At 59.8% G+C, this 57,520-nt stretch carries 49 protein-coding genes, 1 pseudogene and 1 riboswitch (2 of these 51 cut by a window edge); of the genes and pseudogenes, 27 read left to right on the top strand and 23 right to left on the bottom strand.

Going from position 1 to position 57,520, the window contains the following annotated elements:
- A protein-coding gene (locus tag A7D21_RS03755) for an anti-sigma factor (RefSeq protein WP_053257398.1) crosses the window boundary here: on the top strand, positions 1–126 show its 3' portion. The gene continues 108 nt to the left of window position 1, outside the view; only the last 126 of its 234 coding nucleotides appear in the window; the start codon falls outside the window, past its left edge; it ends in the stop codon at positions 124–126.
- 118 nt (positions 127–244) lie between these two features.
- Here A7D21_RS03755 and A7D21_RS03750 read toward each other — a convergent pair whose 3' ends face one another.
- Complete coding sequence (locus tag A7D21_RS03750; RefSeq protein ID WP_053257397.1) at positions 245–1,567, bottom strand: putative porin; 1,323 nt, start codon at positions 1,565–1,567, stop codon at positions 245–247.
- A 284-nt stretch (positions 1,568–1,851) separates the two neighbouring features.
- Here A7D21_RS03750 and A7D21_RS03745 point away from each other — a divergent pair, with 284 nt between their 5' ends.
- A complete protein-coding gene (locus A7D21_RS03745) occupies positions 1,852–2,976 on the top strand; it encodes a GNAT family N-acetyltransferase (RefSeq protein ID WP_069551095.1) in 1,125 nt (374 codons plus the stop codon).
- Between the two features lie 37 nt (positions 2,977–3,013).
- Here the strand turns inward: A7D21_RS03745 and A7D21_RS03740 are convergent, their stop codons facing one another.
- From A7D21_RS03740 to A7D21_RS03725, 4 genes and pseudogenes are all read right to left on the bottom strand, one after another.
- On the bottom strand, positions 3,014–4,846 hold the full coding sequence (locus tag A7D21_RS03740; RefSeq protein WP_069551094.1) for an ABC transporter ATP-binding protein: 1,833 nt from the start codon (positions 4,844–4,846) through the stop codon (positions 3,014–3,016).
- Positions 4,847–4,928: 82 nt separating this feature from the next.
- On the bottom strand, positions 4,929–5,492 hold the full coding sequence (locus A7D21_RS03735; RefSeq protein WP_069551093.1) for a peptidylprolyl isomerase: 564 nt from the start codon (positions 5,490–5,492) through the stop codon (positions 4,929–4,931).
- Between the two features lie 3 nt (positions 5,493–5,495).
- Positions 5,496–6,294 (bottom strand): annotated as a pseudogene (locus A7D21_RS03730) (alpha/beta fold hydrolase).
- Positions 6,295–6,308: 14 nt separating this feature from the next.
- Entirely contained in the window at positions 6,309–7,232 is a 924-nt protein-coding gene (locus tag A7D21_RS03725; protein ID WP_069551092.1) for a LysR family transcriptional regulator, read from the bottom strand.
- A 49-nt stretch (positions 7,233–7,281) separates the two neighbouring features.
- On the opposite strand from A7D21_RS03725, the gene A7D21_RS03720 reads away from it, so the two are divergent.
- The 3 genes from A7D21_RS03720 to A7D21_RS03710 all read left to right on the top strand — a co-directional run bounded on the left by A7D21_RS03720 (position 7,282) and on the right by A7D21_RS03710 (position 9,429).
- The gene (locus tag A7D21_RS03720; RefSeq protein ID WP_053257391.1) at positions 7,282–7,596 is read left to right on the top strand and encodes a hypothetical protein; all 315 of its coding nucleotides are present in this window, start codon (positions 7,282–7,284) and stop codon (positions 7,594–7,596) included.
- A gap of 151 nt (positions 7,597–7,747) precedes the next feature.
- Entirely contained in the window at positions 7,748–8,350 is a 603-nt protein-coding gene (locus tag A7D21_RS03715; RefSeq protein WP_053257390.1) for an FMN-dependent NADH-azoreductase, read from the top strand.
- A 212-nt stretch (positions 8,351–8,562) separates the two neighbouring features.
- The gene (locus A7D21_RS03710; protein WP_069551091.1) at positions 8,563–9,429 is read left to right on the top strand and encodes a carboxylate/amino acid/amine transporter; all 867 of its coding nucleotides are present in this window, start codon (positions 8,563–8,565) and stop codon (positions 9,427–9,429) included.
- A gap of 47 nt (positions 9,430–9,476) precedes the next feature.
- Here A7D21_RS03710 and A7D21_RS03705 read toward each other — a convergent pair whose 3' ends face one another.
- Positions 9,477–10,775, bottom strand: coding sequence for a mechanosensitive ion channel family protein (locus tag A7D21_RS03705; protein WP_053257388.1), 1,299 nt, complete (start codon positions 10,773–10,775; stop codon positions 9,477–9,479).
- 193 nt (positions 10,776–10,968) lie between these two features.
- Between A7D21_RS03705 and A7D21_RS03700 the strand changes: the two genes are divergently transcribed.
- Positions 10,969–12,315 (top strand): DEAD/DEAH box helicase, encoded by a 1,347-nt coding sequence (locus A7D21_RS03700; protein WP_069551090.1) that lies wholly within the window; start codon positions 10,969–10,971, stop codon positions 12,313–12,315.
- Between the two features lie 48 nt (positions 12,316–12,363).
- On the opposite strand, the gene A7D21_RS03695 is transcribed toward A7D21_RS03700, so the two are convergent.
- A complete protein-coding gene (locus A7D21_RS03695) occupies positions 12,364–12,639 on the bottom strand; it encodes a hypothetical protein (protein WP_069551089.1) in 276 nt (91 codons plus the stop codon).
- A gap of 155 nt (positions 12,640–12,794) precedes the next feature.
- Between A7D21_RS03695 and A7D21_RS03690 the strand changes: the two genes are divergently transcribed.
- Positions 12,795–13,184: a transcriptional regulator gene (locus A7D21_RS03690; protein ID WP_069551088.1), complete on the top strand. Its 390-nt coding sequence runs from the start codon at positions 12,795–12,797 to the stop codon at positions 13,182–13,184.
- 66 nt (positions 13,185–13,250) lie between these two features.
- Here A7D21_RS03690 and A7D21_RS03685 read toward each other — a convergent pair whose 3' ends face one another.
- From A7D21_RS03685 to A7D21_RS03675, 3 genes are all read right to left on the bottom strand, one after another.
- Complete coding sequence (locus A7D21_RS03685) at positions 13,251–14,120, bottom strand: DUF6279 family lipoprotein (RefSeq protein ID WP_069551113.1); 870 nt, start codon at positions 14,118–14,120, stop codon at positions 13,251–13,253.
- Positions 14,121–14,186: 66 nt separating this feature from the next.
- The gene (locus A7D21_RS03680) at positions 14,187–14,909 is read right to left on the bottom strand and encodes a TorF family putative porin (protein WP_053257384.1); all 723 of its coding nucleotides are present in this window, start codon (positions 14,907–14,909) and stop codon (positions 14,187–14,189) included.
- Positions 14,910–15,117: 208 nt separating this feature from the next.
- Entirely contained in the window at positions 15,118–15,297 is a 180-nt protein-coding gene (locus A7D21_RS03675) for a hypothetical protein (RefSeq protein WP_003193095.1), read from the bottom strand.
- Between the two features lie 322 nt (positions 15,298–15,619).
- Here A7D21_RS03675 and A7D21_RS03670 point away from each other — a divergent pair, with 322 nt between their 5' ends.
- The 3 genes from A7D21_RS03670 (at position 15,620) to A7D21_RS03660 (ending at position 18,548) form a co-directional block, all read left to right on the top strand.
- Positions 15,620–16,456, top strand: a complete 837-nt coding sequence (locus A7D21_RS03670; protein WP_069551087.1) for a S1 RNA-binding domain-containing protein — start codon at positions 15,620–15,622, stop codon at positions 16,454–16,456.
- Positions 16,457–16,508: 52 nt separating this feature from the next.
- Positions 16,509–16,907 (top strand): DUF2177 family protein, encoded by a 399-nt coding sequence (locus tag A7D21_RS03665; protein ID WP_053257382.1) that lies wholly within the window; start codon positions 16,509–16,511, stop codon positions 16,905–16,907.
- Positions 16,908–17,105: 198 nt separating this feature from the next.
- Positions 17,106–18,548 carry an NCS1 family nucleobase:cation symporter-1 gene (locus tag A7D21_RS03660; protein WP_069551086.1) on the top strand — a complete coding sequence of 481 codons (1,443 nt, stop codon included), beginning with the start codon at positions 17,106–17,108 and terminating at the stop codon, positions 18,546–18,548.
- Here the strand turns inward: A7D21_RS03660 and A7D21_RS03655 are convergent.
- On the bottom strand, positions 18,460–19,680 hold the full coding sequence (locus tag A7D21_RS03655) for an MFS transporter (RefSeq protein ID WP_069551085.1): 1,221 nt from the start codon (positions 19,678–19,680) through the stop codon (positions 18,460–18,462). The genes A7D21_RS03660 and A7D21_RS03655 overlap by 89 nt on opposite strands.
- Positions 19,681–19,783: 103 nt before the next feature.
- Here A7D21_RS03655 and A7D21_RS03650 point away from each other — a divergent pair, with 103 nt between their 5' ends.
- The 3 genes from A7D21_RS03650 (at position 19,784) to A7D21_RS03645 (ending at position 23,551) form a co-directional block, all read left to right on the top strand.
- Positions 19,784–20,677, top strand: a complete 894-nt coding sequence (locus A7D21_RS03650) for a LysR family transcriptional regulator (RefSeq protein ID WP_069551084.1) — start codon at positions 19,784–19,786, stop codon at positions 20,675–20,677.
- A gap of 142 nt (positions 20,678–20,819) precedes the next feature.
- Positions 20,820–20,942, top strand: a complete 123-nt coding sequence (locus A7D21_RS36120) for a PA1414 family protein (RefSeq protein WP_003193089.1) — start codon at positions 20,820–20,822, stop codon at positions 20,940–20,942.
- Between the two features lie 527 nt (positions 20,943–21,469).
- Complete coding sequence (locus tag A7D21_RS03645; RefSeq protein ID WP_069551083.1) at positions 21,470–23,551, top strand: FAD-dependent oxidoreductase; 2,082 nt, start codon at positions 21,470–21,472, stop codon at positions 23,549–23,551.
- 100 nt (positions 23,552–23,651) lie between these two features.
- Here the strand turns inward: A7D21_RS03645 and A7D21_RS03640 are convergent, their stop codons facing one another.
- The 4 genes from A7D21_RS03640 to speB are packed head-to-tail and all read right to left on the bottom strand — an operon-like array spanning position 23,652 to position 27,975.
- Positions 23,652–25,034: a sodium:solute symporter gene (locus A7D21_RS03640; RefSeq protein WP_053257377.1), complete on the bottom strand. Its 1,383-nt coding sequence runs from the start codon at positions 25,032–25,034 to the stop codon at positions 23,652–23,654.
- Positions 25,035–25,069: 35 nt separating this feature from the next.
- Positions 25,070–26,581, bottom strand: a complete 1,512-nt coding sequence (locus tag A7D21_RS03635; protein WP_069551082.1) for a cytosine permease — start codon at positions 26,579–26,581, stop codon at positions 25,070–25,072.
- Between the two features lie 21 nt (positions 26,582–26,602).
- Entirely contained in the window at positions 26,603–27,025 is a 423-nt protein-coding gene (locus A7D21_RS03630; RefSeq protein ID WP_069551081.1) for a nuclear transport factor 2 family protein, read from the bottom strand.
- On the bottom strand, positions 27,025–27,975 hold the full coding sequence (gene speB / locus A7D21_RS03625) for an agmatinase (protein ID WP_053257374.1): 951 nt from the start codon (positions 27,973–27,975) through the stop codon (positions 27,025–27,027). Before speB ends, A7D21_RS03630 begins: the two co-directional genes overlap by 1 nt.
- Before the next feature lie 149 nt (positions 27,976–28,124).
- Between speB and A7D21_RS03620 the strand changes: the two genes are divergently transcribed.
- From A7D21_RS03620 to A7D21_RS03585, 8 genes are all read left to right on the top strand, one after another.
- On the top strand, positions 28,125–29,018 hold the full coding sequence (locus A7D21_RS03620; RefSeq protein WP_017134867.1) for a LysR family transcriptional regulator: 894 nt from the start codon (positions 28,125–28,127) through the stop codon (positions 29,016–29,018).
- 5 nt (positions 29,019–29,023) lie between these two features.
- On the top strand, positions 29,024–29,614 hold the full coding sequence (locus tag A7D21_RS03615) for a tRNA-uridine aminocarboxypropyltransferase (RefSeq protein ID WP_053257373.1): 591 nt from the start codon (positions 29,024–29,026) through the stop codon (positions 29,612–29,614).
- 72 nt (positions 29,615–29,686) lie between these two features.
- Entirely contained in the window at positions 29,687–35,605 is a 5,919-nt protein-coding gene (locus A7D21_RS03610) for an NEL-type E3 ubiquitin ligase domain-containing protein (RefSeq protein WP_069551080.1), read from the top strand.
- Between the two features lie 107 nt (positions 35,606–35,712).
- Positions 35,713–36,615, top strand: coding sequence for a cysteine synthase CysM (gene cysM, locus A7D21_RS03605; protein WP_053257371.1), 903 nt, complete (start codon positions 35,713–35,715; stop codon positions 36,613–36,615).
- On the top strand, positions 36,615–37,967 hold the full coding sequence (gene rlmD / locus A7D21_RS03600) for a 23S rRNA (uracil(1939)-C(5))-methyltransferase RlmD (RefSeq protein ID WP_069551079.1): 1,353 nt from the start codon (positions 36,615–36,617) through the stop codon (positions 37,965–37,967). Before cysM ends, rlmD begins: the two co-directional genes overlap by 1 nt.
- A 151-nt stretch (positions 37,968–38,118) precedes the next feature.
- Positions 38,119–40,362, top strand: a complete 2,244-nt coding sequence (gene relA, locus A7D21_RS03595) for a GTP diphosphokinase (protein WP_053257369.1) — start codon at positions 38,119–38,121, stop codon at positions 40,360–40,362.
- Between the two features lie 153 nt (positions 40,363–40,515).
- A complete protein-coding gene (gene mazG / locus A7D21_RS03590) occupies positions 40,516–41,349 on the top strand; it encodes a nucleoside triphosphate pyrophosphohydrolase (protein ID WP_053257368.1) in 834 nt (277 codons plus the stop codon).
- Positions 41,350–41,374: 25 nt separating this feature from the next.
- Positions 41,375–41,920, top strand: coding sequence for a DUF2058 domain-containing protein (locus tag A7D21_RS03585; protein ID WP_053257367.1), 546 nt, complete (start codon positions 41,375–41,377; stop codon positions 41,918–41,920).
- A gap of 101 nt (positions 41,921–42,021) precedes the next feature.
- Here the strand turns inward: A7D21_RS03585 and A7D21_RS03580 are convergent, their stop codons facing one another.
- From A7D21_RS03580 to purM, 7 genes are all read right to left on the bottom strand, one after another.
- Positions 42,022–44,142 (bottom strand): TonB-dependent receptor, encoded by a 2,121-nt coding sequence (locus tag A7D21_RS03580; RefSeq protein ID WP_053257366.1) that lies wholly within the window; start codon positions 44,140–44,142, stop codon positions 42,022–42,024.
- Between the two features lie 11 nt (positions 44,143–44,153).
- Positions 44,154–45,365 (bottom strand): MFS transporter, encoded by a 1,212-nt coding sequence (locus A7D21_RS03575; protein ID WP_053257365.1) that lies wholly within the window; start codon positions 45,363–45,365, stop codon positions 44,154–44,156.
- Positions 45,355–47,280 carry an IucA/IucC family siderophore biosynthesis protein gene (locus A7D21_RS03570; protein ID WP_069551078.1) on the bottom strand — a complete coding sequence of 642 codons (1,926 nt, stop codon included), beginning with the start codon at positions 47,278–47,280 and terminating at the stop codon, positions 45,355–45,357. Before A7D21_RS03570 ends, A7D21_RS03575 begins: the two co-directional genes overlap by 11 nt.
- A 372-nt stretch (positions 47,281–47,652) precedes the next feature.
- Positions 47,653–47,841: a hypothetical protein gene (locus tag A7D21_RS03565; protein WP_053257363.1), complete on the bottom strand. Its 189-nt coding sequence runs from the start codon at positions 47,839–47,841 to the stop codon at positions 47,653–47,655.
- A gap of 377 nt (positions 47,842–48,218) precedes the next feature.
- Entirely contained in the window at positions 48,219–48,932 is a 714-nt protein-coding gene (locus A7D21_RS03560) for a DUF3108 domain-containing protein (protein WP_053257362.1), read from the bottom strand.
- Positions 48,933–48,940: 8 nt separating this feature from the next.
- The gene (purN, locus tag A7D21_RS03555) at positions 48,941–49,591 is read right to left on the bottom strand and encodes a phosphoribosylglycinamide formyltransferase (RefSeq protein WP_053257361.1); all 651 of its coding nucleotides are present in this window, start codon (positions 49,589–49,591) and stop codon (positions 48,941–48,943) included.
- A complete protein-coding gene (gene purM, locus A7D21_RS03550; protein WP_053257360.1) occupies positions 49,591–50,649 on the bottom strand; it encodes a phosphoribosylformylglycinamidine cyclo-ligase in 1,059 nt (352 codons plus the stop codon). The genes purN and purM overlap by 1 nt, the downstream gene beginning before the upstream one ends.
- 343 nt (positions 50,650–50,992) lie before the next feature.
- On the opposite strand from purM, the gene A7D21_RS03545 reads away from it, so the two are divergent.
- The 5 genes from A7D21_RS03545 (at position 50,993) to A7D21_RS03525 (ending at position 55,602) form a co-directional block, all read left to right on the top strand.
- Positions 50,993–52,033, top strand: coding sequence for a DUF2066 domain-containing protein (locus tag A7D21_RS03545; protein WP_053257359.1), 1,041 nt, complete (start codon positions 50,993–50,995; stop codon positions 52,031–52,033).
- 56 nt (positions 52,034–52,089) lie between these two features.
- Positions 52,090–53,163: an AI-2E family transporter gene (locus A7D21_RS03540; protein ID WP_053257358.1), complete on the top strand. Its 1,074-nt coding sequence runs from the start codon at positions 52,090–52,092 to the stop codon at positions 53,161–53,163.
- 204 nt (positions 53,164–53,367) lie between these two features.
- Positions 53,368–54,072, top strand: a complete 705-nt coding sequence (gene hda, locus A7D21_RS03535) for a DnaA regulatory inactivator Hda (protein ID WP_017134884.1) — start codon at positions 53,368–53,370, stop codon at positions 54,070–54,072.
- Positions 54,073–54,285: 213 nt separating this feature from the next.
- The gene (locus A7D21_RS03530; RefSeq protein ID WP_069551077.1) at positions 54,286–54,915 is read left to right on the top strand and encodes a C40 family peptidase; all 630 of its coding nucleotides are present in this window, start codon (positions 54,286–54,288) and stop codon (positions 54,913–54,915) included.
- 144 nt (positions 54,916–55,059) lie between these two features.
- Positions 55,060–55,602: a C40 family peptidase gene (locus A7D21_RS03525; protein WP_053257356.1), complete on the top strand. Its 543-nt coding sequence runs from the start codon at positions 55,060–55,062 to the stop codon at positions 55,600–55,602.
- A 73-nt stretch (positions 55,603–55,675) separates the two neighbouring features.
- Here the strand turns inward: A7D21_RS03525 and A7D21_RS03520 are convergent, their stop codons facing one another.
- Positions 55,676–56,989 carry a sorbosone dehydrogenase family protein gene (locus A7D21_RS03520; protein WP_069551076.1) on the bottom strand — a complete coding sequence of 438 codons (1,314 nt, stop codon included), beginning with the start codon at positions 56,987–56,989 and terminating at the stop codon, positions 55,676–55,678.
- 99 nt (positions 56,990–57,088) lie between these two features.
- Positions 57,089–57,341: riboswitch (cobalamin riboswitch) on the top strand.
- A gap of 78 nt (positions 57,342–57,419) precedes the next feature.
- Here A7D21_RS03520 and cobO point away from each other — a divergent pair.
- Positions 57,420–57,520: the 5' portion of a cob(I)yrinic acid a,c-diamide adenosyltransferase gene (cobO, locus tag A7D21_RS03515; RefSeq protein ID WP_053257354.1), read on the top strand. Its footprint extends 511 nt past the window's final position; only the first 101 of its 612 coding nucleotides appear in the window; its start codon is at positions 57,420–57,422; its stop codon lies beyond the right edge, outside the window.

Genomic DNA, 57,520 nt, shown 5'->3' with positions numbered 1-57,520 from the left:
TGCCGGCGATTTATCCGTCAGATGCGCCTGATGCAGGCGACGCTGAAAATCATGCCGGAAGCGCCGGTGAAGGATGCTGATGCATTGGCTGAACGGCTCGCCGCCGAACGGCTGAAGGATCAGTAACGGCGGGGCAGAGGCAGACTCGCGTGGGTGAGTCGAACGGATGAGGGGGATCGCCCCACCCACGCAAAGCTGTTGAAACCACCTCGGGCCGTCCTGGCCCAAGGCTTGTTACACATATTTAGAACTTGGCTTCAGCATCCAACTGCAGGGTGTTGGTGTTGGCATCACGCTGGGTGCGGCTGGCGTAGTCAGCCTTGGTCAGGAAGTACGTGGCGCCAAGGGCAAAGTTCTTGTCGATGTCGTAGCTGACCTTCATCTTGTGACCGCGCGAGCCGGTGGTGCCGTTGGCAAAGTCCGAATCGGTGAAGGCGCCCACCACGGCGTTACGCTGGATATCGCGGTAGTTGTAGTCCAGGTTGAAGCCGAACACCTTGGACTTGGCACCGATCAACCACGCGGTGTCCTGATCGGTCACGGCATCGTTGTTTTTCACGTACTGGCCGTAGAACGCCAGGGGCACTGCCAGGCCGCCGATGTCAGCCTGGGCGAAACCTTCATACAGGCGGAACTCGTTGTCGGCCGAGTTACCGTTGACTGCCAGTGCGCACGGCGTGGTGGTCGTGGTGCAGCGGCTGTCCTTGTCGTTCTGGTAGGCGTAGACACTGCCGCCCAGGGTCATTTTCAGGTTGTCGGTGACCGAGAAACGCGTCCCCAACTGGCCGGATGTCAGGCGCAGGTCGTGACGAAATTGCACGCCGTCGCCGTCGACGTTGTCCTTGAGGTTGTAGTTACCCAGGCTGCCGAACAGCTCTGCGCTGCTGCCCAGTGGGTATTTGTAGGTGAGGGCCAGGCCTTCCGGGTTGATGTCGCTATCCCAGATCACATCGCCCATGTTCACCCACGGCTGCAGCATCTTGCCGCCGATCACGTGCAGGTTCTTGATCTGGTCCGGGTGGTAGTCGATGTAGCCCAGGTCCAGCCAGATCGACTTCTTGTCGAAATAGTTGTCCTGGTCCTGGTTGGTCGACCGCGCGTCGTCGCTGCTACCGGTGGCAATGCGAATGCCGGTGTCCACTTGCGAGTTGACTTCGGTGTACGCGCCGAGGCGGGCACGGATGCGCTGACGGTCCTTGTCACGGCCACCGTTGTTGGATTCGCCCTGAATCTTCACGGTTTCCTGACGGAAGCGCACGTCACCCTTGAGTTGGGTACGGGCGGCCCAGGCGAGCTTCTGGTCGAACACGCTCAGGTCGTTGGTTTTTTTCGCGGTGGCCGCGATCTGTTCGTTGGTCTCTTGTTGAGCTTGCTGTGCGATCTGCTTTTCTTTCTGGTCTTTGGCCAATTCCGCTTGCAGTTCGCTGTACTGCGCCGCAGTGATCTGGCCGTTGGCCTTGAGCATGTCGAGCAATTTAGCGTCGACTGCAGCGCTGACCGGAACGCTGAGGGCGAGCAACAGGCCGCCACACAGGACCGCCGCAGTTTTAGTGGAAGCAAGACGCATATCAATCTCCGAAAGTGAGGAGGGATGGCAAACCATCCAGGACACAACCGACCGATGACGGACGGAAAATAGCCGCCTGCTAGAACCAGGCGCTCTAAAAAACAGGCGTCAGTATCGCGATCACTTATGACGGGGGAGTGGCGAAGTGATGTCATACAGATGACAAATTATTTAATAACGGAACCAATTGTTTCTGGGTTTGTCGGGCTTGGTTTGAGGTGTGCCCGGCGCTGTGATAGGCGATACTCGCGAGGCTTTCACGCCAACCAACAGTGAGGATGCCGATGCCGTTGCAACGCCTGGACAAGCTGTCCGAAATCGCCCCCCATGTTTGGGATGCCCTGGTGCCGCAGGCTCAGCCCTTTGTGCGGCATGCGTTCCTGAGTGCCCTGGAAGACAGCGCCAGCCTTGGCCCGCAATCGGGCTGGCAACCTGAGCATTTGCTGCACTGGGAGGGCGATCACCTGGTGGCGGCACTGCCCAGTTATCGCAAGTGGCATTCCTACGGCGAATACGTGTTCGATCACGGGTGGGCAGATGCCTGTGAGCGCGCGGGCATTGATTACTACCCCAAGCTGCTGACGGCGGTGCCGTTCAGCCCGGTCAGCGGGCCACGCTTACTGGCGAGGAACGTCGAGGACGGTTTTGAGCTGCTGAACAGCCTGCCGGGCTACCTGGAAATCGAAGGGCTTTCCAGCGCCCACATCAATTTCACCGACCCGCTGGCCGACGATGCGTTGTCTCGACAACCGGGCTGGTTGCACCGTCTGGGCTGCCAGTTTCATTGGCAAAACCGCGGCTATCGCGACTTCCAGGACTTCCTCGACGCGTTGAGTTCGCGCAAGCGCAAACAGATGCGTAAAGAGCGCGAGCAAGTCGCGGGGCAGGGTATCGACTTCGAATGGCTGCAAGGCCATGAGTTGAGCGAGGCGCAGTGGGATTTTGTCTACGCCTGTTACGCCAACACCTACGCGGTGCGCCGCCAATCGCCCTACTTGACCCGTGCATTTTTCAGCCTGCTGGCCGAGCGTATGCCCGAGGCGATTCGCGTGGTGCTGGCCAAACAAGGTGCACGCCCGGTGGCCATGGCCTTCAGCTTGATCGGCGGCGACAGCTTCTACGGGCGCTATTGGGGCTGCCTGGCGGAGTTTGACCGCCTGCATTTCGAAACCTGCTTCTACCAGGGTATGGATTACGCCATCGCCGAAGGCCTGCAACGTTTCGACGCGGGCGCTCAGGGCGAGCACAAATTGATTCGCGGGTTTGAGCCGGTGATTACCCGCTCATGGCATTACCTGCGCCATCCGGGGTTGAAGAGTGCTGTCGAGGATTTTCTGGAGCGCGAGCGCGTGGGGATTCTGGCGTACGCCGAAGAGGCGAGGGCAGCCCTGCCTTATCGGCAGGGCTGAACTCGTTCAGAGGGGGGCTTGCCCGGGCCCCTGCGCATTAATCGATACCGACAAACCCGCCAGTCTGGTGCTGCCACAACCTGGCATACAGCCCACCCTGGACGAGCAACTCGGCATGGCTGCCCGTCTCGGCGATCTGGCCTTTCTCCAGCACGACCAGCCTGTCCATCCGTGCAATGGTCGACAGCCGGTGCGCAATTGCAATCACCGTCTTGCCCTGCATCAGGGTTTCCAGGCTTTCCTGGATCGCCGCTTCCACTTCCGAGTCCAGCGCCGAAGTGGCTTCATCCATGATCAGAATCGGCGCGTCCTTGAGCAACACCCGTGCGATGGCGATGCGCTGGCGTTGCCCGCCGGAGAGCTTCACGCCGCGCTCGCCCACGTGGGCATCCAGGCCGGTACGCCCTTCGGCGTCTGACAGCAGCGGGATGAACTCATCGGCGCGGGCCTTGCGGATGGCGGCGGTGAGTTCCTCGTCGGTGGCATCCGGCTTGCCGTACAGCAAGTTGTCACGGATCGAGCGGTGCAGCAGCGAGGTGTCCTGGGTGATCATGCCGATCTGAGCGCGCAGGCTTTCCTGGGCGACCTCAGCGATGTTCTGGCCATCGATCAGGATGCGCCCGCCTTGCAGGTCGTACAGGCGCAGCAGCAGGTTGACCAAGGTCGACTTGCCTGCACCGGACGGGCCGATCAAGCCGATTTTTTCCCCGGCCTTGATGTTCAGGTTCAGGCCACCAATGATCCCGCTCTGCTTGCCGTAGTGGAAATCCACCTGTTCGAAACGCACTTCGCCATGGGGCACGTTCAGGCGTGGGGCGTTCTCGCGGTCGGTCACCGCCAGCGGCGCCGCGATGGTTTTAAGACCGTCCTGCACCATGCCGATGTTTTCGAAAATACCGTTGACCACCCACATGATCCAGCCAGACATGTTGACGATCCGAATCACCAGGCCGGTGGCCAGGGCAATCGCGCCGACGGAGATCAGTGACTGCGTCCACAGCCACAATGCCAGGCCGGTGGTGGTGACAATCAACAGGCCGTTCAAGATGGCGATCGTCACGTCCATGCTGGTGAGCACGCGGGCGGCCAGTTGGGTTTTTTCGGTTTGCTCGATGATCGCTTCCTTGGCGTATTCCTGCTCATTCTGCGTATGGGCGAACAGCTTCAAGGTTGTGATGTTGGTGTAGCCATCGACAATGCGGCCCATCAACTTGGAGCGCGCCTCGGAGGAAATCACCGAGCGTTCCTTCACGCGGGGCACGAAGTAGCGCAGTGCAACGCTGTAACAAATAATCCAGGTGATCAGCGGGATCATCAGCCGCCAGTCGGCCTCGGCAAACAATACGAGCGAACTGATCGCATAGATCGACACGTGCCAGATGGCTTCCGCCGTCGCCACCGCCGAGTCACGCAAGGAGTTGCCGGTTTGCATGATGCGCTGGGCGATGCGCCCGGCGAAATCGTTCTGGAAGAAATTCAGGCTCTGCTTGAGCACGTAGCTGTGGTTTTGCCAACGGATCAGGCTGGTCATGCCCGGGTTGATGGTCTGGTGCACCAGCAAGTCATGCAGGCCGTTGAAGATCGGGCGCAGCAGCAGGGCGACCACGGCCATCCAGATCAACTCGGTGCTGTGGATCTGGAAGAAGTTGGCGGGCGGCGTGCCCTGGGCCAAGTCAATGATGCGGCTCAGGTAGCTGAACAACGCCACTTCGATCAGCGCGCCGATCAGGCCCACCACCAGCAAGGCAGCAAAGCTTGGCCACACCTGGCGCAGATAGTAGAGGTAGAAGGGCAGGACTTTGTCGGGAGGGGCGGCGCTCGGGGCGTCGCGGAAGATATCAATCAGTTGTTCAAAGCGACGATAGAGCATTAGGTTGACGCCCGCCTGGCGGGCTCTCCTGTTCAAATATGCGCGGTGCCTTGTGAGCACCGCACGGAGCTGCCTGCAGACCTCAGTCGATGCGTTTGGCCGACTTGATCAAAACAGGATCGATAGGCACGTTTTGCATGCCCTGCTTGGTGGTGGTCTGCGAGTTGACGATGACGTCTACCACGTCCATGCCTTTGACGACTTTGGCGAACACGGCATAACCGGCGTCACGGCCCGGGTCGAGGAACGCATTGTCGGCCACGTTGATGAAGAACTGGCTGGTGGCCGAGTTCGGGTCATTGGTGCGCGCCATCGACAGGGTGCCACGCACGTTATGCAGGCCGTTGCTGGCTTCGTTCTTGATGGGTTCGTCGGTCGGCTTCTGCGACATCTGCGCGGTGAAACCGCCGCCCTGAACCATGAAGCCCGGGATTACCCGGTGGAAAATCGTGTTGGTGTAGAAGCCCTTGTCGACATAGGCCAGGAAGTTCTTGGTGCTGATCGGCGCCTTGACCGGGTCCAGTTCGATTTCAATGTTGCCATTGGTGGTGGTGATCAGAACGTGTGGCGCCTTGGCCGGCTCGGCGGCCATCAGGTTGGCGGCGAACAAGACAGAACCGGCAAAGAAGGCGATTTTTTTCAACATGGGTCAGTGATCCTGGGTAGTGGTTTCGACGGTCTTTAGAAAATCGAGCAAGGTAGCGTTAAAGACATCGGGTTGATCCAAGGGCATGGCGGGAATCCTCGATCACCACCAGCCGCGCATCGGGCAGCAGTTTTACATAGATTTCTTTCTGCGCCACGGGGGTGTAGTCATGGTCGGCGCTGATGACCAGGGTTGGACAGGTAATTCTGGAAAGTTGTTCCTGCACGCCCCAGCCCACAATCGCGTCGAAGCTGGCGAGATAAGCACGTTTGTCGTTCTTTGCCCAGCGCTCGGCCATCTTGCGACGCAGGTCATGTTGCTCCGGCTTGGGGAATAATCGGTCACCCAGCGCCTTGCCGATGGTCGACAGGCTAAGCAGTCGCGCCAGGCTCCAGCGCTTGGCCCATTGCCAATAGTCATCGGCACTGCGCACTTTGACTTCGGGTGCGCTGTTGACGATGCACAGGCTCTTGACCTGGGCGGGTTCATCCACGGCGAACTGGAAGGCAATCATGCCGCCCATGGACAAGCCCACCACATGGGCCGGTGGCAGGTTCAGGTGTTCGGTCAAGGCGCTCAGGTCGGCAGTGAAGCCTTTGATGCTGTAGCGCTCGCGCGGTTTGTCGGAACGACCATGGCCGCGTACATCCACTACGATCAGGCGGTAATGCCTGGCCAGCACTGGAATTTGCAGCTCCCAATCCAGGCTGCTGGAACCCAGGCCGTGGATCAGAATCAGCGGGTTGCCGTGGCCATATTCCTCGTAATGCAGGCTGCATCCTTCATGGTCGAACCAGGCCATGCACGAACTCCGTTTCAGGCTTGCTGGGGGGCGGCGAAAGGCGCGTCCAGAGGGGCGGTGTCAAAGGTGCGCAGCAACTCCACAAGAATCTGCGTGGCCGGGCCCAGGGGTTTGTCCTTGTTCGCATACAGGTAGAACGTCGGGTTGCGGCTGCCGCCCTTTTCCAAGGGTAGCTGCTTGAGCAGGCCTTCGTTGAGTTCGCGCTCAATCATGTGCCGGGGCAGCCACGCAAAGCCCAGGCCGCTGCTGACAAAGGCGGCGGCGGTGGCCAGGCTGCCGACGGTCCAGCGTTGTTCGGCGCCGAGCCAGCCGACGTCTCGCGGCTGCTGGCGGCCGGAGTCGCGGATCACCACCTGCATCTGGCTCTCCAGGTCCTGGAAACTCAACTCGCGGTTCAAGCGATGCAGGGAATGCTCGGGGTGAGCCACGGCGATAAACTCGACATCGCTCAGTTCTGTGCCCAGGTAGCCCGGGATGACGAAGCTGCTGACGGCCAGGTCGGCCACGCCCTCCATCAATAGCTCTTCAACGCCTGACAGCACCTCTTCACGCAAGCGCACGCGACACCCACGGCTTTGCGGCATAAAGGCGGTCAGCGCGCGTACCAGGCGCGCATTGGGGTAAGCGGCATCCACCACCAGCCGCACTTCGGCTTCCCAGCCTTGTTCCATATGGTGGGCGAGGTCTTCCAGTTGGCTGGCGTTTTTCACCAGTTGCCGGGAGCGGCGCAACAGCACTTCACCGGCTTCAGTGAGCACCGCCTTGCGCCCGTCGATGCGTAGCAGCGGCACGCCGAGCTGGTCTTGCATGCGCGCCACGGTGTAACTCACCGAGGACTGCGAACGGTGCAGCGCTTCAGCCGCCTGGGCGAAGCCACCATGGTCAACCACGGCCTGCAGCGTGCGCCATTGATCAAGGGTAACGCGGGGCGCTTTCAAGATGAGCTCCTCTTGTCCTAAGCTGGCAGTCCTTATTGGAGACTGCCGAATGAGAAAATTCTGTTGTGTGCTGCTGGCGCTGCTGCCATTGACGGCGTTTGCCTATACCACCGATGTTTCCAAAGATATTCAGGGGGTGAAGATTGATTACAGCGCGTCCGATATCGACAGCACTATCAGCTCGATTCGGTTGACCAACTACGGGGCCAACGACGCGGTGTGCAAAATGGTCTTCACCAACGGCCCGGAGGCGCCCCGTGCGCGTAAAGTTACGGTCGAGGCGGGCAAAAGCACCAACACCACGGTCAATTTCAGCCGGAGCATTATCAAAATGCGCATCAAGCTGACGTGCGCTCCAAAATAACGCAGCAGCGGAGCATGCCCACAGCAATACTCCGCTTATAAACAAATTTCTAGATGGGTTGTAGCAGTTTTTTGCGCTTTTTTATCGAATCGGCCCTGGCTAATCTTTTCTCCATCGCCTTACAGCATTTGCAGATGGAGCCTACCGAGCCATGTCCAACGTTCTGATCATCGAAAGCAGCGCCCGCCAGCAGGATTCGATCTCTCGCCAACTGACCCAGCAGTTCATCAGCCAATGGCAGGCGGCTTACCCAGCGGATCAGATCACCGTGCGTGACGTGGCGCTGAACCCCGTGCCGCACCTGGACACGCATCTGCTCGGCGGCTGGATGAAACCTGCCGAACAGCGCAGCGCGATCGAACAGGCTTCCCTGGACCGCTCCAACCAATTGACCGACGAATTGCTCGCCGCCGACGTGCTGGTGATGGCTGCGCCGATGTACAACTTCGCTATCCCCAGCACCCTCAAAGCCTGGCTGGACCACGTGTTGCGTGCCGGTGTGACCTTCAAGTACACCGCCACCGGCCCCCAGGGATTGCTGCACGGCAAGCGCGCGATTGTGCTGACCGCTCGCGGCGGCATTCATACCGGCGCCAGCTCCGATCACCAGGAACCGTACCTGCGCCAGGTCATGGCCTTTATCGGGATTCATGACGTCACGTTCATTCATGCCGAAGGGGTGAACTTGAGCGGTGACTTCCAGGAAAAAGGCCTTAACCACGCCAAGGCGTTGCTGGCGCAACTTGTGGCATGAACCGAGTCAACGGTTAATCGTCACATAATCGCCGGGTGTTTATATCGCTTCACGCAAACCCTTCAAGTACGCGTATCGAACCTCCCTTTGCACTTGTTGCTCCTGAGTGCTCCTACCCGACTGCCGCTATAGCGAGGTCGGGTTTTTTTTGCCCCGAGTTCCGTCAAACACCGAAAACCCTTAAAGTCGCGCCCATTCGAAACGAGGCGCGCATGGGCTATCTACTGGTTGTCACCCTGATTCAGGCATTTTCCTTCAGCTTGATCGGCGAATACCTCGCCGGTCATGTCGACAGCTACTTCGCGGTGCTGGTGCGCGTGGTGCTCGCCGGGCTGGTGTTTATCCCGCTGACCCGCTGGCGCTCGGTAGAACCCAGGTTCATGCGCGGCATGCTGGTGATTGGCGCGCTGCAGTTCGGCGTGACCTATGTGTGCCTGTACCTGAGCTTTCGCGTGCTCACCGTGCCGGAGGTGTTGCTGTTCACCATCCTCACGCCGTTGCACGTGACCCTGATCGAAGATGCGCTGAATCGACGCTTCAATCCTTGGGCGCTGATCGCGGCACTGGTGGCGGTGGGCGGCGCGGCTGTGATCCGTTTCGACCAGATCACCCCGCACTTCCTTGGTGGCTTCCTGCTCCTGCAACTGGCCAACTTCACCTACGCGGCCGGGCAAGTGATGTACAAGCATCTGGTGGCGCGTTATCCGAGTGATTTGCCGCACTACCGGCGGTTTGGCTACTTCTACCTGGGCGCGTTGATCGTGGTGTTGCCGGCATTCCTGCTGTTCGGCAAAGCCGACTTCCTGCCGCAAGCACCACTGCAATGGGGCGTGCTGGTGTTCCTCGGATTGGTCAGCACCGCGCTGGGTATGTACTGGTGGAACAAGGGCGCTTGCCTGGTCAATGGTGGCACCCTGGCGGTGATGAACAACCTGCATGTGCCGGTGGGGCTGTTGCTGAACCTGTTGATCTGGAACCAGCACGAGCCGCTGGGGCGCTTGGCGTTGGGCGGCTTGGTGATTCTGGGGGCGGTGTGGATCAGTCGGTTGGGCGCACGCCAGGAGGCGATCCTGCGCTGAATGCCTGCGGGGGCGGGCAAACCCGCTCCCACAGGCGAAGGGTGGCCTTATACCGCGCTGCGTTCGAGCGCAGGCACATGACTGGCGCCCAACACCGCGGGCAATACGCCTGCGCGTAAATCATTGCCGCTTGGCTGTTGATACACGCTCAAGCCGAACTCCGGCAACACCGCCAGCAGATAATCAAAAATATCCCCCTGGATACGCTCGTAATCGGCCCACGCCGTGGTGCGGGTGAAGCAGTAGATTTCCAGCGGCACGCCCTGGGCGGTGGTTTGCATCTGGCGCACCATGCAGGTCATGTTCGGCTGGATGTCCGGGTGGCTTTTCAGATACGCCAGGGCATACGCGCGGAAAGTGCCGAGGTTGGTCATGCGGCGGCGGTTAGCCGACAGTTGCGCGCTGTTGCCTTGGGCTTCGTTCCAAGCCTTGAGTTCGGCCTGCTTGCGGCTGATGTAGTCAGTGAGCAGGTGCACCTGGGTCATCCGCACTTCTTCATCGTCGCGCAGGAAACGCACGCCGCTGGCGTCGATGTGCAGGCTGCGCTTGATACGGCGCCCGCCGGACGCCTGCATACCGCGCCAGTTCTTGAACGACTCGGACATCAGGCGCCAGGTCGGGATGGAAACGATGGTCTTGTCGAAGTTCTGCACCTTGACCGTGTGCAGGGTGATATCCACCACGTCACCGTCGGCGCCGACCTGAGGCATTTCGATCCAGTCGCCGACCCGTAACATGTCGTTGCTGGTCAGTTGCACGCTGGCGACGAATGACAGCAGGGTGTCCTTGTACACCAACAAAATCACCGCCGACATCGCACCCAAACCGGACAGCAGCAACAAGGGCGAGCGGTCGATCAGGGTGGCGACGATGATGATCGCGGCGAACACGAACAGCACCATTTTCGTCAGTTGCACGTAGCCCTTGATCGAGCGGGTGCGGGCATGTTCGGTGCGTGCGTAGATATCCAGCAAGGCGTTGAGCAGGGCGCTCACCGCCAGCGTCATGAACAGGATGGTGAACGCCAGCGCCACATTGCCGATAAACAACGTGGCGGTTTTGCTCAGGCCCGGTACCAGGTACAGGCCGAACTGAATCACCAGAGATGGCGTCATCTGCGCCAGGCGATGAAAGACTTTGTTGTGCCGCAGGTCGTTGAGCCAATGCAGCGCCGGTTGCCGGCCGAGCAATTTGACGGCGTGGAGAATGAGGTAACGCGCTACCCGTCCGAGCAGCAGGGCCACCACCAGTAGAACCAGCAAACCCAGGCCGGAATGCAGCAACGGGTGTTGGTCGAGGGTGCCCCAAAGGTCTTGGAGGTTGAGCCAGAACTGTTTGATATCCATGTGCGAAACCGATTCTTCTGTAAGACAACACGGGCCGATTAGAGCATTTAAGTGCGACAAAGTTGGTTTTACGGACAAATGTCTTAACAAAAAAGCAGCTGATTCACGCCGTTCGCGTAAAGAAACTCGGTTTGGACGCCCGAAACCGTTACCCTATGCAGCTGATATTTTGTATTTCTTCGAGGTAGCACCCGTGTTTTCCCAATTCGCCCTGCACGAACGCCTGCTCAAAGCCGTGGCCGAGCTTAAATTTGTCGAGCCTACGCCTGTGCAAGCAGCGGCCATCCCGCTCGCGCTCGAAGGGCGTGACCTGCGGGTGACGGCTCAAACCGGGAGTGGCAAGACCGCCGCTTTCGTTCTGCCGATTCTGCACCGCCTGATTGGCCCGGCCAAAGTCCGCGTCAGTATCAAGACCCTGATCCTGCTGCCGACTCGCGAGCTGGCCCAGCAGACCTTGAAGGAAGTGGAGCGTTTCTCGCAGTTCACCTTCATCAAGTCCGGCCTGATCACCGGCGGCGAAGACTTCAAGGTCCAGGCCGCGATGCTGCGCAAAGTGCCGGACATTTTGATCGGCACCCCAGGCCGTATGATCGAGCAACTCAACGCCGGCAACCTTGACCTCAAGGAAGTCGAAGTGCTGGTGCTTGACGAAGCCGACCGCATGCTCGACATGGGTTTTGCCGACGATGTGCAACGCCTGGTGTCCGAGTGCGTCAATCGCCAGCAGACCATGCTCTTTTCCGCCACCACCGGCGGTTCGACCCTGCGCGACATGGTCGCCAAGGTCCTGAACAACCCTGAGCACCTGCAGGTCAACAACGTCAGTGACCTGAACGCGACTACGCGTCAGCAGATCGTCACTGCCGACCACAATGTGCACAAAGAACAGATCCTCAACTGGCTGCTGGCCAACGAGACCTATCAGAAAGCCATCGTGTTCACCAATACCCGCGCTGCTGCTGACCGTATCTACGGTCGTTTGGTCGCGCAGGACTACAAGGCCTTCGTGCTGCACGGTGAGAAGGACCAGAAGGATCGCAAGCTGGCCATCGACCGTCTCAAGGCCGGCGGCGTGAAAATCCTGGTTGCCACCGACGTGGCTGCGCGTGGCCTGGACGTGGATGGCCTGGACATGGTCATCAACTTCGATATGCCACGCAGCGGCGATGAATACGTGCACCGTATCGGCCGTACCGGGCGTGCCGGCAACGATGGCCTGGCGATCTCGCTGATCTGCCACGGCGACTGGAACCTGATGTCGAGCATCGAGCGCTACCTGAAGCAGTCGTTCGAGCGCCGCACCATCAAGGAAGTCAAAGGCACTTACACCGGGCCGAAGAAGGTCAAGGCGTCGGGCAAAGCCGTTGGCGTGAAGAAGAAAAAAGTCGACGCCAAGGGCGATAAGAAGAAGGCCGGCGCCAAGTCGCCAACCAAGCGCAAGATCGCCAATCGGCCGAAGACCGACAACCTGTCGCTCGTCAGCAAGGACGGCATGGCGCCGCTCAAGCGCCGCAAGCCAGAAGCGCCTGCTGCCGAGTAAGGCGGCGCTGCTATAAAAAAACCGGACGATGTCCGGTTTTTTTTTGCGTCAGCTTTTGGTCTCGGCAGCGGCTTTAGCGAGGTCTTTCAGGCGTTGATCGATCAATTGGCATTTGTCGGGTAGATCGGCAGCTGTTGTGTCCATGTCCATTTTCTGCAGCTCAGCATTTATTTCTTTGGCCTTGGTGGGGTTTTGTTTGGTGAGCTTGGTCACTTCCTGGGCCAGTTGTTCGCGTTTCGCCGTGGCTTCTTCGGGTGTGCACGCCCAGACGGGCAGGGCGGTCATCAACGTGGTGGCCAGGGCCAGGTTCTTCAGGGTATTCATGGTCGGACGTCCTTGGCAGTGATGTTCAGTTGAGGGGGCGAACGTCTGGAAAGTTCAGAGAAATGACGCCCGTCCATTCGGCTGAACGGCCAGTGACGGGGCCTGTCACACCTTTAGACGGGCTGCTTTTCCAACGGCCTGCAGGAGGAATCAGGATGACGACTTACAACTGGGATTTGATCGAGCGTCTGCTGCATGAAGTGCAGAATGGCGAGGGCAGCTTTGCACCGCGTAAATACGCCGAGCAGGAAGCGGCCGAAAAGGCCACGGCGGGCGAGTCCACCGGCAATCTGGACACGCTGAAAAAGACCGCTGCCGATTACGAAGCGCTGCTGTTCAAGCGTGGGTTTATTGAATCGCGGCCGGAGGAGGAGGGCGGCAATGGTGAAAACTTCATCTTGACCGCTCGCGGCGCACAGCTGCTGGCGTTGATTGACAGCTCCATACCGGGCAACGATCACCCGCGCCAGGTGCTGGATGATCAGGCGGATGCGTTGGAGCCGGCCACGTTTGATGAAGTGGCCTCAAAGGCGCAGATTGCTTGATTTAACAGGCGCTGTATGACCCTGTGGGAGCGGGCAAGCCCGCTCCCCCATTGGGTTGTATGCAGATCAGGTATTGCCGACGGCCTTTAGGCATTTAAGTGCCTTGAAATCGCTACGCACACCCTCAATTTTCTGCGTCAGCTTAATGCGCTGCTGCACCGTGCTTTCGGCCATCAGGTCGACAATCAGGCTGCGCGCCGCCGTTTCCGTCTGGGCATAGGCGACCTTGTATTGCGCGGTCCACAGGCTTTCTCGAGCCATCAATAGCTGCTGCATCTTCTGTGGGAAGTCCGCGCTCTGACGCTGTTGCACCGCGGCGATAAATTGCGCCTGCCAACGGGCGCGGTTGCCGATCCACTGCTCGTTTTGCTCACCGAGGCTAATGGACCAAGCGGTGACTCGACTCTGCTGGCTCGCACTGAGCGGGCCCATCCAGGCGTCCAGGCGCTTGCTCATGCGTCGGGCGCGCTCTTTGATCTGCTGTTCCAGTGGCGGCTTAAGGTATTCATCCTGGCGCTTACGCAGGTCTTTGGCGAGGGCGTCGCTCATGTCCTTGACCTGCTGATCATCCAGGCCTTGAAGCAATTGGATGGCCGACGGTGTGATTTCTTGCGCCACCTCGGCAATCGCCTGCTTGGCTTCGACGGTGCGGGCCTGCAGCGCGGCATCGGTGACCTGGTTGTTGTCGACCATCTGTTGCAGGCGATCAAGCCAATCCAGGTAGCCTGGCAATTGCGTGGTGCAGTGCCAGGCCAGGTGTTGCTTGAGGGTGTCGTTGAACCAGCTCTTCTGCCCGGCATTCATGTCCAGGTAGTCGCTGAGGGTCCAGGGGATAATCACGTCCAGGTTTCGGTAGGCGAGGCCAACACGATTGCAGCCGGCGAGTACCAGGCTCAAGGTCAGCAGTACCACCAGAAGTTTGAGCCGACGCAGCATGGGCAGGTCCTTGTGCAGATGGGGTTCATGCATGTGAACCTGCGCTGGGCGCGACAGTTCAGCCCATCAATAAAACGACCGCGCGGCCTTCAAGGTCAACAGCCCATCGCATTGCGAATTATGTCCTGAGTAGGCTGAGCAGCTCCCACCGCTGAGGCTGGAGTCGCTGTAGATCAAGTCCAGGTCGACGCCTTTCCAGGCGCGGGAGAACTGTACCGACCAGTCGCTGAAGCTGCTGATGGAACCGCTTTCCACCGAGGCCGGGGTGCCCAGTTGATGAGTGGTGTACTTCATGCTGACGCCGATGCCGAACGGTTGCGTGCCGCCCAGATCGGCAAAGAGCGTGCTGTCCTGGCGATCCGGGTCGTTGCTGAAGGAGACGCCGAAGCGATTGCCCAGCAGGTTCAGGCCGCCATAGAACTCCTGGCTGTCCAGAGGGCTGAGCTTGGGGTAGCTGTAGTGGATCATGCCCACTTCGTAGCCCAGGGTTTGGTCGAAGGGATGTTTGAAGCCCAGGTAGGAATCGACTTCGAGGTTGTTGGCGGATGAAAGCCCCATGTTCGGTGAAAATTGGCCGAAATACAGACCGCTGTCGTGGCTCAGGTCCAGCCCGCCGTGGAACGAATCGCTACCGGGCGAGGTGGGTTTGACCAGGCCCTGAGCCATGCTGCGACTTGGCGTGGTGCCCAATTTCAGGTCGAAGTCGCCTAGTTCGCGCTGAAATATCTGCGCCTGCGCAAGGGGGCTGGCCGCAAGGGCAACGATCAGAAAAAAGCAGGGCTTGAGCAAGCTTCACTCCATGAAAAGCGAGGAGCAGTGACAGGGGGAATCGGGCAGATGCCCGTACTAGACGTGTGCAAGCATACCGGCGAAAGCTGGGCGGTGAGCCCCGTTCGTCGATTAGCGCAATACTGTGTGATGCAGAGAGGGTGTCTCGGGCTCTAGTCCTAGCGCCTTGAAGACAAGACGCTTAGGGACCAGGTGTAATGCGCGGGTGTTACTTCTTGCCCAGGCTGATCTGCTTGGACGGGCCGAAAGTCTGGCCGCTCACGCCCTTGGCAATTTGCTGGATTTCGCCGCCGGACTTGAGGAACGCAGCAATCTGGCTGTTGATCGATTCGCTGGTTTCAACGGCTGGAGCTGGCTTTGCTTTGCTGTTGGATGCTTTTACGCGCATGGCGGCCACTAACCTGTAGAAAATTAACTTGGCCAGGCATCGTACAGGAAATACTTGACAATTGCTTGGTAAATATCCCCCGGGAATAAGCGAGGCGCTCATATTCAGCCGAAGTTGGGCGTTGAAATAACCCGCTAACTTACTGTTTTAACTGGAAACCATAGGGCGGATGGGCACTCGTCGCCGGTAAAATTGAATTGACTGATCTGACGAGCGGAGCGCTGCCAGTAAAACGCCACGCCAGCCCTTGATTTTTCAGGCGGGCGCGCGTGCCGAGCGCAACTCGGGTAGAATGCTGCCCACGTAACGAGGGTATTTGGAAATGGCTTTAGTCGGGCGCTACAACAGCTTGCAAGTGGTTAAACACACTAACTTTGGTTTGTACCTGGACGGTGCGCAAGATGGCGAAATCCTCTTGCCCAATCGGTATATCCCAAAAGATATTCCCAGTGAAGATGAAGACTGGCTTAACGTTTTCATTTATCTGGACAGCGATGACAAACTTATCGCGACGACTGAGAAGCCGAAAGTTCAAGTCGGCGAATTTGCCAGTTTGAAAGTAGTGGAAGTCAACAGTATCGGCGTATTCCTTGACTGGGGTTTGCCCAAGGACCTATTGCTGCCGTATTCGGAAGAAAAACGTCAGCTGACCGCCGGGGAATACTGTGTCGTGCATGTCTACCTCGACAAGCACACCAAGCGCATTACCGCCACTGCGCGGCTGGACCGCTACCTGGACAAGACGCCTGCCAACTACGAGGTAGGCCAGGAAGTCGACCTGCTGGTGGCTGAAGCCACGGACATGGGCTTCAAGGCGATCATCAACAACAAGCACTGGGGCCTGATCCACAAGAACGAAGTGTTCAAGTTCCTGCGCCCGGGCAAGGAAGAGAAAGGCTTTATCAAAGAGATTCGTGCCGATGGCAACATCAGCCTGAGTCTGCAGCCGGTCGGCCAGGAAGCCGCCTCCAGCCTGAACTCGAAGATCCTCGCCAAATTGCGTGAAAACAACGGCACCTTGCCGGTCAGCGATAAAAGCGACCCGGCGGTGATCAGCAACTTGTTCGGCGTCAGCAAAGGCAACTTCAAGAAGGCCATTGGTGCGCTCTACAAGCAGGGTCAGATCGTGATTCATGCCGATCGCATTGAACTAAGCTAAAGGTGGTTTGCTCTTCTGTAGGAGCAAATGTGCTCCTGCAGAGGTGGTGTGAATGTCCAAAAAATCGTTGTTCGCCTATCTCGGCACCTTGCTGGCTTTCCTGGTGCTCGACGGCCTCTGGCTCGGCGTCCTCATGGGCCCGACCTACAAGTCCCTGCTGGGTTCGCTGATGCTTGATCAGCCCCGTCTGTTGCCCGCCGTGTTGTTCTATCTGCTTTATGTCAGCGGTTGCGTGGTGTTTGTCGTCCTGCCAAGCGGCAGTTGGCAGCGTGCTGCGCGCCTCGGTGCCTTACTGGGGTTGGTCGCCTATGGCACCTACGATTTGAGCAATTGGGCCACGTTGCAAGGCTGGTCCGCAGGCCTGGCGATCATGGACATGGCCTGGGGTACGTTTCTGACGGCCGCGTGCTGCACTGTCGGCTATCTGTGTGCACATCGGGTGCGCGATTGATTGTGTACAGGATTCATGTGCACCGTTGCTGAGCGTAATCCCCGTCTTTAAATGGTTGTGAAGCCCTTTGGAACATAGTTTCAAGGGGATTGTGTGCCATTGGCACGCATTCTGCTGAATGCCTCGTATACAAACCATGCCGCCTCCCGTATGCACCCTGTTACGGGAGCGCAGGCCGGTATTTCGAGGAGCCAAGCGATGACCGAACAATTGCCCAAAGGCTACAGCCCGCGCCTGTACAACCAGGACTTGGGCCCACTGCCGCAAAAATGGACGTGGTACAACATTTTCGCCTTTTGGATGAGCGACGTGCACAGCGTCGGCGGCTATGTATTCGCCGCCAGCCTGTTCGCCCTTGGGCTGGCCAGCTGGCAGGTGCTGATCGCCTTGCTCGCGGGTATTTGCATTGTGCAATTGATCGCCAACCTGGTAGCCAGGCCGAGCCAGCAAGCTGCGGTGCCGTACCCGGTTATCTGCCGGCTGGCTTTTGGTGTGTTCGGCGCAAACATACCGGCGGTGATTCGCGGTCTGATCGCGGTGGCGTGGTACGGGATTCAAACGTACTTGGCGTCGAGCGCCTTGATCATCGTAGTGCTGCGCTTCTTCCCTCAAATGGCGGTGTATGCAGAACCGCATTTCGCAGGCTTGTCCTACTTGGGCTGGTTTGGTTTCCTCAGCTTATGGGTGTTGCAGGCTGCCGTGTTCTGGGCCGGCATGGAATCCATCCGCCGCTTTATCGACTGGGCGGGCCCGGTGGTCTATGCGGTGATGTTTGCCCTGGCCGGCTGGATTGTGTGGAAGGCGGGCTGGGCGAATATCAGCTTTACCCTTGCGGAAAAATCCTTGTCGGGCTGGCAGGCGGTTGGCCAGGTCATTGTGGCGACGGCGCTGGTGGTGTCTTACTTCTCCGGGCCTACGCTGAATTTCGGTGATTTCAGCCGCTACTGCCGCAGCATGCAGGACGTGCGCCGCGGCAATTTCTGGGGGTTGCCGGTGAACTTCCTGGCATTCTCGCTGGTGACGGTCGTGATCGTTTCGGGCACCTTGCCGGTGTTTGGCGAAATGCTGCACGACCCGATTGCCACCGTTTCGCGCATCGACAACAGCATGGCTGTGTTGCTCGGTGCCTTTGCCTTTGTGACGGCGACCATCGGCATCAATATCGTCGCCAACTTCGTGTCACCGGCGTTTGACTTCGCCAACGTCGCGCCGAGCAAAATCAGCTGGCGTGCCGGTGGCATGATCGCCGCAGTGGCCTCGATCTTTATCACACCGTGGAACCTGTTCAACAACCCGCTGATGATCCACTACACCCTGGATATCCTCGCCGCCTTCATCGGGCCGCTGTTCGGAATCCTGTTGGTGGATTTCTATTGGGTCAAAAAACAGAAAATCGATGTGGATGCGTTGTTCGATGACAGCCCGAGCGGGCGCTATTACTTCGATGGTGGCGTGAACTGGACGGCGGTCAAAGCGCTGCTACCGGCGACGCTGGTGGGCGTCGCGATCACCTTCACCCCGGCGTTGCAGGGCATGGCCAACTTTGCCTGGTTTACCGGTTGCTTTCTGGGTGGGCTGTTTTTCCTGATCCTGGCGCGGCGAGAACAGGTTCGCGTACCCGCGCCGATGGTTGCTGGCTGACAGCAGTGGCAGGGCGCAGTAACACCGCGCCCGCCACCAACAGACCTGTACCTGCAATCACCAGGGCCGGTTGCAGGCCGCCGCTCAGATGACTGCTCACCGAGGCCAGCAGCGGCCCGCCCAATTGGCCGATGGCGAAGCTCGCTGTCAACAAGCCGGTGCTGCGTGGGTAGCCGTGGGGCGCGACGTCCCGCAAACGCTTCATCACCAGCATCATGCACGCCAGGAACGGCGTCCCGCACAACAACACCCCCAGGGCCAGGCCCCAGCCGTTGCCGAGTAAGCAGGCGAACACGCCGGCCGCTTGCAGCCACAGGGTTGTCATCAGCCAACGACGGGTGGTGTGTGGGTGATGGCGGCGCAAGCTCACCACCACGACCCCGATTGCGGCAGCGAGGCCGAAGCACGGCCAGAACAGATCGGCTTGCCACGCCCCTTGGAATTGCGCGCTGGCCATCTGCGACAGAAAGGTCGCCGGGATGATGTAGCCCAGACCGTACAGGCAATAAATCCAGCACAAATGCACGATGCTTTCGTTGCTGCCCGTGCGGGTGGAAGTCGGTGCAACCGTCGTCGTCGGTTGAGGCAAGAACGGCAGGATTGCCAGCAGCATGACCAGTGCCACCATGCCATAGACGAGCCACAATGTGGCAGAGCTTTGCCCCAGCAGGTTCGAACCCAGGGCCAGCAAACCGGTCAGCACAATCCCCAGCCCCGGCCCGGCAAACACCAAGGCCCCCAGGCGTGGGCGCCCGGCGTCAATCGCCAGCGGCTGGCTTAAACTGGTAATCATCACCAGCGCCCAGGCACTCGCGACGCCCGTTCCGAAGCGCAGCAGCAGATGGGGCCAGAACCCCTGCGCCCAATACGACGCCAGCGTCAGCAGTACGCACAACCACAGCCCGCCATACAGGCGCCCGCGCACATGATGATGGCTGCGGGCAAACATCGAATCCACCGCACCGACGAAGTAGCCGAGGTAGTTGGCAGCAGCAATCAGCCCGGCGCCGGTCAGGTCGATCTGCCCCTCGCTGAGTAAATGCGGCATTTGCGGGGTGAGGGCGAAACGGCCAATGCCCATGGCCATCATCAAGGCGATAAAGCTGGCGAGTAAGCGAATCAGCGGTGACATGTTCAGGTTTCCTGCACGCAAGCGAAGACCTTCAGGCTAAAGCGGATTGACTTTCTGTAAAAATGAATAATAGTGAGTAACTTGTTCAGTTTTGGAGAAAGGTATGGAGTTCAGTCAATTGCGCATTTTCCAGGCCGTGGCGGAAGAGGGCTCCATCACCCGTGCGGCCGAGCGCCTGCACCGGGTGCCGTCGAACCTGTCGACGCGGCTCAAGCAAATGGAAGAGCAGCTCGGTGTGGAACTGTTTGTTCGCGAGCGTCAGCGGTTGCAGCTTTCTCCGGCTGGCAAAGTGTTGTTGGACTACAGCACCCGTCTGATCGCGCTGCACGATGAGGCCTATGGCGCGGTTCAAGGCGGTCAGCCGGCCGGCGATTTTGTGTTGGGCAGCATGTACAGCACCGCCGCCATTCATTTGCCAAAATTGCTGGCGCGCTATCACAAGGCTTATCCCATGGTGAACCTGCAAGTGCAGTCGGCGCCCAGTGGTGAACTGCTGGAAGGCCTGATTACCGGGCGCTTGGATGCGGCGTTGGTGGATGGCCCGCTGACCATTGCCACGTTGGACGGGGTGCCGCTGTGCGAAGAACGCCTGGTGATCATTTGCGAAGCCGATCATCCGCCGGTACGCGGGCCCCAGGATGTTGCCGGCCGCTCGGTGTTCACTTTCCGACGCAGTTGCGCCTACCGCACACGCCTGGAGACGTGGTTTTCCCACGAGCGGGTGGCCATGGGCAGGGCGATTGAGATCGAGTCCTACCAAGGCATGCTCGCCTGTGTGATCGCAGGCTCCGGTGTGGCATTGATGTCCGAATCCATGCTCGACAGCTTGCCAGGCAAGGACAGCGTGTCCGTTCATCCGCTGACAGGGCCTTTTGCTACTGCCACCACCTGGCTGATGTGGCGAAAGGGTATGCTCGGCGCTAACCTCAATGCGTGGATTGACCTGCAACAGGCAGGTCAAACCGGGTTTTTGCAGGACGCGCGCGCCATTGCCTGAACGATCCGGACTGATTTGGATCAATTCAGTAATAGTTCGTTGTGGTTTCGTTCAAGCATTACGTAGGACTTAGAGCTACTATCACTGTAGGAAAAGGCGACAGAATTCCCGCCGACCCGCATTACCCGCAAAGGGGGCAACCATGAAAGAGAAAATCCAGAACTGGCTCCATGACCTCGGCGTTGCGCTGGGCCTGATTGAGCCCCCGCTGCAACCGGTGCCGATTCGCACGGATGACGAGCAGCGCCGTCCACGTCGCCGCTAAGCGTACGGCTGATTCAGTTTAAATGTGGGAGCGGGCTTGCTCGCGAATCCGGTGTATCAGTCGGTAAAAAGTTGACTTGTACCCTGCATTCGCGAGTGAGACCGCTCCCACAGTTTTTTTGCGCAATGCAAAGAAACTGGGTGCGACATCCGACGGCGCGCCTGCGGTAGAAATCACTCTAAATCCCCTATCCCCCTAGTCGCCGGCGCCACCGACACGGCTGCCGGCGCGACAACACATTCGCCAATCCAACCGCCAGAGTGATTTACACAATCGTCCAATGCTCGCTTGTCAGTTCGGCATTGCGTTTATGTGTAGGAATTGGACTGCCTAGCTATCAGAAACGGCTGGCTTATCTCGTTCTAAACATAGGCGTAGGTTGATTTCCGACAGGGAAGGGTTTGGATCTTTTGCGTTTCTACCCTCTCCTGAAAAGTACCCAAGCATGAATAGCAAACTTCACAGGTTTTTTACCTGTGAAGATCCAGACGCTCGAGGCGCCAGGTCAGAATTGTCGGAGACAAGCTATGCGGCTCTCTTCCGTTCCGCCAGTTACTACGTCGCTCATCGCCACCACCGAGATTATTTTACATATCGCACCGGTGTCGAAAGGTTGGCGGGCTGACGCCCCTCACAACGTAGTGTTCTTCCCAGCAACATTAACCAAGCAAGTTCTGCTCTTACAGATCGCGCTCCTGCGGCCATCCATACTCATTGTCGCTGACCACACTATCGATGCAGATGTCATTGACCAATGGCGTACATCCCACCCTTTTGGGGAACTCTATCTGGTCCGCAGAGGTACGAGTCTGGATAAGGTGCACCTGGACCTTTGCCACTCCAATAATATTCGAGTGGTTAATACGCCCGGGGTCAACGCACCGCATGTGGCTGCGTATCTCGCACGCTGGCTGACCATGGCCGATGGCTCCATACCCCGTGAAGTCTGTGTGCTGGGCTACGGCAATGTGGGAAAGGCGTTGGTCAAGTTGTTACTTGATCGAGACCCGGATGTTCGGATTAAGGTGCTGAGTCGATTCGGTCGAATGCCAGACACTCTCGGCAACACCTGCTCCGATTCCAGAGTGTCGTTTTGCGTAGACTGGCTTGAGGCGCTGAACGGGGCTTCTGCTGTCGCCCTCTGCGTATCCCTGAATGACGAAACCGTTCATCGTATTGATCGAGCCCTGATCCAGTGCCTGCACAAACAGGCTCGCCTGGTCTGTATCGCCAAACCGGATGTCTTTAGCGATGCTGCTTTGCAGACCCTGGCAACGGCGCCAGACATGCAGCTCGTATTGGACTATGGGCCTGCAACATTGGAGGCATTTCGGATTCGCACACAGGCGCTCGGGTGTAGTGTCTCCACGTGGTGCAAACCGGCGACACTGACTACACAGGCTGCAACCACCGAAGCCTGTCATCGCGACCTTGACTATGCAGTCGCGGTGCAACTGAGCCTGATCGCCCTGCATGGCCTGGTCAGGCGCAAACTTGCACAGTCACTGACGATCCCCCCTCAGCCGGTGCATGCCGGTGCGCCGCGCGTGTCGATCGTCGGCAGAGGTATCAACGGCCTTCTCCAAGCCGTGATGCTTCGCCTGGCCAATTATCAGGTCACGGTATACGGAGGGAATCAGCAGCGCGATGGCGCGAGCCATAAGCAGGTGAACATGCGCCATCTTTCCGCAACGGAGACCACTGCAAAGCTGCTCAATAACGATTATCTAACGCCCGGTAATCAGTATTTGGCTGTCGAGTGCAATCGCGCAGGCATCGAGTTGTTTGAAAAGCTCCTGGCCGACAACCCCTCCCTGGCACGATTTGCGCGGTCGCGGATTGTGCGAGCTTATCGGCACGACGCCGCTGGCATAGAGGATACGATCCGTGAGCAGCGCGATATTGAAAACAGGCCCTGGCCGAGTGGCAAGCCGGGAGGTGAACTTGCACAGATCAATCAACTGCAATTTCAGGCACGTTACGCAATCCCTGGAATCGGTCGAGCGATTGAGGTATCGGGTTACGATCTGGAATTTGTACATCTCAAGGATGAAGTCGAGGCACTGTTGCAGCGCTCGGGGGTTCAGTTCCTGCCCCAGCGCCTCAACCCGATTCAAATTGCTGATCTGAGCCGAGAACACTTCGTCGTCACTGCCATGGGCGTAGAAGAGCTGGAGGCGGTCGCGATCATTGGCTGGTTTTTCAAGCTGCGCGCGGTGGGTAATGAAGGTGCCGACCTGCGCGGGCTCAAGCTGCAATACGACCTGCCAATCGGCGTGATGAATTGCCGCTTGGACGGGGATTTCATTCTGATTTCCGGCGGGCAAGTGCCGCCCGATTCTTCACCGGAGAATAAGGCGTCAATACTGGCGGCCTGTCTGGCCGCTGTTGCTCGGCACTTTCCAGAGGCCTACCGCAGGGCAATCGAACGTGGCGACCTGCACGTTATCGAATGTGCCAGGCCTGGCACTGCCGATGGACTCTCAATCGTTTACTGGTCCGCATACAATCGAATAGTGGCCGGGGCAACGTATGCCGCAGGCACAACGCAGGGACTGGTATGGGCCTCTTTGGTCCAGGAGCTCATCCGTGCAAGAGCGCTGGCGTGAAGGCTGGGATAGCTAAAAGTTGAGCGTTGAACCATAAAAAAACGGGTGCGACATCCGACGTCGCACCCGCTGAAGAAACGGCGCTAAGTTGCTTTATAGCTCAAACCGCGCGAGCCACCGATGCGTCCGGCCGTGGCGACAACACACTCACCACGACAAAACTCACCAGCCCTGCCGCCAGGCTGTAGTAGATCGGCGTGTTCGCATCCAACCCGTCCTTGAACATAAACACCAGCGCGGTCAGGAAGCCCAGGGTCATCGACGCAATAGCCCCCGAGGTTGTTGCCCGCTTCCAGAAAATTGCGCCCATCAGCGGGACCAGCATACCGCCCACCAGCAGGTTGTAGGCCAGGGTCAGGGCGCTGATGACATCATTGACCACCAGTGCGATTCCCAGCACGGCAATCCCCGTCAACATCGTGAACAGACGGTTGATCTTCAGGCTGGACTGCTTGCCACCGCGCAAGCGCGGCAGCAGGTCTTCGGTCAATACCGTCGACGCTGCAAGCAGGCCGGCGCTGGCGGTGGACATCATCGCGGCCAGTGCGGCGGCAATCACCAGGCCGCGAATGCCATCCGGCAACGACGCTTTGACGATGGCGGCAAACGCGTTGTTGACGTTGTCCAGGTTCGGCAGCAGCACATGCGCGGCCATCCCAATTAACGCGCACGCCAGGCCGTACAGGATGCAGTAGAAGCCGGCGAACGTTCCTGCGTACTGGGCGACCTTTTCGTCACGGGCGGTGAACACCCGTTGCCAGATGTCCTGGCCGATCAGGATGCCGAAAAAGTAGATCATGAAGTAGGTGATGATCGTGTCCCAGCCGATTTCGGTGAAGCTGAAATTCGACGCAGGCAACTGGGCCACCAGTTGATCCCAGCCGCCGACGCGGTACAGGCAGATCGGCAGCAGGATAAACATCAGGCCGACGGTCTTGATCACGAATTGCACGATGTCGGTCAGGGTCAGCGACCACATGCCGCCGATGGTCGAATACACCACCACCACGCCACCGCCCAACAGCACCGACACCCAGAACGGCAGGCCGAACAACACTTGCAGCACGGTGCCGATGGCCAGGATCGAGGTCACGCCAATCATCAGCGCGTAGGCCAGCATGATCACCGCACTCGCTTGGCGGGCCATGGGGTTGTAGCGTTTTTCCAGCACCTGGGTAACGGTGAAGATCTTCAGCTTCAGCAACGGTTTGGCCAGGAACAGGTTCAGCGCAATGATCCCGGCGCCCAGCGCGGCGCAGAGCCAGAAGCCGGAAATACCGTGCACATACCCCAGGCGCACCGTGCCGACGGTGGATGCACCGCCCAGCACGGTGGCAGCCATGGTGCCCATGTACAGCGACGGGCCCAGGTTGCGACCGGCGACCAGGTAGTCTTCGTGGGTTTTCGCGCGGCGCATGCCGTAATAGCCGAGCACGAGCATGCCGGCGGCGTAGATGAGTACGACGAATAAATCCAAAGCCATGACGGCGGGTCTCCGATTATCGTTTTTATGGGCGATCAGGCGGCTGGTTGCAGCGCCGGTTTAACGCGCGCATCCGTGCGCTTGCTGCGAGGGTCGGCTGGGCCGTAGACGGCCGCCGGTTCCGGGAACATGCGAAGCAAGCTCAGGTACACCACCGAGGCCAGCCCCAGCGTCACCGGCAAGCTGATGTCGATGCCATCGGCGAGGTTGCCCAATGGCCCGACAAACTGCCCCGGCAGGTTGACGAAGCACAGGCCCACCACCGCACTCGGGATCCAGGCGCCCAGCCCACGCCAGTTCCAGCCATGGCTGAACCAGTAGCGGCCGCCGGTTTCCCCGCGGGTAAACACCTGCAGGTCATCCGTGCAGTAGAAGCCTCGGCGCACGATCAGGCCGATGATCATCATCACCATCCACGGTGTGGTGCAGGTGATGATCAGCACGGCAAAGGTCGACACGCTTTGCACCAGGTTGGCGGCGAAACGTCCGATGAAGATGAAGGCAATCGACATCACCCCGATCAGCAACGTGGCCTTGACCCGTGACAGCAGGCGCGGGAACACGCTGGACATGTCCAGCCCCGTGCCATACAGCGACGTGGTGCCCGTGGACATGCCGCCGATTACCGCAATCAGGCACACCGGCAGGAAGAACCAGCTGGGCGCGACTGCCAGCAGCCCGCCGACGTAGTTGTTGGCCGCGATGTAGTCCGGCGCCTTGATTGCCACGATGGTCGCGGTGGCGAGGCCGAACAGGAACGGGATCAAGGTGGCGATCTGGGCGGCAACCACGGCCAGCATGATGCGCATTTTCGGTGTTTCACGCGGGATGTAGCGCGACCAGTCACCGAGGAACGCGCCGAAGGAAATCGGATTGCTCATGGCCACCAGTGCTGCGCCGATGAACGCGGCCCAGAAACCGGTCTGGCCCAGGGCGACCGTGCCGGCGAAGTGGCTATCGAACGCCGGTGCAAAGGCGAAGATCCCCAGCAGGAACAGCAGGCTTGCCGCCCATACCGCAATGCGGTTAACCCACAGCATGAAGCGAAAGCCGTAGATGCACACGGTGAGTACGAGCATGGCGAACACGCCGTACGCCAGGCCCAGGGTCAAGTCGTTTTCCGGCAGGCCGATCAGACGTTTCGCACCACCGACCAGTGCATCGCCTGAACTCCACACCGACAGTGAGAAGAAGGCAATCGCCGTCAGCAGCGACAGAAACGAGCCAACAATCCGCCCGTGCACACCAAAGTGCGCACCGGAAGACACCGCGTTATTAGTGCCGTTGATTGGCCCGAACAAGCCCATCGGCGCCAGGATCAGCGCGCCCACCAGCACGCCCAGCACAATCGCCCAGACGCCGGCCTGGAAAGAGAGGCCAAACAGCACCGGAAATGCGCCCAGCACGGCGGTGGCAAAGGTATTGGCACCGCCAAAGATCAGTCGGAACAGATCCTTGGGGCTGGCGCTGCGTTCGTGGTCCGGGATCTGTTCGACCCCGTTGGTTTCTATTTTGCGAATACTGTTTTCGTTGTTTTTATTATTCATGATCAGCTCCGATCACATTGGCTAATGGGGCGGCAGCCCTTCCGGCATAGCGGACAAATGTTCGTGACAGGCCAGCCACAGGCCTTCTTGTTGTTCTGTGCGCAGCCCTTGCCGTGTGAAGACAATGGTCTCGCGCTCCTGGCTAAAAAATTGCTCCCCGTTCATGCGCAGCTCGGTGGCCACGTCATGAATCAATACCGCCACGTCGCCCTGCAGGCTGACAAAGGCGTTGCTTGAGGTGCAGGACAGCACCTCAAACCCCTCGTCCCGACGCCAGCGGTCCCACAACATCTGGTAGGCATCGCGGCTGAGCAGCGGCTGGGGGAGGGTGTAAAACACAAAGCTGGCATCGGCGGTGAACGCGCCGAAATAGGCGGCGCGGTCATTGCGCGCGAAGGCCGACACCAGGTCGGCCGCGGCTTTCAGCACGGCTTGCGCGCTCATCAACGATGCGCCACGCCGGGCAGTACGCAGAGCATCTCGTACAGCAGGTTGGCACCCAGCAGCGAGGTGTTGCCGGTGGTGTCGTAGGGCGGCGAAACTTCTACCAGATCGCAACCAATCAGGTCGAGGCCCTGGCAGCCACGGATGATCTCGATCGCCTGGATGGTGGTCAGCCCGCCGATTTCCGGGGTGCCGGTGCCGGGCGCCCAGGCCGGGTCGATGCCGTCGATGTCGAAGCTGAGGTACACCGGGCCGCCGCCGACTTTTTCACGCACTTCGGCCATCAGTGGCGCGAGAGAGTGGTGCCAGCATTCTTCGGCCTGGACCACACGAAACCCCTGTTTGCGGCTCCAGTTGAAGTCTTCGGCGGTGTAGCCCTGGGCACGCAGGCCGATCTGCACCACGCGGTCGCAATCGAGCAAGCCTTCTTCCACCGCGCGGCGGAAGGTGGTGCCGTGGGCAATTTTCTCGCCGAACATATGGTCGTTGACGTCGGCGTGGGCATCGATATGCACCAGCCCGACCTTGCCGTGTTTCTTGTGGATCGCCCGCAGGATCGGCAGGGTGATGGTGTGGTCGCCGCCCAGCGTCAGCGGGATCACATTGTGCTCAAGAATCTCGTCGTAGGCTTCCTCGATGATGCGCACGGCGTCGAGCAGGTTGAAGGTGTTGATCGCCACGTCGCCAATGTCCGCCACCGATAACGAATCGAATGGCGCGGCGCCGGTGGCCATGTTGTAAGGGCGAATCATCACCGATTCGGCACGGATCTCACGCGGCCCGAAACGGGTGCCGGCGCGCAGCGAGGTGCCGATGTCCAGGGGCACGCCGATAAAGGCCGCGTCCAGGCCTTTGGCCGTTTGCAGGTGGGGCAGTCGCATCATGGTGGCGATGCCGGCGAAGCGCGGCATTTCGTTGCCGCCCAGTGGTTGGTGGAAAATCTTGTCCACGGGATTGCCTCATCATTGTTTTGTTTATTAGGGGCCGATTCTGCGAAAAGCCCGGGGCAGGAAGAATCGGCAGGCGCAAATACTTAGTTCAGATTTTTCTAAACTAATGCGGGCAGGTAGACTGCTGCGATCAAACATCGGAGCCGACCATGGCCAACGCCTTGCCCGACCTGAAACTCCTGCGCATTTTCGTCAGCGTCGTGCGCCATCAGGGGTTCGCCAACGCCCAGCACGAACTCAACCTGTCGACATCGGCCATCAGCACGTATATGAGTCAGCTGGAGTCAGCGTTGGGGCTGGTGTTGTGCCATCGCGGGCGTGGCGGGTTCAGCCTGACCAGCAAGGGCGAGCTGTTCCATCAGGAAACCTTGCGCCTGCTCGGCGAGCTCGAAGGCTTCGAGCAATACGCCGCCGCGCTCAAAGGCGAGTTGCGCGGCACACTCAAGCTTGGGGTGCTCGACTCCACTGTCAGCGACAAGGCGTTGCCGTTCGCCGAAGTCATTGGCGCCTACAGCCTGGAACACCCGGCCGTGCATTTGCATTTGTCGGTGATGAGCCCTTACGAATTGCAGCTGGGCGTGCAGGACAACCGCCTGGACTTGGCCATCGGCGCCTTCTCCAACCGTATGAGCGGGTTGATCTACATGCCGCTGTACCGCGAGCAGCATTGGCTGTATTGCAGCACGCGACACCCGTTATTCAACGAACGGCGAATCCCCGAACAAGTGATTACCCAGCAACGCATGGTCGGTCGCGGTTACTGGAGCCAGGCCGAACTGGCGCGGCATGGTTTCAAACACAGCGCGGCGACCGTGGAAAGTATGGAGGCGCAGCTGATTCTGGTGCTCTCCGGCGCTTACATTGGCTACCTGCCCGAGCACTACGCCCAGGCCTGGGCCGACAAGGGCGACCTGCGCGTATTGCTGCCGGCAACCTTCGGCTACCAGGCGCCGTTCTCGATGATCATGCGCCGAGGGCGTAGCCGCGAGCCGCTGATCCAGACCTTCCGCGATCTACTCAAAGCGCAGCTCAATCAGGCCTGAAAACCATGTCCAGACCCCAGTGTTCCCGGTGCCTCAGGCCCATCACCCATTGCCTGTGCCCGCTGATCCCGAGCCTCGACAGCCGCACCCGCGTGTTGCTGTTGCAACACCCGAGCGAGGTCAACCACGCGCTCAATACCGCCCGGCTGGCGGCGTTGGGGTTGAACAATGCGCAGTTGGTTGTGGGCGAGGTGTTTGAAGACCTGGCCACGTTGTTGAACCCGCCGGGTTATCAGGCTCGGCTGTTGTTCCCGGCTGACGATGCCCAGCCTTTGCAAGGTTATACGCCTGGCGATCAGCCGCTGTTGCTGGTGGTGCCCGACGGCACCTGGCGCAAGGCGCGCAAGCTTTTGCACCTCAACCCGTTGCTGGCGGCATTGCCGCGCGTGACGTTGGCCGAGGGTGGCGTTTCCCGCTACAGGCTGCGCAAGGCCCCAGGCCCAGGCGCCTTGTCGACGGTAGAAGCCATCGTGCAGGCGTTGCAGGTACTGGAAGCGCCGACTTCATTTGAAGCCTTGCTCAAGCCCTTCGACGCATTGATCGAAGGCCAGATTGCGGCAATGGGGCCTGCGGTTTTCGAGAAAAATCACGGCTGACGCAAGGCGTTATATAGCTACCGGAATGACTGACGGCGACGGGGGTAGGCTGACCTTTTCAGGAATACGGAAATGGTCGAACCGATTACCAGCAGTGCGCCGCAGGACGAGTTGTCCGCATTCATGGCCGCGCAGCAAGGGCCTCTGATGGCGGGGCAGGAGTGGTCAGCCTTACAAGCCCTGGACGCTATACGCGAGGAACTCGGCGAGTTTTTCGGTGCGCTCGATGAAGCGGAAAAGCTTGAGTACGTGCGCCTGCAGAGGGCTTGTATTGATACTCAAAAAGCCTCTGAACTGTGCATTCGCGAGCTTACTCAAGCGTTTGAGCAGGAGGCGAAGGCGCAGTTGCGTGCCGAGTTGAAAGCCCTGACCGGCCAGGATATCGACCCCGCGGTTACGAGTATTCATACGCGCTATGTTCAAACGACAGAGCGTTTCCGGCGCGCGGCCCAGGGGGCGGACGGGGTAGAGAAGATCGCCAGCCTCAAGCTGTGGGACGCCGCCTGCATAAACTATGACGGTCTGACCGGCTGGAGTTTCCCCGGGCGGACTGGCTTGGCCGATGCCAGTTATCTGGATGAAGGGGTCAAAACGACTGCCGGCGATTTCATTACCCTGATACGCCGGCTCGATATCGGGCGGCGCCTCAAACGGCATCTGGAACAGGCGCTGCAGGCCAACAATCCGCTGGGCCAGCATCTCCTGGAAACGGCCACTGCCGAGTTCGAGTTTGCGTTGATAGAGGCTTTGAAAAACACCACGGCCAGTCGCGTCGACAGGGACAAATACCAGCATGTGAAACGCGCATTGGCCGGCGAGGCGAGCTGGGGACGTGTTGAGGAAATGCTTCTATATGTGCCCCACGGTGTGGACAACACCAGCTGGTTGCCTCAAACAATCGGCCTGACGGGGCTCTATATCGGCCCGCCTCCGGGTGACAGCCTGAAGGTTCCCCATATCGTTTTTGCTGTCGAGGGATGCAAAGGTGCCTTCAGTTTCTTCCCGAACCGGCCCGGTGGCTCGCTACGTCATCATGACAGTCACCGCGAGGCCTGCGAGGAGTTTCATGTGGCGTTCCATGGCTTCTACCGCCAGGGCAAGGTCGAGTGGCTGTATCAGATCATGTCATTGCGTGACTGCGCGCGGCTCAAGCAAATCGCTGCAATCACACCGCCACCTCCCGACCTTGAATGGCACGCCCGGCTGCTTTATCGGTTGGCAAAATCCATTCCTACCCTCAGCAATGTTGAAAAGATCGGCTATGTGCGCAACGTGGTGCAAAAGGTGCCTGTCGTCAGTCTGAAGGATGTCTACATCAGGCGCAGTCGAGACAGCCTGCAGGAACTGGCCAACGAAACGGCGGGTTTCATGTCGACGCTCATTGAGCTGGCACAGACCGTGATCAATGAGGTGATCAGCTTGCTACTGATCCCGGTGCCGGGGGCGTTGAAGGGATTGGGGCGAATACGCAATTTTGCGATGTTCGTCGCGTTGGAAAAGGCACTGGTCGAGGGCGGCTCCCAAGCGTTGCGAGGTGATCCTGGGGCGCTGTTGCAAGGTTTTGTTGATTTGGCCGATTTACTGATCAGTGGCCGGTTGCATACCCGGCTGGCCAAAAGCGTGAGGCGTCGCCATCAGCGCATCTATCAACACCTCTCGCAACCGCGCGGCGCTGCTCCCGATCATCAATCCCTTACAAGCCCCCAATTGCTGGAAAGAATGCTCGGCTCCCGGGATATGACCACTCGGGAACTGCAGTCTGTGCTCGACTCAAGCGCCACTTCACGACACACCTTGAACGAGGTGTGGGACGGTGCGCCTGCGCCGGCCTCTCTGGTCGATGCCGTACAGCGGTTGCGGGCCGACAGGCTGATCAAGTGGGTTGCGCAAGAAGCTGACCCTGGTCGCCCGGCGCCGGTGGAGGCCATTGAAGTCATGGCGCCCTTGCTCACCCAATTAGGCGACTGGCCGGTGGACACGGCGTTGAGCATTCGAAACCATCAAGGCCAAGAGACCCATCGCTACAGCAAGGATCCAGCGCAACCCACCACTGCGGTGGTGGCGGTGACGGTGTTGGAAAACGTTCAATTTGCCTACGCCACGCCGCGCCGCCTCACCGCCCATTTACCCCAAGCCATCGCAGGGTTGTTGCCGACGATTTTTGCCGGTGGGGAGCTGCTGCTTCGCCAGCAGTTGTCGGCGCTGGCCAAACGCCTGACATTCGATTTGTTTGACGCGCTCACGCAGTTCCCACAGTTCAGTCGGGCGATGGCGAGTGGCGCCAGGGCACCTGTGCGCAAGCTGTTGCCGGACATCATCGGGGATCAGGGTCCCACCCCGGCGGTGATTACGCAGTTACAGACCCTGCACCCGAAATTGAGCCGGGAGCGCTTAGTGGCAGCGTTGCGCGAACATCCGTTATCGCCGCATCAGCACACACAGCTCCTGCGCTCCCAACGGCAACCCGAAGCGCTCCACAGCGCGTTGCGTGATGCCCGTAACACGGCACGCCGAGAGGCGATCATCGACGGTCTCTTCCATCCACGTCGGTTCAACCGGCAGACGCAGAATTGGGCCGCAGAATATGCGGGCGACGTGCTGCATAGCGTTAGCGGCCAAAGGGTGGTCACCAGCCCTGCTCAGCAAGCCGTGCCTTATGTTTCGCGCGGGGCTAAGGATCGGACGCTGGTCGTCATTGATCATGGGCAAGGGCGCTTCGCACCTTACAACCATCATCAGGCGCGCCTGGGCGAGACACTGACCGGCGCCGACAGTTTTTATGCGGCTGTCGTCAGCCAGATAGCCGACCTTGATCTGTCTGCACTGGGGGCGAATGCGCAACAGGCCATCAGCGAATTCCGTTATAGGCTTGCGCAGGCCATGTTGCATAACCGCGCGCCCGATGGTTCGTTTTATCCCAGCCGGCGTGATTTTTCGCAGTATGTGCATACCGTCGATACCTCGCGCATTGCCATCGCGCCCGACGCGCTTGGGCTTTACCACAAGGGGAAGGATCGTTACCTGTTCCTGGAGGGTGAATATTTCAAGCTCGCCCAAGCTGCGCCCGCATTGTCATGGCGGGCTGAGCATCCGTCGTTGAATGACGCCTACACACCGGTGTTGGCCCATAACGGCGCCGGCGCCTGGCGTCATGAATGGGAAACGCCGCTGAGCTGGGAGGGGCTGAAGCCGTTTTATCGCCTCGGGCCACTGGCGCGCGCGTTGTCGCCGGATGCCATTGGGCAGATACAGCAAATCAGCGGGGTGACACCGCAGGTTCTACGGCGGGTGCATGTGCGTAATGAGCGCGCACCGGTGTTGCTGCTGGAGACCGTCGAGCGTTTCAACGTTCAGCAGCGGGTGAAGGCGGGTGTGGAGCTTGGGCGCGACTTTTACCATCAAGTGCTCGCTGAGGTCGGGACTGAGGCCGCCGACGCGCTGGTCGGGAGGGCGGGAGCGTCTCGTGCCGATCAAATCACGGTGCTGGAGTCCAAGGTCGAAATAGATAAGCCTCAGATGGAACGGCTTTTTTTCAAGGCGCTGTGCCAGAAGCGCGCGCCGTCGAGCGACCCCTTGGCGCAAGTGCTGCAGCGTGATTTCCCCGGCCTGACCGCGGCCGTCGCCGAGAGCCTGGTGCATCAAGCCTCGCCTGATGAGGTGAAGCGCCTGACGTCTGGCCGCGTACCCCTCAGCCTTTCCCCTTGCATTCGTTGGTGGCTCAAGCAGTTGCGCAGGGCCAGGGCTTTGGAAGGCGTGTACTTGCCCGCCGCGATGAATGAAGACAGCGCGAAGTTGATCCTGCATGCATTGCCGGCTATCGCGGGTTGGCCGCAGCACGTGCGGGTAGAAGTGTGGGAGCGGGGGCAACGGATCGACAGCATCGGCCCAATCGATGGGGTACTCAAACGCCTGCTGGAGCCGACGGCCGGTCACTATCAAGCGTACCTGCCGCTACCGAACGGCGACCGGCGAACGCTGGGAGCGCCGGGGGCTTTCCTGACTGTTTTACTCGGCGCGCTGCCGCCCCTTGAACGCCAGGCGTTTGGCTACACCCATGCGGGCGGGCTTGAAGAGTTGATGCAGGAGATTGGTCATCTGCAGGGCGCTGAGGGGGAGTTGGCGGACACACCCCTTGGCATAGGCTCGCCCCTATGGTTCAACCCACCACGACGCTTGGCTGACGGGAGGATTGGTTATCCGCTGAGTGGCGGTGAACACCTGGGGCCGACGGATCGCGAGCAAGTAGCGCGCATGCGTCAGTTGTTTCCGGTTAAAACCGATCAAGAGGTGTTTGACCTACTGGCGGACCTGAGTGATTCCGTCCGTGAGCGAGAGGAGGCGATCAATACCTTGTTCAGGGAGCGGGATGCCTTGAATGGGGTGCTTGAGCGTTGGTCTGCGCAAGAGGGTGAGGCGGCTCAGCACGCTGCACGCAGCGAGGCGGCTGAGCGCATTCGGCGGTGCTGGCGTAAAGAGGATTCCACTCAAGGGGTGATGTTCGAGCTTTACCTGGACGATTTGGCCCTGGATAGCCTGCCTCTGATGAGCGCGCACTTTGGTCATGTGAAGCAACTGAGCCTGAGAAACAACCGCTTGCAAACCTTGCCGAGTGACTTTTTCAGGCAGTTTCCGGCGCTGCATACACTGCTGCTCGACGGTAATCGTTTGGTGCATGTGCCCGAAAAATTGTCGGAGCTTCAGCATTTGCAGCGGTTGAGTGTGTCGAACAACCTTATCCGCCCCGATTTAGGCGATGTGCAGCAGCTGCAAGCCCTGACGCGCCTGACCGGTCTGGACCTGTCTCGCAACCCCTTGGGCAGGGGCAAACGGCTCAGCCTGTATGGGCTGGAGGCCCTGGCAGTGCTACTGCTCAGGAATACACAGATAGACCTGTTGCCAAAAGGGGCGGTGACCCTGCGAAGCCTGCGGATCTTTGATCTGCGCGACAACCTTATCAAGGTGCTGACCGCGTCTGATCTCTATCTTCATGAAAGCGTGCACCGCGCTATGAACCTGCATGGCAACGCACTTTCCCAGGCGACTTTGCAACTGCTCGGCGGCTACCGGGCACAGCCGCGCTATCAGAACATCGACTTTGGCCTGTGGCGCGACGGTGCACTCCCGCGGCCATCGGTTGAGCGCTGGTTGGTGCCCGTCCCACTCAGTGAAGTGTCGCGATGGCGGGCTGAATGGGCGCTGTTGGCGGGTGAGCAGATGGCGGATCGCTTTTTCGGCCTGTTGTGGAACCTGTCTTCTTACGCACCGCTGATTGCCCCGGAGCACCAAGCCCTGCGCCAGGCCGTTACGCAGCGCGTCTGGCAGGTGATTGAGGGGGCCAATCACAATGGCCGCTTGAAACAGATCCTGTTTGAGGAGCCTTTGCGCTTTATGTACGGGGGCATAGACGGTTGGCTGTTGTGCCTCAACGACATCGAACTGGCTATGTTGCCGGTGCAGATGCTCGCCGCAAACGTGGACGCTGCCGGCGCGGACTTTGTGAATTACTTCCGAGCCAAGCGACGGCTGGATTCCATTGGTCATCACCTAATGGCAGTTGCTCAGCCGTCCGGCCCAGAGACCTGCGCTCGAATCCTTGCCTATCGAATCGCCCTGGCCTCTGGTCTGGACTTGCCCATTGCACTGCCTGGGCGGTTTGATACGAAGGCCTCCGTACCAGACGCCAACTCCGTGAATGCATTACGTGAGCGTATTGTGCGTGAAGAGGTGGACTTCAATTGGCCGCAGAGACTCGTGGTTGAGGAATATTGGGAGGAGTTTCTGGAACGCAAGTACCCGCAGCGTTTTGAGGCCGCGCTCAGGCAGTACCGGCGTGCGCTGGAACTGGCCACCGGTAAAGTGGGCAATGAAGACATGAGCGAAGGGGAGTATAAAAACTATCTTGAAACCCTTGCCGTGCTAATGCGCAAAGCCAGGACCAACCTGATCGGTGAGTTGACTGCGACGGAGTGGACCTCCTTGGAAATCGCCTGATTAAAGGCTTATGCCTTTTAGCCATAAACACCGCACTTTGCGTGATATGGCCCGCCGGCCTTTCCCGGTATGATGTTCGCCCCCGCAGTCTGGATTGCGAATACGCCATGACCTTGCAGTACCCTACAATCGCCGATTGCGTCGGCAACACGCCCCTGGTCCGCTTGCAACGCATGGCGGGTGAAACCAGCAATACCCTGTTGCTCAAGCTCGAAGGGAACAACCCGGCCGGTTCCGTCAAGGACCGCCCGGCGCTGTCGATGATCACCCGCGCCGAGCTGCGCGGGCAGATCAAGCCCGGCGACACCCTGATCGAAGCCACCTCGGGTAACACCGGAATCGCCCTGGCCATGGCCGCGGCGATCAAAGGCTACAAGATGGTGTTGATCATGCCCGACAACGGCAGCGCCGAGCGCAAGGCGGCCATGACCGCCTACGGCGCCCAGCTGATCCTGGTTACCCAGGAAGAAGGCATGGAAGGCGCGCGTGACCTCGCCGAGCGCATGGCCGCCGAAGGCCGTGGCGTGGTGCTGGACCAGTTTGCCAACGGCGATAACCCCGAGGCGCACTACACCAGCACCGGCCCGGAAATCTGGCGCCAGACCCAGGGCACCATCACCCATTTCGTCAGCTCCATGGGCACGACTGGCACCATCATGGGCAACTCGCGCTACCTCAAGGAGCAGAACCCGGCGATTCAGATCGTCGGTCTGCAACCGATGGAAGGTGCGGCTATCCCCGGCATTCGCCGTTGGCCCGAAGAGTACCTGCCGAAGATCTACAACGCGACGCGCGTGGACCGCATCATCGACATGGCCCAGCGTGAAGCCGAAGACACCACCCGCCGCCTGGCACGTGAAGAAGGCATCTTCTGCGGCGTGTCTTCCGGTGGCGCCGTGGCCGGTATGTTGCGCTTGTCCAAAGAAGTGCAAAACGCGGTGATCGTCGCGATCATCTGTGACCGAGGCGACCGTTACCTGTCGACCGGCATTTTTGACGAACCCAACTGATGGCCAAGCATGAGAGAGGCCTGCGCTTCCAACCGACCGGCGGCAGCCGGGCCCCGCAGATTCCGGTGGGCAAGAAGCAGCGCCTGAGCATCGAGCGCCTGGCCAATGACGGCCGGGGCATTGTGTTTTTTGAAGGGCGTACCTGGTTCGTGAATGGCGCGCTGGCTGGCGAAGAAGTCGAAGCGCGAGTACTGGGCACCCACGGTAAAGTGGTCGAGGCCCGTACCGAGCGCGTGTTCAAGGCCAGTGAGTTGCGCCGCCCGGCGCCGTGCATGCACTTCGGCCGCTGCGGTGGTTGCAGCGTGCAGCACTTGCCCCACGACGAACAACTCGCCCTGAAGCAGCGCATGCTCGCCGAGCAACTGTCCCGCGTGGCCGGTGTCGAACCGCAAGAGTGGGCGGCCCCTTTGAGTGGGCCGGAATTCGGTTACCGCCGCCGCGCTCGCGTCGCAGTGCGCTGGGATGCCAAGGCGAAAAAACTCGAAGTGGGTTTTCGCGCCGTGGCCAGCCAGGACATCGTCGCCATCGATGATTGCCCGGTGCTGGTACAGGCCTTGCAACCGATCATGCAGCGTTTGCCGAATATGCTGCGCCGCCTGAGCAAACCCCAGGCGTTGGGGCACGTGGAATTGTTCAGTGGCTCCTCCATTGCCGTGCTGCTGCGGCACATGGCGCCGCTGTCCGAGGCGGACCTGCAGGTGTTGAACGAATTTTGCGCCTTCCATGAAGCCCAATTATGGCTGCATGGCGAGGGCCAGCCGGAACCGGTCGAGGCTGATACCGCGCTGGGCTATCGGCTGGAGCAGTGGGAATTGGCGCTGGCCTATCGGCCCGGCGACTTTGTGCAGGTGAATGCCGGTGTGAACGAAGCGATGGTCGCGCAAGCCCTGGAATGGCTGGCGCCACAGCCCGACGATCGGGTGCTGGACCTGTTTTGTGGGCTGGGCAATTTCGCCTTGCCACTGGCGCGTCAGGTGCGCGAAGTGGTTGCGGTAGAAGGCGTGCAGACCATGGTCGATCGGGCGGCACAGAATGCCGTCAGCAACAATTTGCATAATGTGCAGTTTTTTCAGGCCGATTTGTCCCAGCCTTTGACTGACGCAGAGTGGGCCAAACAGGGCTTTTCTGCGGTACTCTTGGACCCACCCCGTGATGGTGCCCTGGAGGTTGTGCGCAAGCTCGCCACGCTGGGCGCCAAGCGCTTGGTGTATGTGTCCTGCAATCCGGCCACGCTGGCGCGGGACACGGTTGAGTTGGTCAAGCAGGGCTACCGGCTAAAACGTGCCGGGATCCTCGACATGTTTCCACAGACAGCTCATGTCGAGGCCATGGCGTTATTTGAAGCGGGCTAGGATGCCCGTTTAATCCGACCGGCCTGTCGTCTCCTGGGCCGTGACCTGTCAGGGAGTAGTACGTAGCCTAGGGTTGCAGGGCTTGGGTTACGCAGCAGGTCAGCGATGATTTTTGGCGCATTGAAGGTGCGTCGTAGGGAAGGTAAGCAAGATGGTACAGGTGAGAGCACACCAGCCGATCAACACCGACGGCAGTATCAATCTCGAGGCATGGCTGGATCATGCCGTCAGTGTCGACCCGGCACTGGACCGTGAAGCCTTGAAAGCAGCCTGCGAGTTCGCTCGTGAGTCTGAACAGCAAGACAATGCGGCCAAAAACCTGTGGGCGGAGGGCACGTCAAGCTTTCGCACCGGGTTGGAAATCGCCGAGATCCTCGCCGATCTCAAGCTGGACCAGGATTCGCTGATCGCCGCTGTGCTTTATCGCGGCGTACGCGAAGGGCATATTGCGTTACCGCTGGTCAGCCAGCGTTTTGGTGCCGTGGTCGCCAAACTGATCGACGGCGTGCTGCGCATGGCGGCCATCAGCGCCAGCCTCAGCCCGCGTCAGTCCATGGTGCTGGGCACCCAGGGCCAGGTCGAGAACCTGCGCAAGATGCTGGTGGCGATGGTCGACGACGTGCGCGTCGCGCTGATCAAGCTGGCCGAACGCACCTGCGCGATCCGTGCGGTGAAGACTGCCGATGACGAAAAGCGCAACCGCGTGGCCCGTGAGGTGTTCGACATCTATGCGCCGCTGGCGCACCGCCTCGGTATCGGCCATATCAAATGGGAGCTGGAGGACTTGTCCTTCCGCTACCTCGAACCCGATCAGTACAAACAGATTGCCACGCTGCTGCACGAGCGGCGCCTTGACCGTGAGCGCTTCATTACCGACGTGATGGGCCAGCTGCGTTCCGAGTTGCAGGCCACCGGTGTTGACGCCGACATCAGCGGCCGTGCCAAACACATCTACTCCATCTGGCGCAAAATGCAGCGCAAGGGCCTGGCGTTCAGCCAGATCTACGACGTGCGCGCGGTGCGTGTGCTGGTGCCGGAAATGCGCGATTGCTACACCGCGCTGGGTATCGTCCACACCTTGTGGCGGCACATTCCCAAGGAGTTTGACGACTACATCGCCAACCCCAAGGAAAACGGCTATCGCTCGCTGCACACCGCAGTGATCGGTCCCGAAGGCAAGGTGCTGGAAGTGCAGATCCGCACCCACGCCATGCACGAGGAGGCCGAGCTGGGGGTGTGCGCGCACTGGCGTTACAAGGGCACCGACGTCAAGGCCGGGTCCAACCAGTACGAAGAGAAAATCTCCTGGCTGCGTCAAGTGCTCGAGTGGCACGAAGAACTCGGCGACATCGGCGGTCTGGCCGAACAGCTGCGGGTGGATATCGAGCCGGACCGGGTCTATATCTTCACCCCCGACGGCCACGCCATCGACTTGCCCAAGGGCGCTACGCCGCTGGACTTCGCCTACCGTGTACACACCGAAATCGGCCACAACTGCCGGGGCGCCAAGATCAACGGGCGCATCGTGCCGCTCAACTACAGCCTGCAGACCGGTGAACAGGTCGAGATCATCACCAGCAAGCACGGCACGCCGAGCCGCGACTGGCTGAACCCGAACCTGGGTTACATCACCACGTCGCGGGCGCGGGCGAAAATCGTCCACTGGTTCAAATTGCAGGCGCGCGACCAGAACGTCGCGGCCGGCAAAACCTTGCTCGAGCGCGAACTGGCGCGCCTGGGCTTGCCGCAGGTGGACTTCGACAAGCTGGCCGAAAAGGCCAACATGAAGATCGCCGAGGACATGTTCGCGGCACTCGGTGCTGGCGACCTGCGTCTGGCGCAGCTGGTCAACCTCGCCCAACAGTTGGTAGAGCCGGAGCGTGGCAGCGAGCAACTGGAGCTGATTCCACGCAAAGCCACCGGCTACAAACCGGGTAAGCGCGGCGATATCCAGATCCAGGGCGTGGGCAACCTGATGACGCAAATGGCCGGTTGCTGCCAACCGTTGCCGGGCGACGCCATCGTCGGTTACATCACCCAGGGCCGTGGCGTGAGCATTCACCGCCAGGATTGCGCCTCGGTGCTGCAACTGGGCGGGCGCGAGCCGGAGCGGATCATCCAGGTCAGTTGGGGCCCGGTGCCGGTGCTCACCTACCCGGTGGACATCATCATCCGTGCCTACGACCGTTCCGGTTTGCTGCGTGACGTGTCGCAAGTGCTGCTCAACGAGCGGATCAACGTGCTGGCGGTCAACACCCGCTCGAATAAAGAGGACAACACCGCGTTGATGTCCCTGACCATCGAGATTCCGGGGCTGGATGCGTTGGGGCGGCTGCTGGGGCGGATTTCCCAGTTGCCGAACATCATCGAGACGCGGCGTAATCGCACACCATGAGTAGCTGGATGAGCGCGGACTGAAAATGTGGGAGCGGGCTTGCTCGCGAAATCGGTGTGTCAGTGCAAGATGCTTTGACTGACCCACCGATTTCGCGAGCAAGCCCGCTCCCACATTTGATCTTCAGCGTTCCCACTTCTGCGGAAGAGACTGATGTATTCACTTGAAGACCTGCTGCACCTGATGAACCGCCTGCGCGACCCCACATACGGGTGCCCGTGGGACATCAAGCAAACCTACGCAACCATTGTCCCGCACACCCTGGAAGAGGCTTACGAAGTGGCCGACGCCATCGAGCGTGGCGACTTTGATCATCTGCAAGGTGAGTTGGGTGACCTGTTATTCCAAGTGGTGTATTACAGCCAGCTGGCGCGAGAAGAAGGGCGCTTTGAATTTGCCGGGGTGATCGACAGCATTACCCGCAAGCTCATCCGCCGCCATCCTCATGTGTTCCCTACGGGGGATTTGTATGCGCCGCTGGATATCCCGCAGTTAAGCGAAGAGCAGGTCAAGGCGCGCTGGGAGCAGATCAAGGCCGAAGAGCGTGCGCAGAAATCCGACGCGCCTGAGCAACTTTCCCTGCTGGATGATGTGCCTGCCGCCTTACCTTCGTTGTCCCGTGCCGCCAAATTGCAAAAGCGCGCCAGCCAGGTCGGTTTCGACTGGCCTGCCGCGTTGCCGGTGGTGGACAATGTGCGCGAAGAGCTGGATGAAGTGCTCGAAGCCATGGCCGACAACGATTCGGTGGCGATTGCCGATGAGGTCGGTGACCTGCTGTTTGCCGCAGTTAACCTGGCACGTCACCTCAAGGTTGACCCGGAAACTGCGCTGCGTGGTGCTAATGCCAAGTTCGAACGACGTTTCCGATTTATCGAACAGGCATTGCGCCAGACCCACCGTCCCATAGAAGATTGCACCCTCGAAGAGTTGGACGCCCTGTGGGGCGAAGCCAAACGTCAGGAAAAGAATGTGTCCAGCTGCGGTTGAGCAGTTGCCTAAGTGAGTAAGCACCATGAGCCTTTCCCTTCGCGACCAGTTGCTTAAAGCAGGTCTGGTCAACCAAAAGCAGGCCAAGCAGGTCGGCAAAGAGAAACAGAAGCAGCAGCGCCTGGTCCATAAAGGCCAGGCCGAAGTGGATGATACCCAGGCACGCCTGGCCGCTGAGGCGCATGCCGAGAAGGTCAAGCGTGACCAGGAGCTGAACCGCCTGCAGCAGGAAAAAGCCGAGGCCAAGGCCCGCACGGCTCAGGTCAAGCAACTGATCGAGACCTCGCGCCTGCCCAAGTTGACCACTGAGGACTACTACAACTTCGTGGACGACAAGAAGGTCAAGCGCCTGTCGGTCAACACGCTGATGCGCAACAAGCTCAGCAATGGCTCCCTGGCGATCGTGCACCACGGCGGCGGTTACGAGGTCATCCCGCGCGAGGCGGCGCTGAAGATCCAGGAGCGTGCACCGGAGCGCATCGTGCAGCTCAATATCCTCACCGAAAGCCAGGTGCCGGACGAGGATGATCCGTACGCCGCCTACCAGATCCCGGATGATCTGATGTGGTAAGGCTGTAAAAACATCCGTGTGGTGAAGGGCTCGCCCCTGCCAGCAAACACAAACCCCGCTCAAAAGGCGGGGTTTGTGGTTTAACCCGTCGCGTCAGCCGCTCACCAATCCACTGCGTAACTCAGGCTGAAGGTACGACCTTCGGCATTCGGGTACGGTGCACGTGCGTTGGCCTGGGCGAACATGTTCTGGTAGTTGCGGTTGGTGAGGTTGTACACCGCACCTTCGAGGCGACCTACCGGCAACCTCACCGAGCCCAACAGGTCGGCCAGCGTGTAGCCTTTGATGTCGCGGCCGTTGTTGTCTTTGAACGCAGCGTCATAGTCGGCCAGGCGCATACCTTGCAGGCGCAGGCTGTAGTCGCCACGGTCGTAGCCGATAAAGGCGGTGGTCTTGGCAGGAGAGATGCGTGTGGCAGGCAGGTCGATCCATTTACCGTTCTGCTGGGTCTCGCCTTTGGCGTAAGCGTAAGTACCCCCTACCGACCATTGATCGGTGAAGTTGTACGTCAGGCTGGTTTCAACGCCGCGCACACGCTCTTTCTGATTGATCAGGCGCAGTACACGGTCATTGGCATCATAGAACTGGGTGACATCCGAGGTGTTTTCATACGCCGTGACGCTGGCCAGCCACTTATCCCAATTGCCACGCCAGCCCAGCTCGTAGCTGTCGACCTTGAGCGCTTGGGCATTCAGGTTTTGAATGTCGTACTTGCTGTTCACATCACGCAGGAAACGCTGGATATCCGGCAGGGAAAAGCCCTGGCTGAAGTTGACGAACACATCCTGGTTTTCGCTCAGGTGATACACCGCGCCAAGGTTATAGAGGGTGTCATCGTATTTGAGCGTGCCGCCCGGCAGTGTCGCGCGATTGCCGGTCTGGACGATTTCGCCATAAGCGATGCTGTCGGAAACCTCGCTTTCGATCCACTCGCGGCGTACGCCACCCCGCAAGGTCCAGTCATCGATGTCGTAGGACAGTTGCCCAAAGATCGCTTTGGTGCTGGTGGCGATGTCCGGGCCCATTTCGAATGTGGTGCCGGTCTTGGTGTAGTTCAGGCCGTTGACGCGGTATTGGTCGCCGCGCTGGCGTGAGGTTTCATGGTCATAGTCAGCGCCCCAGACCAGATTGCCGGTGGCCGGGCCGATGTCCGGCATTTGCGTATCGATCGCCGCGCGCAAGCCGTAGACATCCTGCACGCTGTTGTTGTCGGAGACCCCGGCGCGGCCACGCGACAGGTCCGGGAAGAACAACGCGTCGGCACGCCGCCAGTAACTCTCGACCTGCAAGCCCTGGCCATAGAAATCTTTGTCGGCGTAGTTAAGGTTGACCGCCTGGTTGTGGGTGAAGGGTTGGTCATCCAGGTCCAGGCCTTTAACGGCGACGGCGGTATTCGCGTTGCGTGGGTCCTTGGTGTAACGGGTGTCTTGTTCGTCTTTGTAGTCTTGCAGCGACAGGCTGATCTTTTTGTCGTCATCCAGCTCGTAGCCGAAGCGACCTTGCAGGTCATAGGTGCCGGTGTCCATGTTGCTGCCCTGGGACGTGTCCTGGGGAATGCGTTTTCCGTTGCCGTCGAACTGATCGTTACGTTGTACGTAGTTGCCGGAAAGATACCAGTCCACAGGGCCCTGACGGCCCGTTGCGCTCTGGAAGGCTTCGTAGGAGAAACCTTTGTGGCTGAGGTTGTTGCCGGCGGTCATGCCGATTTTGCTGCTGAAGGCCAGGTCTTCACCTTTGTTGCGCTTGGTGATGATGTTGATGATGCCGCCTGATGCACCGGCACCGTAGACACTGCTGGCGCCGGAAATCACTTCAATGCGCTCGATGCTTTCCGGTGCCACGCTGTTGAGCTGGCGGAAGTTGTCGCGCGTGGCGTTCTGCGAGACGCCATCGATCAGGATCAGCGTATTGCGCCCGCGAAGCGTCTGGCCGAAGTTGCTCATGCCACCACTGGAGGGCGCAATGCCTGGCACCAGTTGCCCGAGCATATCCGCAACCCGGCGTCCCGCACCCGTCTGCTGGCGGATCTGGTCTTCGCTGATGACCTGCACAGAGCCTGGAATCGCCGCAATACTGGTTTCATTGCGTGTGGCCGAAACCACCGTTGCCTGTAATTGCAGATTGGTGGGCGCTGTTTGGGTCTCTTCGACTTGATCGGCCCAGGCTGGGCCGCTCATAGATCCAAGCAGGGGCAGCAGGGCTGCCAGTTGCAGTTTGTTCATGACCTTGCCTTTCAGTTATTAGAAGTATTGACAGAAAAACCGGATGATTCGGGTGTTCGGGTGAACGAACGGATCGCGCGGATACCCAGGGCGGCCAAGGCGTACGTGAGCGCGACCAGCCAAAAGCTGTGCGCCAAACCCACCATTCCCATGCCGATGCCGCCCATCAAGGCGCCGCACAGCGCGCCGGCTTTGGCGGCGCTATTGCCCATGCCCAGGGCAAAACCCTGTTGGCTGGGCGCAACGGTATTGGCGATCAACGTGTAGGCGACGGGCAGCAATGCGCCTTGCCACACGCCCCACAGCAACCGGCTGGCGAGGAAGCCCAGCCATTCGTTAGCCATCGCCGTGAAGGCCAGCGTCAAGGCGCAAGACCAGGTGACCCATTCGATAATGCGCAACGTGTGTGCGGGTTGATGGCGGTCAAACAGCCGGCCCCACAGCGGCGCGGACACTGCCAGCGTGAGTGCGCTGGCGGCATAGCTGGCACCGATCAACCAGGCGGGCGCTTGTAACACATCGGCGACGTACAGGGCATAAAACGGCTGAGGCATCATCTTGGCAGCCTGAATCAATACGATGATCCCCAGCATTGCGCCGAGCCAGCCTTTGGGCAGTGCGGCGGGTGCGGACGTGCGCGCCGGCCGCGAGCGCGGTGCATCGCTGGGCAGGAACACGCTGATCACTGCACAGCTCAGGCAGACGGCGGTGGCGCTGTAGCACAGCAGTGCGAAGCCGGAGATATCCATCAGCCAGCCGCCCAACACCGGCCCAGCCAGTGACCCCACCGCGGTTGCCGATTGCAGTCGCGCCAGAATGTGCCCGCGCCCGCTATCACCACAGCAGGCCAGTGCGTAGGCCTGAGCCGCTGCGATAAAGCCGGCCAGCGCGCCTTGCGCCACTCTGATCGCCACCAGCAGCCACGGATCGAAGGTGATAGCGGCCAACGCCTGGCACACCGCCAACGCCAGCAGTGCCCGAATGATCATCGGCTTGTGGCCGGTACGGTCACCCAGGCGCCCCCACATTGGCGTCAGGATCATCGCCGCCATCATCGGCCCGGCATACACCAGTGAAGACAGCAGGCCGGTGTATTGCGCATTGGCCGCGCCGAGCAGCTTCTGGATCTGCAAGGGCCAGAAGGGGCCACTCATTTCCATGGCCCCCATCGACACCAGTTGAATCACCACCAGCAGCCGCAGCGTGCTGTGGTTAGCTGCCATTGGCGGCGGCACTCAGCGGGTTGGGCAGCCGCCCGACGATATCCGCATGGCTTTCCAGCAGGCGCATGCGCATGAACGACTTGGCCGGCCAGTCCTGTTCCAGCAGGGCTGCGCGCTCGGTCGCCCAACGCTGTGGTTCGACTTGGCTGCGCACGTCGTCGAAACACTGGCTGACGTGGGCCGACAGCTCATTCCAGAGCAACCCCTGGGGAATATCGAAGTGGCGTGCACTGAGCAATACCAGTTCGCCCAAGTGGCACATGAATACCGTGTGCAGCAACTTGTCACGTACAAAGCCCGCATCGTCGTACAGCGTCATCTTGGGGTCGTGCAGTTCGATATCCAAACCGTGGGCGTGCAAGGTCTTGCGGTCGATTCGAATATCACCGAAGTCGCGCAACAACAGTCGGCTCAATTGGCCGTCTGCGGCCATGACCATGAACGAGTTCTGCTGGTGCGCCTCGAAGGCAACGCCATAGCGCAGGTACATGCCCAACAGTGCCGGTACGGCGATCGCGGCATAGTCGCGAAAGAACGCAAGCATGGCATCGGCGCTGTCCTGGCCTTTACTCAGGCGTACCCATTGCCTCAGCAGTGGTTGGCCGTGCTGGTCGATGGCAAACAGGCTGCCTACCGGAACGGCCATTTCGCCCGGTTGGAGCAGGCTCTGCGGGTTGTCGCGGTAGAGAACGGCCAGGTGGCGAGCGTGCTCATCATTGGCCGGTTGGGGTTTGAAATGCGCCCCGATCCGTTCGGGGACGATGTTGAGGATTCGCTGAAGTGCAGGTTCGCGCCCAAGGATCGTCAGCAGCAGGTGGCTGATCCGCGGGCCCATGCGCGCCGAGCGTGGTGAAACCGTTCGTTGCACGCTGGTCAGGCGCAGTGAGACCGGGAGTTTGACCATCGGCGCGTCGCAGCGGCCTTCCGGCAGCACGGTTCTGAACGACATCGTCGGGTGGGCGGTAAACGCGACGATATCGGTCAGCACCAGCAGCTTGTCGCCGATTTCGTTGGCGAACAGTTGCGGTAGCTCCTGGCGCGCCTGCCAAGGGTGAGCAGGCAGCGGCAGATAGTCAGCCGCCTCAAGCCCCTGTGCCGCGAGTGCTGCGGTCAATTGTCGGGCGGCCTGTGGGAAGTGCTGTTGCCACCACTGCCAGTAATCTGCGGTATCGGCCAAGACTTCGACGTGCGCATATTGGCGGTGCAGCGCGCAAAGGAATACCGGGAAGCGTGCTTCGAACTCCGGTGAGAAATCGATCACCTGGTCGGTAGCCAAGCCCAGCTTGGTCTTGTAGTTGGGGTGCCACGGATGGCCGAGCGTGCCCCACTGTTCAAGGACCGACGTGGCGTTGGTCACGCTTGCGTCACTCTTGAGGTAGCTGAGCAGATTGTGCTGATGGGCCGGGTCCATCGCGGCGTGCAGCTTGAGTGTCCACTGCTGGTGAAAAGCGAGGCATAGCGTGTCGTTGACAAAGCTGTCATCGATTTCGCTGTTGAGACGACTCAAGACGCTCAGGTCGGCCGATGATTCGAGGCGGTCGTTAAGCAGCGTCAGTAATTGCGACGGGAATTGAATCTTTTGCTCGGTCTGGTCGTTACGTAGCAGCGTGACCTGGCCGCGCAGGTCCCAGCTGCCCATGCGGCCGGGTTTCAGGTGATCGAAGCGCAGGCGGGTTTGGTCAGGCAGTGCCAGCCAGCAGTGGCCGCGTTCGTCATAGGTGCGCGTGTTGGGGTCCAGCAGGCCTTCACGAAACAGTGCCTGGATCAGGCGTTGGAAACTGCGCTCGGCGGCGGGCGCCAGGGTGTTGATCAGTGCATCAAGGGTAATGCGATTGGCCAGGAATTGCGGCGTGGCAAGTGCTTCAGCCCAACGCTCAAGCAGGGATTTTTCCGGCGTGCTGTTGTGTCCGTGCATCAAAGTCGAATTCCTTATCCGTGATCCTGGGTGAAAGGCGTGCGAATGGTATCGAGAATTATTACCAAATGTCTATTTGTTGTTACGCTTTTTGCACAAGCGTTTATTCAAGCGGGGCGGAAGGCGAGACCAGCCGGCAACGAATGCGCTCAGGGAACGCTGTGACATGGCACTGAAGGCGCCTGGAGCAGGCTGCTTCAGGGAGGAAGGGCGGCGTGTAGTGCGTTGTAGGATGTACCCGGTTTTGTACGATTGCACAGGCGCGCCGGAAAAAACGCGGCGTATGAAATGCAAAAAACCCGCTCATTGGGCGGGTTTTTTGTGTAGACGGCCCGGCTGCGTGGGGCCGGGCGTCTATGCGATATCAGAGTCTCAGGAGCTTTGTGCCTGGCGTTTCATCTCAAGAATTTCGAGCTCGTTTTTATAATTGTGGGCTTCGTTCTCGTTGTGGAACATGCCGACCAGTTGGTCTTGTTGATGTACATCCCAGATGTGAATCCCATGGCCCAGTGCTTCATGAGACATGTGTGCATCGTCGCGTTCAGTTACTTTTACAGTCATCTGCTTGCTCCAATCTCTGGTTGATCTGCGGCAAGTCGTCGCAGGCCTCTTTTATATGTTTTGTTAGCTTGCTAAGTAAACCGATTTTGCGCGCAACAATTCTTTGCATAAACCGCAACATTCCTGCAGGCCCCGTAAACCGCGGCATTGCGTCGCAGGGTGCTGAGTTTTATGACAAAAGTTTCATGTTTTGGGAGGCTTTCAGGCGTGGCTCGGCCGTGCTGACGGCATCGCAGGCAAGCCAGCGCCTACCCTTGAAATGCATTCCAATGTGGGCGCTGGCTTGCCTGCGATAGCGGTATTCGCGTGACTGAAAAATCCCGGGCGAAAAAAAGCCCCGCATTCAGCGAGGCTCCTTTTTTCAGCTCATCAGCCTATCAGCTGCCTTTGACAGCCTTGCCGTCAACGGTGCCGTCCAACAGCATGATGTTGTATTCCTTGCCGTCGGTTTCCACCTGACGCAGGGCAACCAGGATGCCGCCCCAGTCCTTGGCAAACCACATCTGGGTGATGCGCTTGCTTTGCGATGGATCGCGCACGCGCTCGACCTTGATAGCATCGATAGCGCCGGCTTTGGTCTGGACCTTTTCCGGGCCGATCACGCGGAAGTCGTAGGTGTCGACGTCGGTGCCCTCGACTACGCGGTAGCTCATGCTTTTCTTGCCGGCGGCGACGTCACGCTGCAGGGCAAGCTGGTAGGTCGACTTGTCGAGCATGCCGCTTTCGAGAGTGACGTTGACCGGGTCTTTGTTTTCGAAGCCGGTGACCTTGTTGGTGGCGTGGTCGAAGTCCAGATTGATCTTCTTCGCCTTGCCCAGGCCGCCGCGCTCGAAGGTGTAGCTCTTCGGTTGCAGTGCGTCCTTGTCCAGGGTGATCACGCTGGTTTCGGTGAGGCTGGCAATCATCATCGATGCCTTGAAATTCAAGGTCCATGAGCCATTGTCATTCTTGGTCAGGCTGCGTTCGGCCGAACCGCTCATGGGCAACTGTTTCCAGTCGGCGGTGTAGCTGGCGGAGAACGGGTGAAGGTCTGCTGCTTGCACGGCGGGCAAGGCGAACAGCGCAAAAGCGAAGAGCAAGGCGCGACGCATAAAATCTCCTAGGTTCGAATCAAGTGGCCGCTGGCCGCGAGTAACTGACCGTCCAATAATGCACCCTGTTCGCCGAGAATCAATCGTCCTTCGGCAAACCAGCGAACAGCCAGCGGGTAAATCCTGTGTTCCTGGGTATGAACCCGTTGCGCAAGCGTCTGCGCTGAGTCCGCAGACTCTACCGGAACCACTGCCTGTACGACCAGAGGCCCGCCATCGAGTTCCTCGGTTACAAAGTGCACGCTGCAGCCGTGCTCGCTGTCGCCAGCGTCAAGCGCGCGCTGATGCGTGTGCATGCCTTTGTACTTGGGTAGCAGGGAAGGGTGGATATTGAGCAGGCGCCCCTCGTAATGCCGCACGAAGTCAGCGCTGAGGATGCGCATGAAGCCGGCGAGGACCACCAGTTTGGGGTTGAAGGCGTCGATCAGTTCGATCAAGGCGCTGTCGAAGGCCTCACGGCCTTCGAAAGCCTTGTGATCCAGGGAGCGGGTTTCGATACCTGCGTCCCGCGCGCGTTGCAGGCCGTACGCGTCGCTGCGGTTGGAAATAACCGCAGCGATGCGCACCGGGCTGTCGCCGGTGCGCGTGCTGTCGATCAAGGCCTGCAAGTTACTGCCGGTGCCGGAAAGCAGCACCACGACATCACAGGTTGCAGGCATCAGTGCGCCTTAAGGTTCTTCAGTTCAACCTGGGCCGCGCCTTCCGGAGCGGTGGCGATCTGGCCGATGACCCAAGGCTGCTCGCCGGCTTCACGCAGTACGTTCAGCGCGATTTCAACGTGCTCTTGAGCCACGCAGATAACCATGCCCACGCCGCAGTTCAGCACGCGGTGCATTTCGGTTTCGTTGACGTTGCCTTGCGCTTGCAGCCAGTCGAATACCGCAGGACGCTGCCAGCTGGCCACGTCGACAATCGCCTGGGCGCCTTTTGGCAGTACACGCGGGATGTTGTCCAGCAGGCCACCACCGGTGATGTGGGCCATGGCCTTGACGGCGCCGGTGTCCTTGATCAGCTTGAGCAGCGGCTTCACGTAGATACGGGTCGGGGCCATCAGCAGGTCGGTCAGCGGCTTGCCGTCGAGCTGGGTGTTCTCGATGTCGGCGCCGGACACTTCGATGATCTTGCGGATCAGCGAGTAGCCGTTGGAGTGCGGGCCGGAGGACGGCAGAGCAAGCAGGGCGTCGCCGGCAGCGACTTTGGAGCCGTCGATGATCTCGGCTTTTTCGACAACACCGACGCAGAAGCCGGCCAGGTCGTAGTCTTCGCCTTCGTACATGCCTGGCATTTCAGCGGTTTCGCCGCCCACCAGCGAGCAACCCGACAGTTCGCAGCCGGCGCCGATACCGGTCACCACTTGTGCAGCGGTGTCCACGTTCAGCTTGCCGGTGGCGTAGTAGTCGAGGAAGAACAGCGGCTCTGCGCCACACACCACCAGGTCGTTGACGCACATGGCAACCAGGTCGATGCCGATGGTGTCGTGCTTGTTCAGGTTCAGTGCCAGGCGCAGCTTGGTGCCCACACCGTCGGTGCCGGAGACCAGCACAGGCTGTTTGTAGCCGGCCGGGATTTCGCAGAGGGCGCCAAAACCGCCCAGGCCGCCCATGACTTCGGGGCGCGCAGTGCGCTTGGCGACGCTCTTGATGCGTTCGACCAATGCTTCACCGGCGTCGATGTCTACACCGGCGTCCTTGTAGCTCAGGGAGGGTTGCTTGCTCATGATCCAGGCCTTTAGGGGGGATTCAGGGGTAACGACCGAGCGGGCAGGGGCTTTGGGTAAAAGGCCTTGCCGTTGACGGTCTGCGAAGGCGCGCGATTTTATCAGGCTTGAGGGGCAGCGGCCATCCTCGGGCCGACGGGCAGGGGCATATGGCGTTAAAAAAATGCTAATCGGGCCTGTTATGGCGTGTATTAAGGTATAGCCTTTAACCCGCTATCGTTATGACAGTACAAAAACTGCCAAGACCCTGTGAATGTTTTACCGGTCGCTGTGGTCACAGCCTTGCCAAACCGAGTTCACGCGGTCTGTTCCAGCCGCTAAATTTGTCGTTCGGGAATCTTCCATGCGTCTGTGTAAATTCTTCTTTGTAGGCTGTTTGTCGTTGGTCAGCCTGGCGAGTCATGCCGAAACCCTCAATGGCCTTTATCAAGTGCTTGAACCGGTCAGCAGCCAATCGCCTCAAGAGCGCGACGCGGCCACCCAGCGCGCCGTGCAAACCCTGGTCATCCGCCTGACCGGCGATGCCAAAGCCGCCGACGGCCCGGGCCTGGCGGCAATTCGCAAGGATCCGCAACAAATCATCAGCCAGTACGGCTATGACGCCGGCCCACCAGAGAGCTTGCAAGTCGACTTCGACCCGGTGAGCACCGACCGCGCCCTGCGTGGTGCGGGCCTGGCGATCTGGGGCAGCAATCGGCCGTCAATCCTTGGCTGGTGGCTGAATGATTCCACCGAAGGCAGCAGCCTCGTCGGTGATGGTCAAGCGGTCGCCGGCGCGCTGCGTCGGGCGGCGCAACACCGAGGCCTGCCGCTGCGTCTGCCGCTGGGCGATCTGGATGAGCAGGTGGTTGCGACTGCGCCCAATCTCGAAAGTGCGGACGCCACGCCCCTGCGCGCAGCCTCTGAGCGCTATGGTGCCGACGCTTTGCTCGCTGTGCATGCCCGCCAGGAAGGCAATCAGTGGCAAGCTAAATGGCGTCTGTGGCTGGGCGACAAAAGTGAGCAGGGCACCGCTCAGGGCGCAGACACCGCAGCCGTCGCCGATGCCGTATTGCTCGCGGTCAGCCAAAAGCTGGCGCCACGCTTTGCCGTCAAGCCCGGTGTGAGCAGCGAACAATTGCTCGAAGTGCAGGGCATGAACCTGGAGCGCTATGCCGCCCTGGGTCATCTGCTTGAACCCTTTGGTGGTCAACCGCTGCGGGTTGATGGCAATCGCATTGTGTATCGCGTGAACGGCAGTGCCGAGCAATTGCGTACTCAGTTGAGCCTGGCCAAGTTGCAGGAAGTGCCTGCGGGTGAGCCTCAGGTGTTGCCGTCGGTGGAGGCGGGTACACAACCCGCCGCGGCGCCTGAGCCCCAGGCGCAGTTGCGTTTTCGTTGGTAACTATTGTTTCTTCTTCTATATAGAAGGAAGACAGCAAATAACAGATGGAGTGGTTTATGGCGGATACGCGTCGTTGGGTGTGGCTTGGCGGGATTGTCCTGCTGTGCGTGTTTGTGTTCTTGCTGCATTCGATTCTGACGCCGTTTCTGGTGGCGTTGCTCCTGGCCTATTTGTTCGATCCCGTGGTCGATCGCCTGGAGAAGGCCGGCCTGTCGCGTACGTTAGGTGTCGTGGCGGTGTTTGCGTTGTTCACGTTGATCATCACCGCGCTGGTACTGGTGTTGGTGCCGATGTTGGCCAAGCAACTGTTTCGCTTGTATGAACTGGCGCCGCAGATGCTCGACTGGTTGCAGCACACGGCGATGCCGTGGGCGCAGGCCAAGCTGGGGCTGGCGGATGGTTTCTGGAAATTCGACAAGGTCAAGGCGGCGATCAGTGAGCATATGGGGCAGACCACCGATATCGTCGGTGTCGTCCTGAGCCAGGCCACGGCGTCCAGCCTGGCGCTGATCGGCTGGTTGACCAACCTGGTGCTGATTCCGGTGGTAGCGTTCTACCTGCTGCGTGACTGGGACATCATGATGGCCAAAATCCGCAGCCTGCTGCCACGCAACAGTGAAGAGCGCGTTGTGTCGCTGGCGGAGGAGTGCCACGAGGTGCTCGGCGCATTCGTGCGAGGCCAGTTGCTGGTGATGCTGGCCCTGGGGATTATCTACGCCGCCGGCCTGATGGCGATTGGCTTGGAACTGGGCCTGTTGATCGGCTTGATCGCCGGTCTGGCGGCGATCGTACCGTACATGGGTTTCGTGATTGGTATCGGCGCGGCGCTGGTGGCCGGGCTGTTCCAGTTTGGCGGCGACCTCTATCCGATGCTGGGCATTGTTGCGGTGTTCATGGTTGGCCAGGCCTTGGAAGGCATGGTGTTGACGCCGTTGCTGGTCGGGGATCGGATTGGTCTGCACCCGGTTGCGGTGATCTTTGCGATCCTGGCGGGCGGAGAGCTGTTTGGTTTTACTGGCATCCTGCTGGCACTGCCGGTGGCAGCGGTGATCATGGTGCTGGTGCGCCATGTTCATGATCTGTACAAGGATTCTGATGTGTACACCGGGGTTGAAGACCCCGACCTGTAATCGCTTCGTCACAAACCCGGCCTATGCCGGGTTTGTTGTTTATGCAGCCGTGGTGTCAAACAATTTGCGCAAATTGACCCGAGTTAACGCAAACCTTTGATTTTGCTTGTGGTCTGCTGCATTGTGCGCCCGGCGTCACGGGTATAAACTTTGCAAACTTTACACAGAGGCCACTAACGGTTCGTTTGGAGCCGTTCAGTCAGCATGAAACCGATTCAGCTGCCCTTGGGTGTGCGTCTGCGTGACGACGCCACCTTTATCAATTACTACCCAGGCGCCAATGCCGCTGCACTCGGCTATGTCGAGCGGCTCTGCGAAGCCGACGCCGGGTGGACTGAAAGCCTGATCTATCTGTGGGGCAAGCATGGCGTGGGGCGTACCCACCTGTTGCAGGCCGCGTGCCTGCGCTTCGAGCAAATGGGCGAGCCGGCGGTTTACCTGCCATTGGCTGAGTTGATGGACCGTGGCATCGGCATCTTCGACCACCTTGAGCAGTACGAGCTGGTCTGTCTGGACGATCTGCAGGCGATTGCCGGCAAGGCAGATTGGGAAGAAGCGCTGTTTCACCTGTTTAACCGTCTGCGCGACAGCGGGCGACGCCTGTTGATCGCCGCATCCACGTCGCCGCGTGAGCTGCCGGTGAAGCTGGCGGACCTCAAGTCGCGCCTGACCCTGGCGCTGATCTTCCAGATGCGCCCATTGTCTGACGAAGACAAATTGCGCGCCCTGCAGTTACGCGCATCCCGTCGCGGCCTGCACCTGACCGATGAAGTCGGTCACTTTATTCTCACGCGCGGCACCCGCAGCATGAGCGCATTGTTCGATTTGCTGGAACAGCTCGATCAGGCCTCTTTGCAGGCTCAGCGCAAGCTGACCATCCCTTTCCTCAAGGAAACCCTTGGCTGGTAGCCAGCCCTTGTATTTCGCGGCTCTCGGCAAATTTCAGGCGTCAGAAAACCTGCGTTTGGACCGGTTTGGCCACGCAAAAGGCATGTATAGGGTGTTAAGGGCTTAGATGTCGCCGTCGAAACAGGAAGTCACATGGATCACGATTGAATTTGCAAATCGATGTGATAGAGGGCATAGTCTCGACTTCTTTACACATCAGCCACGGTCGTGCCCATGCTAAATCGCTTCGCACCCCTCGTGCCTCTCGCACTCGTTACCCTGTTGTTTGGTTGCGCCACCCACACTCAAAACGTGGCTGAGCAGCAAAAGACCCAACAATACTCCCAGGCAAAATTCGTTGCATCGCAGTCTTCCACGGTTTACCAGGAAGAGCTCGCAACTGAAAAAGAACTGGCCGACTTCTCCGGCAGCAAGCCTTACCAGCTTCCAGTTCTGGCCGACAGCATCCTTGAGCGCGGCATGTCCCTGATCGGTACCCGTTACCGTTTCGGCGGTACCTCTGAAGCCGGTTTTGACTGCAGTGGCTTCATCGGCTACCTGTTTCGCGAAGAAGCCGGCATGAACCTGCCGCGCTCCACGCGTGAAATGATCAACGTGGATGCACCGTTGGTCGCACGCAATAACATCAAGCCTGGCGATCTGCTTTTCTTTAGTACGGCAGGTCGTGGTCGCGTAAGTCACGCCGGTATCTACTTGGGCGATAACCAGTTTATTCACTCCAGCAGCCGTCGCAGTGGCGGTGTTCGAGTCGACAACCTGGGTGACAGCTACTGGAGCAAAACCTTCATCGAAGCCAAGCGTGCACTCGCCATGGCCCCGACTACGGTTACTGCCAGCAAGTAAAGTTAAAGTGATACTTGAAGTTTGACGTGTAAGCGCTAGAATCTCTGGACATTGTTGTAATCCGTTCGCGCGAGCTTTGCTTGCGCGTTCTGGTTTTCAGCGTTCGGCAGCGAAAGCCGCATCCAGATCAGGATTGTTCTGCCCATGTCGACCTCAGCACGCCTCATTCTTCTTGTTTGTGCCGCGCTCCTCAGCGCCTGTGCAAGCCGTCCACCGCCGCCTGCCCCGGTAGCGGTCAAGCCGAAACCGGTGTTCAACTATTCCAGCCAAAGTTTCTCGCCTGCTGCCGAAGACGTGCTCTTCCGTGCGCTGGGCCTGGTCGGCACGCCTTATCGCTGGGGCGGCAACACGCCGGACTCCGGGTTTGATTGCAGTGGCCTGATCGGCTTCGTTTACCGTGACGCCGCGGGCATCTCCTTGCCGCGAACCACGCGTGAACTGATCGTGATGCGTGCGCAGGATGTCAGCGAGCAGAACCTGCAAACCGGCGACTTGCTGTTCTTTGCGACCGGTGGTGGTTCCCGCGTCAGCCACGCCGGGATCTACGTCGGCGAAGGGCGATTCGTCCATGCTCCGCAAACCGGAGGTACGGTGAAACTGGATACGCTGTCCAAAGCGTATTGGCAAAATGCTTACCTGAGTGCCAAGCGCGTGTTGCCGGCTGAGCATCTGGCCCGCAATCCTTAAGGCTGAACAGTGAATAAAATGCGCGAGAGGGCCAGCCTCTCGCGCATTTTTTTTGCGCTGGTTTTGCGGCCGACTACTTAACCGCCGACACTCGCCACACCTTATTCCCCACGTCATCCGCCACCAGCAAGTCACCCTGCTGATCGATCACCACGCCCACCGGCCGGCCCATGGCTTTCTCGTCACTGTTGAGGAACCCGGTCAGCACATCCACCGGTTGCCCTTTGGGTTGACCACCCTCGAACGGCACGAATATCACCTTGTAGCCACTGTGTGGTTTGCGGTTCCACGAGCCATGCTGGCCGATGAATGCGCCGTTGCTGAATTGCGCCGGGAGTTTGCTGCCTTCTGCGAACGTCAGCCCCAAGGACGCGGTGTGAGGCCCCACGGCATAATCCGGTGCAATCGCCTTGGCGACCAGCTCAGGGTTTTGTGGTGAGACGCGTACGTCTACGTGCTGGCCGTAGTAGCTGAAGGGCCAGCCGTAGAATGCGCCATCCTTGACCGAGGTGATGTAGTCCGGCACCAGGTCGCTGCCAATCTCGTCGCGCTCGTTAACCGCCGTCCACAGCTTGCCGCTCTGCGGTTCCCAGGCCATGCCGTTCGGGTTGCGCAGCCCGGAGGCAAAGATGCGGTGCTGGCCTGTGGCGCGGTCGACTTCCCAGATCGCGGCGCGACCTTGTTCTGCCTCCAGGCCGTTCTCGCCGACGTTGCTGTTGGAGCCGACACTCACGTATAGCTTGCTGCCATCCTTGCTGGCCACCACGTTTTTCGTCCAGTGGTGGTTGAGGCTGCCGCCTGGCAGGTCGACGACCTTGGTGCCCGCTTGCTTGATCGAGGTTGCACCTGGCTGATAAGGGAAGCGCAGCAGTTGGTCCGAATCGGCGACGTAAAGGTCGTTACCCACCAGCGTCATGCCGAACGGTGAGTTGAGGTTCTCCAGGAACACTGTGCGGGTCTCGGCCACGCCGTCGTGGTTGGTATCGCGCAGCAGTGTGATGCGGTTCGGGCTCGGCACGCCTGCGCCTGCACGGCCCATGACTTTTTCCATCACCCAGCCGCGAATGCCCTTGGCGTCATCCGGCTTGGGCGGCGCGTTGGTTTCCGCTACCAGTACATCGCCATTCGGCAACACATACAGCCAGCGTGGGTGGTCCAGGCCTTCGGCAAACGCTGACACCTGAGTGCCGGCGGCGGCGGTTGGCTTGGCGCCATCGGGCCAGCCGATGGCCGGGGCAATGTTCACGGTGGGGATCAGGGTGTTGTTCGGCTCCGGCAGTTTGGGCGAAGGCCCGGTGCCGTCGGAGACCTTCAACGTAGAGCTTTCGCCGCAGGCCGCGAGGGTGCCTGCCAGCATGATCAGTAAGGCGAGTCTGGTTTTATGCATGGTTTTCTCCTTAATACCTGTAAGGGTAGAGGAGCGAGCTGGTCCGATGGTTCAAGTCCAAGGTCGGCTTTAATTGACGCTCCATCCCCAACCCACTAACCTTCGCGGCTTGTTCCAGGTGCTCTGTGGCGGATACGCCGACAGAGTGAAACAGGGAAGCCGGTGAGTGAGCGCACTTGTACACAGTGCTGCCGCGATTCCGGCGCTGCCCCCGCAACGGTAAATGAGTCAAGACGGTGCCTTTTGCCACTGTATCCACGTGATATGGGAAGGCGCGCCGTTGGCCTGCTCGCTCGGTGAGCAAGCGCGCCACTCATGAGTCCGGAGACCGGCCTGGATCATCCAACAGCATCACGGTGGGCGATGCTTGGCTGTCTGTTTTTTCTTTTTCCTGCCCGCCGTTTTTGTCCAGCCCCAACGGAGAGCTGCCATGACTGATTCCCCCGACCGCGACGAGCGCCACCTGGCGCGCATGCTGCGCAAAAAAGCCGTGATCGACGAGCGCATCGCCAATTCCCCGAACGAATGCGG

Source organism: Pseudomonas sp. AP19 (assembly GCF_001728855.1).
Classification (GTDB): Bacteria; Pseudomonadota; Gammaproteobacteria; order Pseudomonadales; family Pseudomonadaceae; genus Aquipseudomonas; species Aquipseudomonas fluorescens.
Note: the sequence above shows the minus strand (reverse complement) of the source record. Positions and strands in the feature narration are given on the sequence as shown.

Coding starts and splice junctions, on each gene's coding strand:
- purN (WP_053257361.1), bottom strand. CDS start 49,591: ATGCCTGCAACCTGTGATGTCGTGGTGCTGCTTTCCGGCACCGGCAGT.
- hda (WP_017134884.1), top strand. CDS start 53,368: ATGAAACCGATTCAGCTGCCCTTGGGTGTGCGTCTGCGTGACGACGCC.
- A7D21_RS03620 (WP_017134867.1), top strand. CDS start 28,125: ATGGCCAACGCCTTGCCCGACCTGAAACTCCTGCGCATTTTCGTCAGC.
- A7D21_RS03740 (WP_069551094.1), bottom strand. CDS start 4,846: ATGCTCTATCGTCGCTTTGAACAACTGATTGATATCTTCCGCGACGCC.
- A7D21_RS03660 (WP_069551086.1), top strand. CDS start 17,106: ATGACCGAACAATTGCCCAAAGGCTACAGCCCGCGCCTGTACAACCAG.
- A7D21_RS03580 (WP_053257366.1), bottom strand. CDS start 44,142: ATGAACAAACTGCAACTGGCAGCCCTGCTGCCCCTGCTTGGATCTATG.
- A7D21_RS03585 (WP_053257367.1), top strand. CDS start 41,375: ATGAGCCTTTCCCTTCGCGACCAGTTGCTTAAAGCAGGTCTGGTCAAC.
- A7D21_RS03610 (WP_069551080.1), top strand. CDS start 29,687: ATGGTCGAACCGATTACCAGCAGTGCGCCGCAGGACGAGTTGTCCGCA.
- A7D21_RS03520 (WP_069551076.1), bottom strand. CDS start 56,989: ATGCATAAAACCAGACTCGCCTTACTGATCATGCTGGCAGGCACCCTC.
- A7D21_RS03635 (WP_069551082.1), bottom strand. CDS start 26,581: ATGAATAATAAAAACAACGAAAACAGTATTCGCAAAATAGAAACCAAC.
- A7D21_RS03675 (WP_003193095.1), bottom strand. CDS start 15,297: ATGCGCGTAAAAGCATCCAACAGCAAAGCAAAGCCAGCTCCAGCCGTT.
- A7D21_RS03695 (WP_069551089.1), bottom strand. CDS start 12,639: ATGAATACCCTGAAGAACCTGGCCCTGGCCACCACGTTGATGACCGCC.
- relA (WP_053257369.1), top strand. CDS start 38,119: ATGGTACAGGTGAGAGCACACCAGCCGATCAACACCGACGGCAGTATC.
- A7D21_RS03640 (WP_053257377.1), bottom strand. CDS start 25,034: ATGGCTTTGGATTTATTCGTCGTACTCATCTACGCCGCCGGCATGCTC.
- A7D21_RS03525 (WP_053257356.1), top strand. CDS start 55,060: ATGTCGACCTCAGCACGCCTCATTCTTCTTGTTTGTGCCGCGCTCCTC.
- A7D21_RS03710 (WP_069551091.1), top strand. CDS start 8,563: ATGGGCTATCTACTGGTTGTCACCCTGATTCAGGCATTTTCCTTCAGC.
- cysM (WP_053257371.1), top strand. CDS start 35,713: ATGACCTTGCAGTACCCTACAATCGCCGATTGCGTCGGCAACACGCCC.
- A7D21_RS03750 (WP_053257397.1), bottom strand. CDS start 1,567: ATGCGTCTTGCTTCCACTAAAACTGCGGCGGTCCTGTGTGGCGGCCTG.
- A7D21_RS03575 (WP_053257365.1), bottom strand. CDS start 45,365: ATGGCAGCTAACCACAGCACGCTGCGGCTGCTGGTGGTGATTCAACTG.
- A7D21_RS03705 (WP_053257388.1), bottom strand. CDS start 10,775: ATGGATATCAAACAGTTCTGGCTCAACCTCCAAGACCTTTGGGGCACC.
- A7D21_RS03720 (WP_053257391.1), top strand. CDS start 7,282: ATGAGAAAATTCTGTTGTGTGCTGCTGGCGCTGCTGCCATTGACGGCG.
- A7D21_RS03655 (WP_069551085.1), bottom strand. CDS start 19,680: ATGTCACCGCTGATTCGCTTACTCGCCAGCTTTATCGCCTTGATGATG.
- rlmD (WP_069551079.1), top strand. CDS start 36,615: ATGGCCAAGCATGAGAGAGGCCTGCGCTTCCAACCGACCGGCGGCAGC.
- A7D21_RS03560 (WP_053257362.1), bottom strand. CDS start 48,932: ATGCGTCGCGCCTTGCTCTTCGCTTTTGCGCTGTTCGCCTTGCCCGCC.
- A7D21_RS03690 (WP_069551088.1), top strand. CDS start 12,795: ATGACGACTTACAACTGGGATTTGATCGAGCGTCTGCTGCATGAAGTG.
- mazG (WP_053257368.1), top strand. CDS start 40,516: ATGTATTCACTTGAAGACCTGCTGCACCTGATGAACCGCCTGCGCGAC.
- A7D21_RS03565 (WP_053257363.1), bottom strand. CDS start 47,841: ATGACTGTAAAAGTAACTGAACGCGACGATGCACACATGTCTCATGAA.
- A7D21_RS36120 (WP_003193089.1), top strand. CDS start 20,820: ATGAAAGAGAAAATCCAGAACTGGCTCCATGACCTCGGCGTTGCGCTG.
- A7D21_RS03735 (WP_069551093.1), bottom strand. CDS start 5,492: ATGTTGAAAAAAATCGCCTTCTTTGCCGGTTCTGTCTTGTTCGCCGCC.
- purM (WP_053257360.1), bottom strand. CDS start 50,649: ATGAGCAAGCAACCCTCCCTGAGCTACAAGGACGCCGGTGTAGACATC.
- A7D21_RS03645 (WP_069551083.1), top strand. CDS start 21,470: ATGCGGCTCTCTTCCGTTCCGCCAGTTACTACGTCGCTCATCGCCACC.
- A7D21_RS03545 (WP_053257359.1), top strand. CDS start 50,993: ATGCGTCTGTGTAAATTCTTCTTTGTAGGCTGTTTGTCGTTGGTCAGC.
- A7D21_RS03685 (WP_069551113.1), bottom strand. CDS start 14,120: ATGCTGCGTCGGCTCAAACTTCTGGTGGTACTGCTGACCTTGAGCCTG.
- A7D21_RS03530 (WP_069551077.1), top strand. CDS start 54,286: ATGCTAAATCGCTTCGCACCCCTCGTGCCTCTCGCACTCGTTACCCTG.
- A7D21_RS03630 (WP_069551081.1), bottom strand. CDS start 27,025: ATGAGCGCGCAAGCCGTGCTGAAAGCCGCGGCCGACCTGGTGTCGGCC.
- A7D21_RS03540 (WP_053257358.1), top strand. CDS start 52,090: ATGGCGGATACGCGTCGTTGGGTGTGGCTTGGCGGGATTGTCCTGCTG.
- A7D21_RS03650 (WP_069551084.1), top strand. CDS start 19,784: ATGGAGTTCAGTCAATTGCGCATTTTCCAGGCCGTGGCGGAAGAGGGC.
- A7D21_RS03570 (WP_069551078.1), bottom strand. CDS start 47,280: ATGCACGGACACAACAGCACGCCGGAAAAATCCCTGCTTGAGCGTTGG.
- A7D21_RS03745 (WP_069551095.1), top strand. CDS start 1,852: ATGCCGTTGCAACGCCTGGACAAGCTGTCCGAAATCGCCCCCCATGTT.
- A7D21_RS03615 (WP_053257373.1), top strand. CDS start 29,024: ATGTCCAGACCCCAGTGTTCCCGGTGCCTCAGGCCCATCACCCATTGC.
- A7D21_RS03665 (WP_053257382.1), top strand. CDS start 16,509: ATGTCCAAAAAATCGTTGTTCGCCTATCTCGGCACCTTGCTGGCTTTC.
- A7D21_RS03670 (WP_069551087.1), top strand. CDS start 15,620: ATGGCTTTAGTCGGGCGCTACAACAGCTTGCAAGTGGTTAAACACACT.
- A7D21_RS03715 (WP_053257390.1), top strand. CDS start 7,748: ATGTCCAACGTTCTGATCATCGAAAGCAGCGCCCGCCAGCAGGATTCG.